General features: G+C 58.5%; 49 protein-coding genes, 1 pseudogene and 1 other annotated feature (2 of these 51 cut by a window edge). Of the genes and pseudogenes, 26 read left to right on the top strand and 24 right to left on the bottom strand.

Translation table 11 applies throughout. The features are described from left to right. Together DCL27_RS08755 and DCL27_RS08750 are read left to right on the top strand one after the other, a co-directional pair. Window positions 1–356, top strand: the final stretch of a protein-coding gene (locus DCL27_RS08755) for a S9 family peptidase (protein WP_035596669.1). It extends 1,702 nt beyond the left edge of the window; only the last 356 of its 2,058 coding nucleotides appear in the window; its start codon lies off the left edge, out of view; it ends in the stop codon at window positions 354–356. Window positions 357–379: 23 nt separating this feature from the next. Beyond that, complete coding sequence (locus DCL27_RS08750; RefSeq protein WP_035596672.1) at window positions 380–1,189, top strand: alpha/beta fold hydrolase; 810 nt, start codon at window positions 380–382, stop codon at window positions 1,187–1,189. 97 nt (window positions 1,190–1,286) lie between these two features. Here the strand turns inward: DCL27_RS08750 and ompC are convergent, their stop codons facing one another. Together ompC and DCL27_RS08740 are read right to left on the bottom strand one after the other, a co-directional pair. Continuing rightward, window positions 1,287–2,432 (bottom strand): porin OmpC, encoded by a 1,146-nt coding sequence (gene ompC, locus DCL27_RS08745; protein WP_005285780.1) that lies wholly within the window; start codon window positions 2,430–2,432, stop codon window positions 1,287–1,289. A 1,289-nt stretch (window positions 2,433–3,721) separates the two neighbouring features. After that, on the bottom strand, window positions 3,722–3,964 hold the full coding sequence (locus DCL27_RS08740) for a DUF4060 family protein (protein WP_005293625.1): 243 nt from the start codon (window positions 3,962–3,964) through the stop codon (window positions 3,722–3,724). A 229-nt stretch (window positions 3,965–4,193) separates the two neighbouring features. Here DCL27_RS08740 and pfkB point away from each other — a divergent pair, with 229 nt between their 5' ends. Then, window positions 4,194–5,147: a 6-phosphofructokinase II gene (pfkB, locus tag DCL27_RS08735; protein ID WP_035600374.1), complete on the top strand. Its 954-nt coding sequence runs from the start codon at window positions 4,194–4,196 to the stop codon at window positions 5,145–5,147. A gap of 57 nt (window positions 5,148–5,204) precedes the next feature. Here pfkB and dps read toward each other — a convergent pair whose 3' ends face one another. Together dps and DCL27_RS08725 are read right to left on the bottom strand one after the other, a co-directional pair. Beyond that, window positions 5,205–5,714 carry a DNA starvation/stationary phase protection protein Dps gene (gene dps / locus DCL27_RS08730; RefSeq protein WP_005285790.1) on the bottom strand — a complete coding sequence of 170 codons (510 nt, stop codon included), beginning with the start codon at window positions 5,712–5,714 and terminating at the stop codon, window positions 5,205–5,207. A gap of 182 nt (window positions 5,715–5,896) precedes the next feature. Beyond that, on the bottom strand, window positions 5,897–6,136 hold the full coding sequence (locus tag DCL27_RS08725) for a YobH family protein (protein ID WP_005293629.1): 240 nt from the start codon (window positions 6,134–6,136) through the stop codon (window positions 5,897–5,899). Window positions 6,137–7,165: 1,029 nt separating this feature from the next. Here DCL27_RS08725 and DCL27_RS08720 point away from each other — a divergent pair. The 14 genes from DCL27_RS08720 to DCL27_RS08655 all read left to right on the top strand — a co-directional run bounded on the left by DCL27_RS08720 (window position 7,166) and on the right by DCL27_RS08655 (window position 20,552). Continuing rightward, window positions 7,166–7,660 (top strand): hypothetical protein, encoded by a 495-nt coding sequence (locus DCL27_RS08720; RefSeq protein ID WP_005293631.1) that lies wholly within the window; start codon window positions 7,166–7,168, stop codon window positions 7,658–7,660. A gap of 687 nt (window positions 7,661–8,347) precedes the next feature. Beyond that, window positions 8,348–10,342: a BCCT family transporter gene (locus DCL27_RS08715; protein ID WP_005293634.1), complete on the top strand. Its 1,995-nt coding sequence runs from the start codon at window positions 8,348–8,350 to the stop codon at window positions 10,340–10,342. 246 nt (window positions 10,343–10,588) lie between these two features. After that, window positions 10,589–12,517 (top strand): threonine--tRNA ligase, encoded by a 1,929-nt coding sequence (gene thrS / locus DCL27_RS08710; protein ID WP_005293637.1) that lies wholly within the window; start codon window positions 10,589–10,591, stop codon window positions 12,515–12,517. 3 nt (window positions 12,518–12,520) lie between these two features. Beyond that, the gene (gene infC, locus DCL27_RS08705; RefSeq protein ID WP_071523971.1) at window positions 12,521–13,063 is read left to right on the top strand and encodes a translation initiation factor IF-3; all 543 of its coding nucleotides are present in this window, start codon (window positions 12,521–12,523) and stop codon (window positions 13,061–13,063) included. Between the two features lie 96 nt (window positions 13,064–13,159). Then, the gene (gene rpmI / locus DCL27_RS08700; protein WP_005293643.1) at window positions 13,160–13,357 is read left to right on the top strand and encodes a 50S ribosomal protein L35; all 198 of its coding nucleotides are present in this window, start codon (window positions 13,160–13,162) and stop codon (window positions 13,355–13,357) included. A 43-nt stretch (window positions 13,358–13,400) separates the two neighbouring features. Further along, a complete protein-coding gene (rplT, locus tag DCL27_RS08695) occupies window positions 13,401–13,757 on the top strand; it encodes a 50S ribosomal protein L20 (RefSeq protein WP_005285808.1) in 357 nt (118 codons plus the stop codon). A gap of 163 nt (window positions 13,758–13,920) precedes the next feature. Then, window positions 13,921–14,046: a sequence feature (Phe leader region), on the top strand. Next, a complete protein-coding gene (gene pheM / locus DCL27_RS08690) occupies window positions 13,926–13,970 on the top strand; it encodes a pheST operon leader peptide PheM (protein WP_106120997.1) in 45 nt (14 codons plus the stop codon). (Overlaps the previous feature by 45 nt.) Window positions 14,047–14,157: 111 nt before the next feature. Next, window positions 14,158–15,141, top strand: a complete 984-nt coding sequence (pheS, locus tag DCL27_RS08685; RefSeq protein ID WP_005293646.1) for a phenylalanine--tRNA ligase subunit alpha — start codon at window positions 14,158–14,160, stop codon at window positions 15,139–15,141. 14 nt (window positions 15,142–15,155) lie between these two features. Further along, window positions 15,156–17,543 carry a phenylalanine--tRNA ligase subunit beta gene (pheT, locus tag DCL27_RS08680; RefSeq protein ID WP_005285816.1) on the top strand — a complete coding sequence of 796 codons (2,388 nt, stop codon included), beginning with the start codon at window positions 15,156–15,158 and terminating at the stop codon, window positions 17,541–17,543. A gap of 4 nt (window positions 17,544–17,547) precedes the next feature. Then, the gene (ihfA, locus tag DCL27_RS08675; RefSeq protein WP_005285818.1) at window positions 17,548–17,844 is read left to right on the top strand and encodes an integration host factor subunit alpha; all 297 of its coding nucleotides are present in this window, start codon (window positions 17,548–17,550) and stop codon (window positions 17,842–17,844) included. Between the two features lie 89 nt (window positions 17,845–17,933). Then, window positions 17,934–18,137, top strand: a complete 204-nt coding sequence (gene dsrB / locus DCL27_RS08670) for a protein DsrB (protein ID WP_035597723.1) — start codon at window positions 17,934–17,936, stop codon at window positions 18,135–18,137. After that, window positions 18,124–19,149 carry a vitamin B12 ABC transporter permease BtuC gene (gene btuC, locus DCL27_RS08665; RefSeq protein ID WP_035597721.1) on the top strand — a complete coding sequence of 342 codons (1,026 nt, stop codon included), beginning with the start codon at window positions 18,124–18,126 and terminating at the stop codon, window positions 19,147–19,149. The genes dsrB and btuC overlap by 14 nt, the downstream gene beginning before the upstream one ends. Continuing rightward, window positions 19,142–19,909, top strand: a complete 768-nt coding sequence (gene btuD / locus DCL27_RS08660) for a vitamin B12 ABC transporter ATP-binding protein BtuD (RefSeq protein ID WP_005293654.1) — start codon at window positions 19,142–19,144, stop codon at window positions 19,907–19,909. Before btuC ends, btuD begins: the two co-directional genes overlap by 8 nt. Window positions 19,910–20,063: 154 nt before the next feature. Then, window positions 20,064–20,552, top strand: coding sequence for an NlpC/P60 family protein (locus tag DCL27_RS08655; RefSeq protein WP_047059929.1), 489 nt, complete (start codon window positions 20,064–20,066; stop codon window positions 20,550–20,552). A 232-nt stretch (window positions 20,553–20,784) separates the two neighbouring features. Here DCL27_RS08655 and DCL27_RS17720 read toward each other — a convergent pair. The 13 genes and pseudogenes from DCL27_RS17720 to ppsR all read right to left on the bottom strand — a co-directional run bounded on the left by DCL27_RS17720 (window position 20,785) and on the right by ppsR (window position 34,171). Then, window positions 20,785–21,727 (bottom strand): annotated as a pseudogene (locus DCL27_RS17720) (PfkB family carbohydrate kinase). Continuing rightward, window positions 21,724–23,118, bottom strand: a complete 1,395-nt coding sequence (locus DCL27_RS08645) for a purine-cytosine permease family protein (RefSeq protein WP_005285834.1) — start codon at window positions 23,116–23,118, stop codon at window positions 21,724–21,726. Before DCL27_RS08645 ends, DCL27_RS17720 begins: the two are co-directional and overlap by 4 nt. A gap of 200 nt (window positions 23,119–23,318) precedes the next feature. Continuing rightward, window positions 23,319–24,104 carry a heme ABC transporter ATP-binding protein gene (locus DCL27_RS08640; protein ID WP_035597716.1) on the bottom strand — a complete coding sequence of 262 codons (786 nt, stop codon included), beginning with the start codon at window positions 24,102–24,104 and terminating at the stop codon, window positions 23,319–23,321. Beyond that, entirely contained in the window at window positions 24,094–25,095 is a 1,002-nt protein-coding gene (locus DCL27_RS08635; protein WP_005285838.1) for a FecCD family ABC transporter permease, read from the bottom strand. The genes DCL27_RS08640 and DCL27_RS08635 overlap by 11 nt, the downstream gene beginning before the upstream one ends. Further along, window positions 25,092–25,925: a heme/hemin ABC transporter substrate-binding protein gene (locus tag DCL27_RS08630; RefSeq protein WP_005285840.1), complete on the bottom strand. Its 834-nt coding sequence runs from the start codon at window positions 25,923–25,925 to the stop codon at window positions 25,092–25,094. Before DCL27_RS08630 ends, DCL27_RS08635 begins: the two co-directional genes overlap by 4 nt. Next, window positions 25,922–26,968 (bottom strand): hemin-degrading factor, encoded by a 1,047-nt coding sequence (locus tag DCL27_RS08625; protein ID WP_035597714.1) that lies wholly within the window; start codon window positions 26,966–26,968, stop codon window positions 25,922–25,924. Before DCL27_RS08625 ends, DCL27_RS08630 begins: the two co-directional genes overlap by 4 nt. 73 nt (window positions 26,969–27,041) lie before the next feature. Beyond that, complete coding sequence (locus DCL27_RS08620) at window positions 27,042–29,030, bottom strand: TonB-dependent hemoglobin/transferrin/lactoferrin family receptor (RefSeq protein ID WP_109691526.1); 1,989 nt, start codon at window positions 29,028–29,030, stop codon at window positions 27,042–27,044. Window positions 29,031–29,141: 111 nt separating this feature from the next. Continuing rightward, window positions 29,142–29,324 (bottom strand): hemin uptake protein HemP, encoded by a 183-nt coding sequence (gene hemP / locus DCL27_RS08615; RefSeq protein ID WP_005285846.1) that lies wholly within the window; start codon window positions 29,322–29,324, stop codon window positions 29,142–29,144. Between the two features lie 78 nt (window positions 29,325–29,402). After that, window positions 29,403–30,035, bottom strand: coding sequence for an NAD(P)H-binding protein (locus tag DCL27_RS08610; protein ID WP_035596850.1), 633 nt, complete (start codon window positions 30,033–30,035; stop codon window positions 29,403–29,405). After that, complete coding sequence (hutX, locus tag DCL27_RS08605; RefSeq protein WP_035596853.1) at window positions 30,032–30,562, bottom strand: heme utilization cystosolic carrier protein HutX; 531 nt, start codon at window positions 30,560–30,562, stop codon at window positions 30,032–30,034. Before hutX ends, DCL27_RS08610 begins: the two co-directional genes overlap by 4 nt. Continuing rightward, window positions 30,552–31,928 carry a heme anaerobic degradation radical SAM methyltransferase ChuW/HutW gene (gene hutW / locus DCL27_RS08600; RefSeq protein WP_005293663.1) on the bottom strand — a complete coding sequence of 459 codons (1,377 nt, stop codon included), beginning with the start codon at window positions 31,926–31,928 and terminating at the stop codon, window positions 30,552–30,554. Before hutW ends, hutX begins: the two co-directional genes overlap by 11 nt. Window positions 31,929–32,108: 180 nt before the next feature. Then, window positions 32,109–33,155, bottom strand: coding sequence for a 3-deoxy-7-phosphoheptulonate synthase (locus DCL27_RS08595; protein WP_005285858.1), 1,047 nt, complete (start codon window positions 33,153–33,155; stop codon window positions 32,109–32,111). Window positions 33,156–33,349: 194 nt separating this feature from the next. Next, complete coding sequence (gene ppsR / locus DCL27_RS08590; RefSeq protein ID WP_005293667.1) at window positions 33,350–34,171, bottom strand: posphoenolpyruvate synthetase regulatory kinase/phosphorylase PpsR; 822 nt, start codon at window positions 34,169–34,171, stop codon at window positions 33,350–33,352. A 405-nt stretch (window positions 34,172–34,576) separates the two neighbouring features. On the opposite strand from ppsR, the gene ppsA reads away from it, so the two are divergent. Further along, window positions 34,577–36,952: a phosphoenolpyruvate synthase gene (gene ppsA / locus DCL27_RS08585; RefSeq protein WP_035596856.1), complete on the top strand. Its 2,376-nt coding sequence runs from the start codon at window positions 34,577–34,579 to the stop codon at window positions 36,950–36,952. Between the two features lie 444 nt (window positions 36,953–37,396). Here the strand turns inward: ppsA and ydiK are convergent, their stop codons facing one another. Next, window positions 37,397–38,494, bottom strand: a complete 1,098-nt coding sequence (gene ydiK / locus DCL27_RS08580) for an AI-2E family transporter YdiK (protein ID WP_005293673.1) — start codon at window positions 38,492–38,494, stop codon at window positions 37,397–37,399. 321 nt (window positions 38,495–38,815) lie between these two features. Here ydiK and ydiJ point away from each other — a divergent pair, with 321 nt between their 5' ends. Genes ydiJ through zntB form a run of 3 tightly spaced genes read left to right on the top strand, consistent with a single transcriptional unit; the run spans window position 38,816 to window position 43,319 of the window. Continuing rightward, window positions 38,816–41,905 carry a D-2-hydroxyglutarate dehydrogenase YdiJ gene (gene ydiJ, locus DCL27_RS08575; protein ID WP_035596858.1) on the top strand — a complete coding sequence of 1,030 codons (3,090 nt, stop codon included), beginning with the start codon at window positions 38,816–38,818 and terminating at the stop codon, window positions 41,903–41,905. Beyond that, window positions 41,868–42,290, top strand: coding sequence for a hotdog fold thioesterase (locus DCL27_RS08570; RefSeq protein ID WP_005285869.1), 423 nt, complete (start codon window positions 41,868–41,870; stop codon window positions 42,288–42,290). The genes ydiJ and DCL27_RS08570 overlap by 38 nt, the downstream gene beginning before the upstream one ends. A 36-nt stretch (window positions 42,291–42,326) precedes the next feature. Continuing rightward, window positions 42,327–43,319, top strand: coding sequence for a zinc transporter ZntB (gene zntB / locus DCL27_RS08565; RefSeq protein ID WP_035596860.1), 993 nt, complete (start codon window positions 42,327–42,329; stop codon window positions 43,317–43,319). Between the two features lie 293 nt (window positions 43,320–43,612). Here the strand turns inward: zntB and ttcA are convergent, their stop codons facing one another. Then, complete coding sequence (ttcA, locus tag DCL27_RS08560) at window positions 43,613–44,548, bottom strand: tRNA 2-thiocytidine(32) synthetase TtcA (RefSeq protein WP_035596863.1); 936 nt, start codon at window positions 44,546–44,548, stop codon at window positions 43,613–43,615. A 290-nt stretch (window positions 44,549–44,838) separates the two neighbouring features. Between ttcA and DCL27_RS08555 the strand changes: the two genes are divergently transcribed. After that, window positions 44,839–45,207, top strand: a complete 369-nt coding sequence (locus tag DCL27_RS08555; protein ID WP_005285877.1) for a DoxX family protein — start codon at window positions 44,839–44,841, stop codon at window positions 45,205–45,207. A gap of 66 nt (window positions 45,208–45,273) precedes the next feature. On the opposite strand, the gene aegA is transcribed toward DCL27_RS08555, so the two are convergent. Together aegA and nifJ are read right to left on the bottom strand one after the other, a co-directional pair. Continuing rightward, window positions 45,274–47,313, bottom strand: coding sequence for a formate-dependent uric acid utilization protein AegA (gene aegA, locus DCL27_RS08550; RefSeq protein ID WP_097364672.1), 2,040 nt, complete (start codon window positions 47,311–47,313; stop codon window positions 45,274–45,276). Window positions 47,314–47,655: 342 nt separating this feature from the next. Next, window positions 47,656–51,189 (bottom strand): pyruvate:ferredoxin (flavodoxin) oxidoreductase, encoded by a 3,534-nt coding sequence (gene nifJ / locus DCL27_RS08545; protein ID WP_035598843.1) that lies wholly within the window; start codon window positions 51,187–51,189, stop codon window positions 47,656–47,658. 193 nt (window positions 51,190–51,382) lie between these two features. Between nifJ and DCL27_RS08540 the strand changes: the two genes are divergently transcribed. After that, window positions 51,383–51,715, top strand: a complete 333-nt coding sequence (locus tag DCL27_RS08540; protein WP_005285893.1) for a DMT family transporter — start codon at window positions 51,383–51,385, stop codon at window positions 51,713–51,715. 57 nt (window positions 51,716–51,772) lie between these two features. Here the strand turns inward: DCL27_RS08540 and DCL27_RS08535 are convergent, their stop codons facing one another. After that, window positions 51,773–52,426 carry an MgtC/SapB family protein gene (locus DCL27_RS08535; protein WP_005285895.1) on the bottom strand — a complete coding sequence of 218 codons (654 nt, stop codon included), beginning with the start codon at window positions 52,424–52,426 and terminating at the stop codon, window positions 51,773–51,775. A gap of 177 nt (window positions 52,427–52,603) precedes the next feature. Here DCL27_RS08535 and DCL27_RS08530 point away from each other — a divergent pair, with 177 nt between their 5' ends. Then, complete coding sequence (locus DCL27_RS08530; protein WP_005285898.1) at window positions 52,604–52,858, top strand: putative hemolysin; 255 nt, start codon at window positions 52,604–52,606, stop codon at window positions 52,856–52,858. Window positions 52,859–52,875: 17 nt separating this feature from the next. Here DCL27_RS08530 and DCL27_RS08525 read toward each other — a convergent pair whose 3' ends face one another. Continuing rightward, on the bottom strand, window positions 52,876–53,298 hold the full coding sequence (locus DCL27_RS08525) for an META domain-containing protein (protein ID WP_035598846.1): 423 nt from the start codon (window positions 53,296–53,298) through the stop codon (window positions 52,876–52,878). Between the two features lie 369 nt (window positions 53,299–53,667). Between DCL27_RS08525 and DCL27_RS08520 the strand changes: the two genes are divergently transcribed. Then, on the top strand, window positions 53,668–53,874 hold the full coding sequence (locus tag DCL27_RS08520; RefSeq protein ID WP_005293691.1) for a hypothetical protein: 207 nt from the start codon (window positions 53,668–53,670) through the stop codon (window positions 53,872–53,874). Between the two features lie 69 nt (window positions 53,875–53,943). Here the strand turns inward: DCL27_RS08520 and DCL27_RS08515 are convergent, their stop codons facing one another. Then, on the bottom strand, window positions 53,944–54,939 hold the full coding sequence (locus DCL27_RS08515; RefSeq protein ID WP_005285904.1) for a 2-hydroxyacid dehydrogenase: 996 nt from the start codon (window positions 54,937–54,939) through the stop codon (window positions 53,944–53,946). Between the two features lie 198 nt (window positions 54,940–55,137). Here DCL27_RS08515 and DCL27_RS08510 point away from each other — a divergent pair, with 198 nt between their 5' ends. Next, window positions 55,138–57,671: the 5' portion of a YdbH family protein gene (locus DCL27_RS08510; protein WP_035598849.1), read on the top strand. It continues 73 nt past the right edge of the window; the window shows 2,534 of its 2,607 coding nt (coding positions 1–2,534); it begins with the start codon at window positions 55,138–55,140; its stop codon lies off the right edge, out of view.

Below are 57,671 nucleotides of genomic sequence, written 5' to 3'. Positions count from 1 at the left end.
TGGATCCTTCTATTCCGTTGACCACTGGCGAGTATGACGAGTGGGGGAATCCTGAACAGGCCGAATACTATCATTATATGCGGCGTTATAGCCCTTACGATAACGTGAAAGAGCAAGACTATCCTCATCTCTTGGTCACAACCGGCTTACATGACTCGCAGGTCCAGTATTGGGAGCCGGCGAAGTGGGTTGCTCGACTACGTGAGGTGAAGCAGGACGATAATCTGTTGTTACTGTCCACCGATATGGGGGCAGGGCACGGAGGAAAATCGGGCCGTTTTAAAGCTTATGAAGATATTGCGTTGGAGTATGCCTTTATTTTGACGCTGTCGGCTAAGCACGATGACGCCTGTTGACGGGCTTTTTATCAAGGAGTTTTATGCCAATACTGCATTTACATCAGCGTGATATGTACTATGAGGATCATGGTAGCGGCTTTCCACTACTACTGGGGCACAGCTATCTGTTTGACGCCGAGATGTGGCGTCCGCAGATCGCGGCGCTGAGTAAGCATTACCGGGTGATCGTGCCGGAGCTCTGGGGGCATGGTCGATCCGCTGCATTGCCGGAGTCGCATCACGCATTGACCTGCCTGGCACAGGATTATCTGGCGTTGCTCGATAGCTTGAACATTGACCGCTTTGCTGTCATTGGCCTTTCGGTCGGTGGCATGTGGGGGACGGAGTTAGCCGCCCTGGCCAGTGAACGTTGTGCGGCGTTGGTGCTGATGGATACCTTTGTCGGGCGGGAGCCGGAGGTGACTCACCAGCGTTATTTCGCCATGTTAGACGCCATCGAGCAGGCGGGTACCATCCCCGCCGCGTTAGCGGCACAAATCGCTCCACTGTTTTTCCGTAAGACGCCTGAACCGGCGTTGCTGATGGCCTTGAACCAGCGTCTGGCGTCGTTGCCGGCGGAGACGTTACGCCATAGCATCGTACCGCTGGGCCGGATGATTTTCGGCCGCCCGGATCGCTGCGAGCTGTTGACACAGTTAACGATGCCGGCGTTGGTTGTGACTGGTGCCGAGGATCAGCCGCGCCCTCCCTTGGAGGGTTACTTGATGGCTGAGATGTTGCGGTGCCGTCAGGAGGTGGTGAGCGCCGCCGGACACATTTGTACCTTGGAGCAGCCGCAGGCGGTGAACCAGCTATTGCTGGACTTCTTGCGCAATGTACTCCCGAGCTGATGCACGGTAAGGTATTAAGTGAGCCGGGAAGTATGACGGATGATTGCTGACAAAAAGGGGCCAAAAGGCCCCTTTTTTACATTCCATGCGTGTGGAATTAGAACTGGTATACCAAGCCCAGCGCAACGATGTCATCGGTATTGATGCCGTTGGCACGGGTGAAGCTGTTGTCGTCCAGCAGGTTAATCTGGTAGTCGACGTAGGTAGACATGTTCTTGTTGAAGTAGTAGGTCGCGCCCACATCAACATATTTAACCAGGTCAGCCTTGCCGCCGTTGAAGGAGGCACCGTTACCATTGTACGCACCCAGCTCGGAGCCCTTAGACTGCAGGTAGGCGATGGACGGACGCAGGCCGAAGTCGAACTGATACTGAGCCACGGCTTCGAAGTTTTTCGTCTTGTTGGCGATACCGCTAGAACCGAACGGGGTCATGTTCTGGGTTTCGCTGTACATGGTGGCCAGATAGATGTTGTTCGCATCATATTTCAGGCCGGCAGCCCAAGCCTGTGCTTTGTTACCACCGGCGATGTTGGACAGAGCGCGAGTACCCAGCAGTTTCTGTTGAGCCGTACGGTTAGAGGTGGTGTAGGCGGCGCTAGCGCTGACGCCCCAGCCCAGATCGTAGCTGGTAGACAGACCGAAGCCGTCACCGTTATCTTCTTGGGCCTGATCATGATCGTCGATGCTGGTGGAGGTGTCGTGGCTCAACCCTTCGTTTTTACCCTGATATTGCAGGGCAAAGTTCAGGCCATCAACTAAGCCGAAGAAACCGTTGTTACGATAGGTAGCCAGGTTGTTCGCGCGCTGTGCCATAAAGTTGTCGGTCTGCGCAGAGGTATTGCCACCGAACTCTGGCAGCACGTCGGTCCAGCCTTCAACATCGTACAGAACACCGTAGTTACGGCCGTAGTCGATGGAGCCGTAGTTACCGAATTTCAGACCGGCAAAACCTAAACGAGTGAAGAAGTTAGAGCTATTATCTTCTGACTGATTGGCGTTGGCCTGGGCTTCCCATTGGCCATAGCCAGTCAGTTGATCGTTGATCTGCGTTTCACCTTTGAAGCCGAAACGGACATAGGATTGATCACCGTCATCGGAGTGATTGCTGGAGAAGTAGTGCAGGCCATCTACCTTACCGTACAGATCCAGCTTGTTGCCGTCTTTGTTGTAGATTTCCGCAGCGTTAGCTGCGCCTGCAACCAACAGAGCAGGAATAACGACTGCCAGCAGATTACGTTTCACAATAATATTCCTTCTTAGTTGCTGACCTTTATGCGGTCAGATATGAGATGCCACTGCTTATTTTGTGCGCAATACACGAACTAAATTGCGTTCCATCTGTCAAAGTTAGCGTAATGGGCACGCCATAATCATAGGTGTTTTTCATCATAAATAAAAAGAAGAGTTCCCATTTAATTATTAGATGGAGTAATTAACTGTGTATAATTGTAAATATCGCTATATTTGATGTCGCTTTATGTTGAATTTGTTCATTATTTGTTTTGTTTGTTTTTTAGGCGCGCAGTGAGTTGCTATAGTGCTGATTATGATTTTATGGTGATCACACGAATTGCTAATGTCGCGCTGTCTCTTGCTGTATACTTAAGTCTCATCATTGTTACTGCGTTTTATTTTTCTGTGTCTTAAAATTTTTTAAGCCAACCTTATGGTTGGCTTTTTTTATTTTCCGCTATTTATATATCCTTTTATTATCAAATAGTTATGTTTTTGTGAGTCATTGTCTTGATGTTGTTAGATAACGCTTTCAATGTTCGTTTACATGGCTATGACTATAGGTGAAAAGGATTTTTTAGGTTGTGTTATAACCTTAGCGCACGACGTCATTATCAATTCGCATGCTCTCCTTGAGTTTGAAACAATAAACGCTGCTTAACTGTTATATTGGATTTTGAGACGGATGAGTTGTTTTTTTAACAAAATGTGCGGAATTTCTGTTGCTGATAAAATATCCGAATCAACCTCCTAGCTAGAGACTTTGTTAGATTAATCTTAGCCAGTATCGACCCCAGGTATCTTGGCTGAGGATCCTCTGTAGCACTGGATTGAGAGGGCAGAGGGATATACCACGTTGGAGATAAAAAAACCCGCCGAGGCGGGTTTATATGCAAAGAATCACCGTATTCTATTATTCTACCACATCCTCCATGTGGGCGCGTTTAGCACGTTTCGCTGCACGTTTTTCCACCAGCGTTTTCTGCGGTTTTTTCTTCACATTTTTTTTGCTATCCATTCCCTTACTCATAGTAGCCTCTCTTTAACTATCGTTGGGTTGGTTGCCTAATTACTTAAGCTCTATTGCGAATGAGTTGCAAGTAAAGAATGGTGTTTTTTGTATATCATATTGAAAATATTTAATTTATTCATTGGTTATACATTGGCAACTGGGGCTGCCAGCCTCTATTAGAATGAGGGCGGCATCGGGGGGCGGCTTTGCTATGGCGGATGAATAGAGATAGCGAGTGAGCGCGGTCGATGGGGTTCGGGCACACATGCCAGTGTGCCCAGGTTCGTCAGGCTGCGGTTGGCATACCGCACAGTTTGCTGAGATTACGGGCACCGATCATGACCGTGGCGACGTAAGATTGACGCCGGGTCACGACTTCGACAGCGATGAGTTTGTCACGGTATTTGAGGTGGTAGATGCAGGGCCATCCCTGCCGGGTATGCCCGAAGGCCGAGGCATGCCGATCGATGGCGGCATGAGCAACAACAAGGTGAGAGAAGTTTGTATCGCCTTTAATGATTCGTTTCATACAGGCTCCCTACATAAATCAATCAGTTTGCTTATGTCAGCATGGCTGACTCCACTGTTATAACACCATTGTCTCTTGCGTAATACACTTCAGCTAGCCATCTGCTCATTCGCTCGACGATGTCGTATTCGCGCGTCTTGTCCGCTGGGAGGCGCATGATGCGATCGCCAGGGGTATTTTTACCCAACAATGCTACGCTGAGATGAAAGCCATCGATTAAGGAGCATCTATGGATCCTATCTACACACTGACGCTGTCCCCATCGCTGGACTGCGCGACCAGTACGGCCAAACTCTATCCAGAAGGTAAGTTACGTTGTACTCCTGTCATCTATCAGCCTGGCGGGGGCGGGATTAATGTGGCGCGTGCCATTCAGCGCCTCGGAGGATGCGCACAAGCCATCTATCCGGCCGGTGGATCGACCGGAGAACAGTTGAGTACGTTATTACAGGCAGAAGGCGTTGCGGTGGATGTGGTACCGTCTCACGCCTGGACGCGGCAGAATATGCACATCGATGCGACGGCGACCGATGAACAGTATCGCTTTGTCATGCCAGGGGCAGAGTTAACCGCCGAGGAGTTTGCGGCATTAAGGCAGAAGATCGCCGCACTCCCGGCCACGGCTTTACTGGTCGTCAGTGGGAGTCTACCCGATAGCGTCGCGCCGACGGCGTTTGCGGATTTGCTGCGGGAGGCGATACAGCGTGGTATGCGTTGCATCGTCGATAGCTCGGGTGAGGCGCTGCAAGCGGCGGTCGAGGTGGGGGGATTGACGCTGATTAAACCGAACCAGAAGGAGTTGGCGGCATTGAGTGGCCAAGAGATGACGCTGCCTTCCTCGGTGTTGCAAGCGGCCCACGGCTTGGTGCTACGGGGAGCGGCACAGTATGTGGTGGTGTCGTTGGGGGCGCAAGGGGCAATCGTGGTCGATCGGCAGGCTTGGGTACAGATCATTCCGCCCCCGATCAAGGCACTGACTACCGTGGGCGCGGGCGATAGCATGGTCGCCGCGATGACACTACAGCTAGCCACAAACGGCTCGTTGCTGGATCTGGCGATCCATGGGGTCGCGGCGGGGACAGCGGCGACGCTGCGTCATGGCACGGAGCTGTGTCAACATGAGGAGGTTGACGAAATCATCGCTTATCTCCGGGCGCGTCACCCCCAGGTGTCTGCGTTTTAAAGGCTAAGCGCAGAAAAACGGGGTCTGATATCAGACCCCGTTTAGGCATGCACAGCCTTATTCTGCCAGGTGTGCCTCGATGAACCACAGGAACTTATCCAGGTCGCGTGAGGCCGCCGTCAACATATCGGCACTGTCTTCATCTTGGGCGATGCCGATCGCTGCCCGGGTATGGTTAGCGACGACGGCATAGCGCTCCGCCAGCGCCAGCAGGTGGGCTCTGACATTGGTGATATCTAATGGATAGGGCGCCAGAGAGGATGCGCTGGCGGCTGTTTGTAGTGTCCCTTGGGCAGTACCACCGAGTTGGACGATACGCTCAGCGAAGATATCCTGATGATTGAGCAACGCAGCCCGGAAACCATCCAACATCTCATGTACGGCAATAAAGTTTTTACCTTTCATGTTCCAGTGCGCCTGCTTGGTCAACAACGCGAGATCGATAAACTCGACCAGTAGCGGTTGTAGCAGCGTAATGGCTTGCTGTTTGATCTCCGGATCCAAATCGTTGCGGGTGGCGAAGAGGGATGAGCCCGGATAAGCATTGTTCAAAGGTGTCACGTTCATGGTGAAGTCTCCCACTGTTAGCCTGTGTCATGGCTACGCCGTCTCGCTGGCGTAGGCCGGAATACGTACTGTTTGTGTCAGTATAGGAAGGCGAAGAGGGGGATGGCTAAGGGGTTATCGGTATTGCTTAAATAGGTTATGCCGATGATCCCCCCGGGTAAGATATGGTGAGGGGCTGATGTTTAACGTTGCCAGAATGGGGTAGCCACGGCGCGTAATAACGGACACTCGCTACTGCCAATCACACCATGGGTATCGCGCAATTGGTGGTTGCCCACCAGACCGTAAGCGCTCAGGTATTGACACTCTAGAGTCAGTCCACCCAGCTGTTTTTGGCTGTTGACCAGAAAACCATAACCACTGAATAGCATGGCCAGATAGGCGACGATCAGCAGGATCAAGGTTGTTTTAAGTAGGCGCATGATAATTCCTTGGGCACAAAGTGAGCGAGCCATTAGGTCCAGAAGAAGGCGTAAAATAGTCTATCATAATCAGTGGAGTAGGCGAATCTTTCCCGGCGGACTTTACTCGCAGGGATGGGGATGCCGAGGTTGGTCGGGCACAGCGCAAAGACGCTCCGCGGCGTATGCGGGAGGCGATGATGAGCAATAGACATCACATATCTGAATGTAATAACGTATTCTTTGGACAAAGTATTTTGCTGGCTTGTTTTTATTGTCCCCCTTTGTTATTAATTAGGTTCCGTTGATACGGGATTTGGCTTACCGATACTGAGTACTATCAAAAATAAGCGAGGCGTTTATGAGTAGAGGAAAGGATAAGGACACCAAGAAAAAATCTGGCAAGACACTGAAAGAACGGCGCGCGGAGAAAAGAAATAAACGCGATACGCAAGAGTAGTTGCGTCGCCAAGGCAGTGTGACGACCCGGCAATCGCCGGGTTTTTGTTTTTTTATCCTCGGGTACTGGAGCGCTAAGTCGTCGAGGAGAGGAGGGGCTGGCGCTGATTTTATACCGTCGAGATCGCGTCGTAAGTGGCAAACGCGATAGCACATTTCAAGATCAATCGGGAATAAATAAAAAGAGGCCTCAATGGTGAGGCCTCGGGTAATAGCGAATTAATTGGGAATGACCACCGCGAGGCAGAAATCCCGTGCCACTGATTATATGGCGTACTCCGGGCGGGCCAGGACGAGGGTCTGTCGTGTGCTACAATTCACTGCCGTCACGAATGTAATTAAATGTGTCATTTAACTCCTTTCGTTGCCTCGGATGAATTAAAGATAGCCTAATCGATAACGTGCTAGTGTGATATGGCTCACCGATCCTTATTTTTTTGCGCATCGCTTCAGGTTGATTTGCGCAACGGTGCGAGATGAGGCCTCATCGATACGTGGGAGGCGGCGGGGCAGAGAGGGAAATTTTACCGCAATGATTGAGTTGTGGCCCGCGCTTGCTATCATCGCAGCACACCGAACGAGGAAGTTGATATGAAACCACTTTTTTCTTTGTTGGCGGCAGCATTGTTACTCAGCGGATGCAGTGCTGCACCCGAGGGTAGCAACCCTTCGCCGCAACCTTTTCGCAATAGTTTTCAATGCGATGTCCCATTAGAGCAGGATTTTCCGCCAGTACAGAGTGCTAGCGATCTGCTGGCGAATATGCAACATATGTCACAGCGTTTGCAAGCGCGTAATTTTGTAGCGGGTCAATGGTTAGCCCAGAATGATTCGTTGAGTGAGCGCGATCATATCAATGCCTGTCATACCGCACTGCTGCAAGGGGCGCGACGTTTGATCGATGCACAATACCAAGCCGTCTATCCCACTTTAGCGAGTGCGGAACAACGTGATGCGCTGAAGGCGGTGATGGCGGCCTGGCGTACGGCGATGCAAGGCATCACCCCGCAAGGGGTGAACGATCAGCAATTGACCGCCTATACACAGGCTGCGCAGACGCTACGCATGTTATTGCCAGCGCACTAACGCACAAGGTACTGAAAACGGTTGGCGGGTAGCTTGTGGGCTCGCCGCCGAAAATCAGTGGCTTTTTCAGCGTGCGAGTATGTTGATCCCTCATAGCCTCATAGCCTCATAGCCTCATAGCCTCATAGCCTCATAGCCTCATAGCCTCATAGCCTATCGATATAATACAGGTTGGCGGGTTAGTTGATTTACGCTATCCCTATTGACGCCGCCCACCGTGTTTAGTCGCATTTTCCCTTTTCGTCATGCGTTACCATCGTGATGGAAACGAGCGAATCGCGTAGTAAAAAGAATACTCGGCCGGATGGGCTATTAACTTTTCTCGCTACACTGACGTGGCGTTTTAGCCTGTTCCATCCATGCTCGGAATAACCGTAATGGTCGAGTGGTAAACATGTCGGACGCCGGGGGAGAATCGCCGCAAAAAATAGAAAAATAACGGAGGAGGCTGGAATCCTTCGGGAAGGGGGGCACTACCGCACGCGTATGTATATTAGGCGGATTTATCGATGCATTTCGATAAAAATTGCTTGTTTTATTGAAAATGAGCTTATTTTTCCTTATGATCGCTCCGTTTTATAGGGTGTCGAGCGTGCTGTAAACGTATCGATGGCAATTTTTTCGGGTAATTTTCACATTAAGGATGAGTAAATTGCGCGCATTATAAACTCACAGTGAGGGTATAACATGAGTCATAATGGCACGAGTGAACAAAGTAAAAAATATACGATCAATCCACCGGTTTTTATTATTTCTGCAGTATTAATCATCGCGTTGGTATTATCTGTTGGTATGATGCCGCAACAGGCCGAACAGGGATTTCAATCCCTACAGCAGAGGATATTCGCTAACGCCAGTTGGTTCTATATCTTAGCCGTCGCTTTAATCTTATTGAGTGTGACCTATCTGGGTTTTTCACGTTACGGCACGATTAAACTCGGTCCGGATCATGCTGAGCCAGAATTCAGTTATTTTTCATGGTTTGCCATGCTGTTTTCTGCGGGGATGGGGATCGGCCTGATGTTTTTTGGCGTCGCTGAACCGGTGATGCACTACCTGTCGCCGCCGGAGGGGAGTGCGCAGACCATCGCCGCCGCGAAGCAGGCGATGACATTAACCTTCTTCCATTGGGGGCTACACGCCTGGGCGATCTATGCCATCGTCGGGTTGATTTTAGCCTTCTTCAGTTACCGTCATGGGTTACCGTTAACGCTGCGTTCGGCGCTTTATCCGCTTATCGGTGAGCGCATCTATGGTGCGGCCGGGCACGCGGTCGATATTTTTGCCGTCTTAGGTACCGTGTTCGGTGTTGCCACATCGCTAGGTTACGGCGTCTTGCAGGTCAATGCTGGCCTGAATCATCTGTTCGATTTACCGATTTCGACCACGGTGCAGGTGGGGCTGATCGTGGGGATCACCAGCCTGGCGACGCTCTCGGTAGTCTCTGGGCTGGATCGCGGCATCCGTCTGCTTTCTGAGCTTAATCTGGGGCTGGCGGTGTTATTGATGTTGTTAGTCGCGGCGTTGGGGCCGACGGTATTATTACTCAAGTCATTTGTAGAAAATAGCGGCGCCTACCTGTCACAGATTGTCAGCAAAACCTTTAACTTGTATGCCTATGAGCCGAAGTCCAGCAGTTGGCTGGGGGGCTGGACGCTGCTGTATTGGGGGTGGTGGCTGTCATGGTCACCCTTCGTCGGTATGTTTATCGCCCGTGTCTCGCGCGGTAGGACCATTCGTGAGTTTGTCACCGGCGTCTTGCTGGTGCCCGCCGGTTTTACCCTGATGTGGATGACGGTGTTCGGTAATAGCGCCATTGAATTAATCGCCCATCAGGGGGCGACCGATCTGGCGACTAGCGTCCAGCACGATGTCTCTTTGGCGCTGTTCAATTTTCTCGAACATTTCCCGCAGCCGACGCTGCTGTCGTTTATCGCCATGGTGATGGTGGTGGTGTTCTTCGTGACATCGGCCGACTCCGGCGCCATGGTGATGGACACATTGGCCTCCGGTGGGGCTAAGCATACCCCGTTGTGGCAACGTATTTTCTGGGCCGCGTTGACCGGAGTGGTGGCGATTGTGTTGTTGGTCGCCGGCGGGTTACAGGCGTTGCAGACGGTCACCATCGCCAGCGCGTTGCCTTTTGCCGTGATCCTATTACTGGCCATTTATGGTTTGTTCAAGGCGCTGCGTGTCGACATCTACAAGAAGAAGAGCCAATTGGTCACCACCATCGCGCCACCGGCCAGCCGAAACCCCATTTCGTGGCAACGCCGTCTACGTAACATTGTCTATAACCCGAAACGTTCACAGGTACGGCGTTTTATCGCCGAGGTGATTCAACCGGCGATGGTGATGGTGCGTGAGGAGTTGGCACGCCAGGGTAAGGAGGCGACGCTGGAGGGCGAGGATGAGCGTATCAGTCTGCGAGTGGAGTTCGGCGATGATATGGCGTTTTGCTATGGCGTACGCTTGCGCGCCTACCGTAAACCGGCTTTCGCCATGGCAGGCCTGGAGGAGGAAAACCCGCGCGAAGAGGAGGTTTACTACCGTGCCGAGGTCTATCTGAAGGAGGGGGGACAAGATTACGATCTGATGGGATGGACGCAGGAACAGGTATTGCACGATATCCTCGATCAGTATGAAAAACATATCCACTTCTTGCACTTGATCCGCAGTTGATGCCCGGCGCCCCGGCAAACGGTCGCTTATTCCCGGCGGGGATTGCGGTTGGCAATTCACGCGCTCGGGGGTAATATTGCCCGACACCGATGTTAGTGCGCTCTGTTATCGCTTTGTGTGGCGAGGCATGGCGTACGCAGCTTGCTAAGTAGAGCAGGGGCGCATCGGCAACATATCGAAACTCAACAAAACTTTTTTCTATATGTGACCTGTCGTGTGGGTCACCACTGTAGATAAGGAATTCAAATGCCTGTTATTACACTTCCTGACGGCAGTCAGCGTCACTTCGATCACCCTGTTTCCGTAATGGACATCGCCCGCGATATCGGCCCCGGCCTGGCAAAAGCCTGCATCGCTGGTCGCGTCAACGGTGAGTTGGTCGATGCCTGCGATCTGATCGAGAGCGACGCCACCGTCGCCATCATTACCGCCAAGGATCAGGAAGGGGTGGAGATCCTGCGTCACTCCTGCGCCCACCTACTGGGTCACGCCATCAAACAGCTGTGGCCGCAAACCAAGATGGCCATCGGCCCGGTGATCGACAACGGTTTCTATTACGACGTCGATTTGGATCATACGCTGACCCAGGACGATCTCGATCGCCTGGAAAAACGCATGCACGAGCTGGCGGAAAAAGATTACGACGTCATCAAGAAGAAAGTCAGCTGGCAGGAAGCGCGTGACGCCTTTGTCGCGCGGGATGAGTCATACAAAGTGGCCATCCTGGATGAAAACATCAGTCATGACGATAAGCCGGGTCTGTACCATCACGAAGAGTATGTTGACATGTGCCGTGGTCCGCACGTGCCGAACATGCGCTTCTGCCACCACTTTAAGTTGCAGAAGTCTTCCGGCGCCTATTGGCGTGGCGACAGCAACAACAAGATGTTGCAACGTATCTATGGTACCGCCTGGGCGGACAAGAAGCAGCTGAACGCCTATCTGCAACGTCTGGAAGAGGCCGCCAAGCGCGACCATCGTAAGATCGGTAAGCAGCTCGACCTGTATCACATGCAGGAAGAGGCGCCGGGCATGGTGTTCTGGCACAACGACGGTTGGACCATCTTCCGCGAGCTGGAAGCCTTTGTCCGAATGAAGCTGAAGGCATATCAGTATCAAGAGGTTAAGGGTCCGTTCATGATGGACCGCGTGCTGTGGGAGAAAACCGGTCACTGGGAAAACTACAAGGATGCGATGTTCACCACCTCGTCAGAGAACCGTGAATACTGCATCAAACCGATGAACTGCCCGGGACACGTGCAGATCTTCAACCAGGGGCTGAAGTCCTATCGTGACCTGCCGCTGCGTATGGCCGAGTTCGGCAGCTGCCACCGTAACGAGCCGTCTGGTTCGCTACATGGCCTGATGCGTGTGCGTGGCTTTACCCAGGACGATGCGCATATCTTCTGTACCGAAGAGCAGATCCGTGACGAAGTGAACAGCTGCATCAAGATGGTGTACGACATGTACAGCACCTTCGGCTTCGAGAAGATCGTGGTGAAACTCTCTACGCGTCCAGAGAAGCGCATCGGTAGCGACGAGATCTGGGACCGTGCCGAAGAGGACTTGGCCGCTGCGCTGGAAGAGAACGGTATCCCGTTCGAATACCAGCCAGGGGAGGGGGCGTTTTACGGGCCGAAGATCGAGTTTACGTTACATGACTGCTTGGATCGCGCCTGGCAGTGTGGTACCGTGCAGCTCGACTTCTCCCTGCCGGGCCGCCTGAACGCGTCCTATGTCGGTGAAAACAATGAGCGTGTGGTACCGGTGATGATTCACCGCGCCATCCTGGGCTCCATGGAGCGCTTCATCGGCATCTTGACCGAAGAGTTCGCCGGTTTCTTCCCGACTTGGTTAGCGCCGGTGCAGGCCGTGGTGATGAATATCACCGATTCTCAGGCTGAATATGTTGAAGAATTGAACAAAAAACTGCAGGCTGCAGGAATTCGCGCAAAATCAGACTTGAGAAACGAGAAGATTGGCTTTAAAATTCGCGAACATACTTTACGTCGTGTTCCTTATATGCTGGTTTGCGGCGACAAAGAAGTCGAAGCCGGTAAAGTGGCCGTGCGTACACGCCGTGGTAAAGACCTGGGCGTGATGAGCATCGACGACGTAATCGAGAAGCTGCTGCAAGAGATTCGCAGCCGTAGTCTTCATCAGTTGGAGGAATAAGGTATTAAAGGCGGAAAACGAGTTCAAACGGCGCGTCCTAATCGTATTAACGGGGAAATTCGCGCCCAAGAGGTTCGCTTGACAGGTGTGGATGGCGAGCAGATTGGTATTGTCAGTCTGAGAGAAGCTCTTGAGAAGGCCGAGGAAGCTGGCGTCGACCTGGTCGAAATCAGCCCTAACGCTGAACCGCCGGTTTGTCGTATCATGGATTACGGCAAATTCCTCTATGAGAAGAGTAAGGCTAGCAAAGAGCAGAAGAAGAAACAGAAAGTTGTCCAGGTGAAGGAAATCAAATTCCGTCCTGGCACCGATGATGGCGACTACCAGGTAAAACTCCGCAGCCTGGTTCGCTTTCTGGAAGATGGCGATAAAGCCAAGATCACCCTGCGTTTTCGCGGTCGTGAGATGGCGCACCAACAGATCGGTATTGAAGTGCTTAACCGCGTCAAGAACGATCTGAGTGAACTGGCCGTGGTCGAATCCTTCCCAACGAAGATCGAAGGCCGCCAGATGATCATGGTGCTCGCCCCCAAGAAGAAACAGTAAGGCTAGCAAGTAAGGGTTCCGCGGTATGCTTCGGTATCCGTGGAACCGTTCGCCTCACTGATTCGTTGTAATTAACAATGCGAAGTGGAAATCGAAATGCCTAAGATTAAAACTGTGCGTGGCGCGGCCAAGCGCTTTAAGAAAACCGCCGGTGGTGGTTTCAAGCGTAAACATGCTAACCTGCGTCATATTCTGACCAAAAAATCTACCAAGCGTAAGCGTCATCTGCGTCCAAAGTCTCAGGTCTCTAAAGGCGATCTGGGTCTGGTAGTCGCGTGCCTGCCGTACGCATAAGTAATTTTTTTTGAATCAAGAATAAGACTTTAGGAGAGAGCATATGGCTCGCGTAAAACGTGGTGTGATTGCCCGTGCACGTCACAAGAAAGTATTGAAGCAGGCGAAAGGCTACTACGGTGCCCGTTCGCGCGTATATCGTGTTGCCTTCCAGGCAGTGATCAAAGCAGGTCAGTACGCTTACCGTGACCGTCGTCAGCGTAAGCGTCAGTTCCGTCAGCTGTGGATCGCACGTATCAACGCAGCTGCTCGTCAGAATGGCATCTCTTACAGCCGTTTCATCAATGGTCTGAAGAAGGCCTCTGTTGAGATCGACCGTAAGATCCTGGCCGACATCGCTGTATTCGACAAAGTGGCGTTCAGCGCCCTGGTTGAAAAAGCGAAAGCGGCTCTGGCGTAAGTCAGATGAAAGAGGGAGCTTGCTCCCTCTTTTGCTGTCTGGCCATAGCGTGATTCACGCTGTCGCTAGGTTTAGCGGTTATACGAAATTTATTGACATTCTCTGGCGAGAGCTTTTCAATAGATGCAGAGTTTTCAATAAGTTCTGAATGTTCAAGGTAACGCAAGCATGAACGCTGCTATTTTCCGCTTCTTTTTTTACTTTAGCGCCTGATCGTCAGGAGGCTTTGCGCGTAAGAAAAGAAACGGAAAACAGCGCCAAAAGCCTCCCTCGTGGAGGCTTTTTTTTTAGCGCGGCGCCACGGCTCCGCAGACGAAGAGGGCGCGTGCCGTCATACGATGAGCTACTCATCGCTCAACATCGACCATCGGGCCATACTGGCCGGAAGAAGAGGAAATTCATGTCACATCTCGCCGAGTTGGTTGCCCAGGCGAAGGCAGCCGTAGAGAGTGCCCAGGATGTCGCCACGCTGGATAACGTGCGTGTCGAGTTCCTGGGTAAGAAGGGTCATTTAACCTTACAAATGACGTCGCTACGCGAGCTGCCGGCAGAAGAACGCCCGGCGGCCGGGGCGGTGATCAACCAGGCTAAGCAGGAGGTGCAGGAGGCGCTGAACGCCCGTAAGGCGGCGTTAGAAGCGGCGGCACTGAACGCACGTCTGGCCGAGGAGACCATCGATGTCTCCCTGCCGGGACGACGCATGGAGAATGGTGGCCTGCATCCGGTTACGCGGACTATCGAACGCATCGAATCCTTCTTCGCTGAATTGGGCTTCGCCGTGGCGACCGGTCCGGAGATCGAGGACGACTACCATAACTTCGATGCGCTGAACATTCCGGCGCATCACCCGGCCCGCGCCGATCACGATACCTTCTGGTTCGACGCCACGCGTCTACTGCGTACCCAGACTTCTGGTGTGCAGATCCGTACCATGCGTGATCAGCAGCCGCCGATCCGTATCATCGCGCCGGGTCGTGTCTATCGTAACGACTACGATCAGACGCATACTCCGATGTTCCATCAGATGGAAGGGCTGATCGTCGATAAAGACATTAGCTTCACCAACCTGAAAGGGACGTTGCATGACTTCCTGCGTAACTTCTTTGAGCAGGATCTCCAGATCCGTTTCCGTCCCTCTTATTTCCCCTTTACCGAACCCTCCGCCGAAGTGGATGTCATGGGTAAAAATGGTAAGTGGTTGGAGGTGCTGGGTTGCGGCATGGTGCACCCTAATGTCCTGCGCAACGTCGGCATCGATCCGCAGGTTTACTCCGGCTTCGCCTTCGGGATGGGCATGGAGCGTCTGACGATGTTACGTTACGGTGTCACCGATTTGCGCGCATTCTTCGAAAACGATCTGCGTTTCCTCAAACAGTTCAAATAAGGCGGGATTAACACATGAAATTCAGTGAACTTTGGTTGCGCGAGTGGGTGAATCCTGCCATTAACAGCGCGGCGCTGTCCGAACAAATCACCATGGCCGGTCTGGAAGTGGACGGCGTGGAGCCGGTAGCCGGGGCCTTCCACGGCGTCGTGGTCGGCGAAGTGGTCGAATGCCACCAACACCCGAACGCCGACAAGCTGCGAGTCACCAAGGTCAATGTCGGCGGCGAACGTCTGCTGGACATCGTCTGTGGCGCACCGAACTGTCGCCAGGGACTGCGTGTCGCGGTCGCCACCATCGGCGCGGTACTACCGGGCGACTTCAAGATCAAGGCGGCCAAACTGCGTGGTGAGCCTTCGGAAGGGATGCTGTGCTCCTTCTCTGAACTGGGGATTAGCGACGATCACAATGGCATCATCGAGCTGCCGGCGGATGCGCCGCTGGGTTGCGATCTGCGTGACTACCTGAAGCTGGACGATAACACCATCGAGATCAGCGTGACGCCGAACCGTGCCGACTGCCTCGGCATCCTCGGTATCGCCCGCGATGTAGCGGTGCTGAACGATCTGCCGCTGGCGGTCCCGGCGCAGGCGCCTGTCGAGGTCAGCATCGATGATCGCTTCCCGATCGAGGTGCAGGCGGCGGAAGCCTGCCCGCGTTATCTGGGCCGTGTGGTGCGCGGCATCGATGTGACGGCAAAGACGCCGTTGTGGATGAGCGAGAAGCTGCGCCGTTGTGGCATCCGCTCCATCGATGCGGTGGTCGACGTCACCAACTATGTCCTGTTAGAACTGGGACAGCCGATGCACGCCTTCGATCTCAACCGCCTGCAAGGTGGCATCGTGGTGCGTATGGCGCGTGAGGGGGAGACCCTGACCCTGCTGGATGGTAACCAAGCCACCTTGGCCAGCGATACCCTGGTGATTGCCGACCATCAGCAGCCGTTGGCGCTGGCTGGCATCTTCGGCGGAGAGCACTCCGGCGTCAACGGTGAAACCCGTGACGTGCTGTTAGAGTGCGCCTACTTTAATCCGCTGGCCATCACCGGGCGTGCTCGCCGTTACGGCCTGCACACCGATGCCTCACACCGCTATGAGCGTGGTGTCGATCCGCAGTTGCAACAGCGCGCGATGGAGCGAGCCACCGAACTGCTACTGGCGCTGTGTGGCGGCCAGGCCGGTCCGGTGATCGACGTGAGCAGCGACGCCTATCTGCCGCAGCCGGCGACCATCACCCTGCAACGCAGCAAGCTGGATCGTCTGATCGGTCATCCTATCAGCGATGAGCAGGTGTTGGCGATCCTGCAACGCCTGGGTTGCCAGGTGAACGTGGTCGAGGGTGGCTGGCAGGCGCTGGCGCCGAGCTGGCGCTTCGACATGACCATCGAAGAAGATTTGATCGAAGAGGTGGCGCGCGTTTACGGTTACAACAACATCCCGGACGTGCCGCTGCGCGCCGATCTGGTGATGACGGCACACCGCGAGGCGGATCTGCCGCTTAAGCGCGTGAAGACGCTGTTGGTGGACCGTGGCTATCAAGAGGCGATCACCTACAGCTTCGTCGACCCGAAAGTTCAGGCCTTGTTGCATCCGCAACAGCCGGCGCTGATCCTGCCGAGCCCGATCTCCGTCGACATGTCCGCGATGCGTTTGTCGCTATGGAGTGGTTTGCTGGGCGCGGTGGTGTATAACCAGAATCGCCAGCAGACCCGCGTGCGTCTGTTCGAAACTGGCCTGCGTTTTGTCCCGGACGAGCGTGCCAACCTGGGTATTCGCCAGGATATGATGCTGGCCGGGGTGATTGCCGGTCCGCGTAACGAAGAACATTGGGGGATGGAGCGTCAGGCCGTCGACTTCTATGATCTGAAGGGAGATCTGGAGGCGGTACTGGAGCTGACCGGTAAGCTGGATGAGGTACAGTTCCGCGCCGAGGCGCATGACGCACTGCATCCGGGGCAGAGTGCCGCGCTGTATCTGCAAGGCGAACGTATTGGTTTCATTGGGGTTGTACATCCTGAATTGGAGCGTAAACTCGATCTCAATGGTCGTACGGTGGTGTTCGAAGTGCGTTGGGATGCCCTGGCCGATCGCCGAATTCCGCAGGCGCGCGAGATTTCTCGCTACCCGGCGAACCGCCGTGATATCGCGGTTGTCGTGGCCGAAAACGTGCCGGCAGAAGAAGTTTTAGCCGAATGTAAGAAAGTTGGCGCAAATCAGGTAGTTGGCGTAAACTTATTTGACGTGTATTGTGGTAAGGGTGTTGCGGAGGGTTATAAGAGCCTTGCGATCAGTCTGGTGCTGCAGGATACCACGCGTACACTGGAAGAAGAGGAAATTGCCGCTACCGTCGCCAAATGTGTAGAGGCGTTAAAACAGCGATTCCAAGCATCCTTGAGGGATTAAACCTATGGCGCTTACAAAAGCTGAAATGTCTGAACACCTGTTTGAAAAGCTTGGGCTGAGTAAACGGGATGCCAAAGACCTCGTCGAGCTGTTTTTCGAAGAGATTCGCCGCGCCCTGGAGAATGGCGAGCAGGTGAAGTTGTCCGGTTTCGGCAACTTCGATCTGCGCGACAAGAACCAGCGGCCGGGGCGCAACCCGAAAACCGGGGAAGATATCCCGATTACGGCGCGCCGTGTGGTGACATTCCGTCCAGGGCAGAAGTTAAAGAGCCGGGTCGAGAACGCTACACCCAAGGACTAAATCAGGCAAACAGGACAAAAGGCCGCCTTTAGGTGGCCTTTTTCTTGCGACATTCAGCCGTTTGCGCGGCGCACACAGAGGCATTAACCATGCAAGTTAACGACAAAGTTAGCGTAAAGACGGATGGGGGGCCGCGCCGCATTGGGCGTATTCTGGCGTTGGAACCCTTTAGTGAGGGAACCATGTATCTGATCGCGCTGGAGGACTACCCGAATGGGATTTGGTTCTTTAACGAGATCGGCGGCGACCAGGGGATCTTTGTCGAACCCTATGACGATGATGCTCCCGTCTGACGACCCCTCCCATCTCAGCACGCTGCTGCGCCGCCAACGGCGTCATGATCGGCGACGTTTGTTGTGGTTAGCGTTGCTGTTGCTCGGTGCGTTACTGCTGGGCTTGAGCGCCGGCGACGTCTGGCTATGGCCGACGCGTTGGTTCTCCGCCCAGGGGCAACTCTTCGTCGGCCAGCTGCGCCTGCCGCGTATCTTGGCGGTGATGGCGGTCGGCGCCTCGCTGGCCGTCAGCGGCGCGGTGATGCAGGCCTTATTCGATAATCACTTGGCGGAGCCGGGGTTGCTGGGCGTCTCTAATGGCGCCGGTGTCGCCTTGGTGATCGCGGTGTTGTTGGGGCCGAGCATGTTGCCGCTCTGGCAATTGAGCGCCTTGGCCATCGTCGGTGCCTTGGGGGCGACCCTGTTGTTACTGTTGTTCGCGCGGAGCGGGCGGATCGATAACGCGCGTCTGTTGCTGATCGGTGTGGCGCTGGGTATCGCCTGTAGCGCCGTCATGACCTGGGCGGTCTATTTCAGCAGCAGTCTGGATCTCCGTCAGTTGCTCTACTGGCTGATGGGGGGCTTTAGCGGTGTCGATTGGCGTCAGAGCTGGTTGGTGGCGGCGCTATTACCGGTATTGTTGTGGTTACTGCGTTGCGGTGCGACGCTGGATCTGCTGGCGCTCGGGGAGCTGCCGGCGCGCCAGCTCGGCCTGGGGATGGCCTATTGGCGTAGCCTGCTGGTGTTGGCCATCGGCTGGCTGGTCGGGGTGAGCGTGGCCTTGGCCGGAGTGATCGGTTTTGTCGGGCTGGTGGTGCCGCATATGTTACGCCTATGGGGGATCACTGCGCATCGCAGGCTATTGCCCGCCTGCGCCTTGGCCGGTGCGGCGGTACTGTTGTTGGCGGACGTGGTGGCGCGGGTGGCGTTATTCTCCGCCGAGCTACCCATCGGGGTGGTGACGGCCTCCATCGGCGCGCCGCTGTTTATCTGGATGCTGCTGCGTCGCACGGCGGGGAGACGCGATGGCTGAGCCGATGTTGCGTATCGAGCGTCTGGCGGTGAGTGGGCGTTTGGCGCCCTTCGATGCCGAACTGGCCGCCGGGCGGCTGGTACATCTGATCGGCCCGAATGGGGCGGGTAAGAGTACACTCTTGCTACGGCTAGCCGGTCTCTTGGAGGGGCATGGGGAGGCGTGGCTGGAGGGGCAAGCACTGTTAGCGATGTCGAGTGCGCAGCAGGCGCGGCGGCGCGCCTGTCTGGTACAGCAGCAGTTACCGACCGGGTTGATGCCGGTCTTCGCCTACCTGGGATTGTATGCCCCGCGAGGAGCCTCGGCGGCGGCGTTGGATCAGCACTTAGCGTCGTTGAGCGCACGCCTGAGTCTGACGGACAAGCTGAGTCGGCCCTTGAGCCAGCTCTCCGGGGGAGAATGGCAGCGCGTACGCCTGGCGGCGGTGCTGCTCCAGATCTGGCCGACGCTCAATCCCTCTGCGCGTTTGCTGCTATTGGATGAGCCGATGAGCGGCTTGGATATCCGCCAACAGGCGGCGTTGGATGGGCTACTCGCCGAGTTATGCGGCCATGGCATCACGGTGATTGCCAGTGCCCATGATCTGAATCACACCTTGTTTCATGCCGATGAGGTGTGGATGGTCGGGCAGGGGCGGGTATTGGCGCAGGGGCCGACCTCGACGGTGATGCAGTTGGCGGCGTTGAGTGACTTGTTCGGCGTCCCCTTTACCCGCGCGCGCGGCGGTGATCGCGACTGGCTCTACTATCAATCGTGTTAAAAAAGCTTGACCGACGCGCCGCTTTTGTCATGATTTAGCGGTGGCTGCCATCGCGGTATCGCTTGATTCGGCAGCAGAAAACGCCTTGTTCATTCCATTTGCCGGCTCGTCGTCGGGCCAGAGGCAATCGCGGCATCACAGAGGTTCTAGGGAGATGAGTCGACTGGCATCGAGATATCGCTACGGATTATTGTGTGGCATCGCGTTATTCCTTGCGGGCTGTAGCAGCCAACACCGCACCGCGCCAACCAGCACGCGACTGGGCGATCCCATCATGGTGGTCGCGCAGTTGAATGATCAATTGCAGCAGTGGCATGGCGCGCCTTATCGCTATGGCGGCTTGGAGCGCAACGGCGTCGACTGTTCCGGCTTTGTCTACCGTACCTTCCGTGATCGTTTCGCCATTCAGCTGCCGCGCACCACGCAGGAGCAAACTGCATTAGGAACCCGCGTCGCCCGCGCCGATCTGCTGCCTGGCGACCTGGTCTTCTTCCGCACGGGGCGGGGGGAGAATGGATTACATGTGGGGATCTACGATACCGACGATACCTTCATTCACGCCTCTACCTCACAGGGTGTAACGCGCTCCTCGCTGGATAACGTCTACTGGCGTAATGTCTACTGGCAGGCTCGCCGCCTGTAACCTCATCAAGGGCGCGAAGCCAGCGGTTGTGCTACCGGCTTCGCGTTCGTCCTCTCACGCATCCTGATCGCGCTGTGTGCCCAGCGTCGTGTCGCCGTTGGCGCTAGGCGTAGACGCCTCGTAGCCTCTTCGCGTGGCGACCCGGTCGTTTATCGCTCAGCGTGCGCCGCAAACGACGTGCTACCTCATCGAGGGTGAATAGCGGCGGCGGAATGCGCGCCGCCGGGTAACGTTACAGCAGCGGGGCCGCCTGGGGGAAGGCGTGCTGCAATTGCGCACGCGTCGGCGCGCCATCGGGGCCCGGACGGCTGACCACATAGGCGGCGACGCGGTTACCGAGATCGACGGCCTGGTGTAACGTGAGGCCGAGCGCTAGACCGGCCAGCACGCCGCCGCAATGCGCGTCGCCCGCGCCGATGGTATCGGCCACCTGCACCGCATAGGCGGGCAGATGGCTCTGCCCACCCTCGGGGCTGCACAACCAGGCACCGTTGGCATCGAGACGACAGATGAGGTGGATGGCATGACGCCGGGCGAAGTCGGCTGCCGCCGCGACCGGATCACCCTCTCCGCACAGCTGTGCGATCTCGTCACGATTCAGGGTCAACACGCTGCCGGCGGGGAGCCGATCCCAGAGTTCCGGCGGGCAAGGCGGGTAGCCGCGGTCCCGGATCCAACAGCAGAGTGCAATGCGCGGGCAAGCGGTATAGCCAGTCACGCAGCGCCTGGCAATGCGCCTCCGCCAGCTCATAACCGCTCAGATAGACCAACGCCCCTGGCGGCAGGGGAAGATGAGCCAGTTGCTCGTGGGACCAATGGGTTTCACAGCCGGCGATGCTGATGAAGGTACGCTCGCCGTCCGCCTCGACACAGGCCAGGCACCAGCCGTTGTCTCGCTGGGAGTCACGCAGCAATACCGGTAGTGCCAAGGCCGCCATCGCCTGTTCGGCGAGGGCACCCCAAGGGCCATTGCCGACCGGCATGCCATTGATCACCGGTAAGTCGAGGCGGCGCAGGGCGCGCGCCACGTTAAAGGCACAACCTCCGATGGCGCGCCCACCTTCCTCGGCCGCGATATCTTCGCCACGCAGCGGCAGACGGGGCAGCGTCAGGATCAGGTCGCCGATGGCGCCGCCGATCACTAACACCGGGCGAGGGGTCATCAAGGCCGTCATGCGCGCCCCCGTAGCGTGACCAGTAGGCTATAGCTCACCAGGCTGATCAGGAAGGCGACGAACAGTCCCAGGCTGGAGTCGGCGAAGACGCCGTATGCCAGGGGGCCGTCAATAAAGCCGGTACGCGTCACCATTAGGCCGCCCAGGGCACCGAACAGCCAACAGAGCAACGGGCCGACGCGCACGCCGGCGTTGGGACCTTGTAGATCGAACAGTTGACTATCCTGATAGCCTTGATGGCGCCGTAGGCAGACGTAATCCACCAGGAAGATGGCCTCCCAGGCGGCGAGGAATACGCCGCAGCATAGCAGGAAGGCGATGAACGGCCCCATGAAGTCGCCGGCGACGAACAAGATATACAGCGCGATACCCAACACGATCAGCGCATCGAGCGTCACCGCCCAGATTTGGCGAATGCGCACCCCGATGGTCAACAGGTTGAGGCTGGCGGAGTAGAGGCTGAGGACGGCGATGGTCACGATACCGGCGGTGGCGGCCAGTAGATAGGGGATGGCCATCCACGGCGGCAGCACCGAGCCGATCAGGGCGATCGGGTTTTCCGCCGCCGCCAGATCGGGCAGTCGGGCAGAAAGCAGGATACCGGCCAACATTAATAGGCAGAGCGGCAGGGCGGCTCCACCGCTGACGGCGGCGAAGATATGGCTATTCTTGCTCTTGGCCGACTGGTAGCGACTGTAATCCGCCCCGGCGATGGCCCAACTGATGCCGGTCCCGGCGGCGATCACCGAGACGGCCGGTAGGAAGGCGGTTAACCAGTCACCGCTGGGCATGGCCAATACCGTTTGCCAAGGGGTGGTAAACAGGATATAGCCGACCACGATCAGCGTCATGCTGCCGAAGATGCGAGTAAACCAACGCTGAATAGCGACCACGGCGGCTTGACCGAGGAGGCTGACGGCGATCGCTAACCCGGCGAACAGGACCAGACAGAGTAGGGTCAGGCCATGGCCGCTCGGTAGACCACAGGCTTGTAGCAAGGCCGCCAGGGTCAAGGTGCCGGTAATGATATTCACCGCCTCCCAACCCATCAGGTTGATCCAGCTGAATAGCGTGGGGGCGATGTTGCCACGGATACCGAAGATGGCGCGGGAGAGGGTCAGGGTGGAGGTACGGCCGATCTTACCGGCGAAGCTGAAGTAACCGACCAGGCAGAAACTCAATACACCGAGTAGCGCGGCCAGAATGGCTTGGATGAAAGAGAGACCGAAGCTGACGATGATGGCGCCGTAGACGACCCCGAGAATCCCGATGTTCGCCGCCGACCAGACCCAAAACAGCTCACTGGGGGTACTGCGGCAGGCCGCTTCGGGAACTCGATCGATACCGATCTCCTCGACTTGCCAGGCCGAATTCGCGTTAGTGTCACTCATTATTCAAATCACTCCCTGTTGTTGACGCGTGCTAACACACCGTAACCAGTTGTCGACCCCCTTCCCGTGTGACGGCGCCGCGCAGCGGAGGGGGAAAATCCATGCGCGCACAGTCTACTGATCCCACTTAAGGATGCCAATATAAAACCATCAAGAAACATAATGAGAGAGGCGCCGGCAGGCCGGCGCGGGAGAGAGCCTCAACGGCGGAGATGGATCTGGGGCTCGCCACTCTCGGGGTGGCGTCCAGCGACGAGATCGGCCTGATACCAACGGCTGAGCAGCGCCGGGTCCAATACCTGTTCCGGCGGGCCGTTGGCGACCAGTTCACCGTGATGCAGCAGTAGGATACGGTCGGCATACAGCGCCGCTAAGTTGAGATCGTGCAGGATGCAACAGACCGCGAGTGGCTCACGCCGTGTCATCCCGTGTAACAGGCGCAACAGTTGTTGCTGATGGTAGAGATCGAGCGCCGAGGTCGGTTCGTCGAGGAACAGCCAGCGCGGCTGGGGATCGGGTTGCCATAACTGCGCCAGGGCGCGTGCCAATTGCACCCGTTGCTGCTCACCGCCGGAGAGGGTGCGGTAGTCACGGTCGGCCAACGGCAGGCAGCCACTCTGCTGCATTACCCGCTGCAGCGCCTGGGGATGATGCCCGGTGGGACAGGGCGCCCGTCCCATGGCGATCACCTCGCGTACGCTGAAGGGAAAGGCCAGCGCGCTATGCTGGCGCATCACCGCCCGACGGCGCGCCAACTGTTGGGCGGGCCAGTCGGCGAGATCGCGTCCCAGCAGGGTGCAGCGTCCCGCATCAGGGTGTAGATAACCGGCCAACAATCGCATTAGGGTAGACTTTCCGGCCCCGTTGGGGCCGATGATCGCCACCAGTTCGCCACAGGCCAGGCTCAACGAGACCCGATCGATCAGGGTGCGCCCGTTCGCGTGCAGGGTGATCTGCTCTGCGCGTAAGGTTGGGTCATGCGCCATGAGTTATCTCCCGATAACGTAATATCAACCAGAGAAAATAGGGACCGCCGAGCAGACTGGTTAGCATGCCGACCGGCATCTCCGCTGGCGCGGCCAAGGTACGCGCCAGGGTATCGGCCAGTAACAACAGGCAGGCACCGCCGAGCGCCGAGCAGGGCAGCAACCAGCGGTGGTCGGCACCCAGGCGGAGACGGAACAGATGAGGCACCACCAGACCGATGAAGCCGATGACGCCGCTGACGGCGACGGCGGCCCCGACCAACAGCGCACTGAGCAGCAGTAGCAGGCGTTTAGTGCGCGCCACATCGAGGCCGAGGTAGTGCGCCTCCTCGTCGCCGAGTTGCAGCAGGTTGAGGCGCTGGGCGAGGGTCAAGGTGTAGAGGCAAGCGGGCAAGATCAGCAGGGCGCAGGCGGCGAGGGTATGCCACTCACCGCGTGACAAGCTGCCCATGCTCCACAGGGTGAATTGGCGCAGTTGCTGATCGTCGCTCAGGTAGCTCAAGACGCCGACCAGGGCGAAGCAGAGTGCATTGATGGCGATCCCCGCGAGCAACAGGCGTGACAGTGTCACTGATGCGCCGCGACTGAGCAGATAGATCAGCAACGAGATGACCAGGCTACCGGTGAAAGCGGCCAGCATCTGCGCATACAGCGCCAGCAGCGGTGTCAACGCCAAGGGGAGAACGATGGTCAAGGCTACGCTCAGCGCGGCGCCACTACTGATCCCCAGCAACGCCGGATCGGCCAGCGGGTTACGGAATAGCCCCTGCATGATGGCGCCGGAGACCGCCAGCGCCATGCCGATGAGTAACGCCAGCAGGATGCGCGGTAGGCGGATATTGAGCCAGATCTGCCACTGGAGGGCATCCCCGTCGCGCAGCAGCGCGACGGGGGATAGGCGCAGGGCGCCGAGGTGCGCGGAGAGCGCCAAGGTCACCAGCAACAGGGCACACAAGAGCGCCAAGGTTCGGCGCGGCGAGCGATGCGTCATGGGTGTTGCGCCTGTGAGGCCGCCTGATGCAGCGCCGCCAGCGCATCCGGTGTGCCGAGGGTGAAACCGAGCAGCGCCATGTCATCTACGACCAATACGCGCCGGTGACGGGCGGCGGGCGTCTGGGCCAAACCGGGAAGGTTCCAGACCCGCTCGCTGCCGCCGAGTGCGGCGGCACCATCACGCGTCAGCAGGATCAGATCCGGTTGTGCGGCGATCACCCCCTCCTGAGACAACGGGCGGTAACGGTTGAAGCCCTGCATGGCATTCTGCGCCCCGGCGGCCCGAATGATGGCATCGGCGGCGGTCTGTTGCCCGGCTGCCATCGGTGACATGCCGTTATGGCTCAGGATAAACAACACGCGGCTGGCGAGCGGTGTGCGAGGCACCGCCGCCAAACGCCGCTGGTAGTCGGCGATCAGCGCCTGGCCTTCGCGTTGGCGCCCGAGAGCCTCGGCCAGCTGGCGGATCTTGACCTCGACGGCGTCTAACGAGTTGGCACCGTCGATCTGGGTGAGTGGCACGCCGACCTCTTGGATCTGCTTCAGCGCCAGAGCCGGTTGCGCCTGATCGCTGGCTAACACCCGTGTCGGTTTCAGCGCCAGGATCCCCTCGGCATTTAACTGACGCATGTAGCCGACATCGGGGAGGGCGTTAACGGCAGCGGGATGGGTGCTGGTACTGTCGCGCGCCACCACCTGATCGCCAGCGCCGAGCGCGAAGACGATTTCGGTTACATCGCCACCGATGGTCACTAGACGTTCGGCGGCCTGACTGCCGACGCTAAACAGCGCCAGCAGACACAGGGCATGACGGAGGCGTGGTCTCATGCCGGTACCTCCGTCAGCGCTGCCAGTGCCGCCAGTTGCTCACGCCAACGCGGTTGCTCGGAGTTGCCTTCGGTACGCTGGCCGAACAGTTGGGCGATTTGGCTACCGTCGGCGGCAAACAGCTCCAGGCTGCTGACGATGCCGTCGCGGGTGGGTTTACGCGTGACCCAACTGCTGGCGATGGCGGGCGCTTGTAAATGCAGGGTGAAGCGTGGGTTGAACACGTTGAGCCACTGCTGGTGGGTCGTCACCTGCGCGATCTGACCGGTGAAGATCTGTACACAGCCGCGATTGCCGACGAAGATCATGATCTCATTCTGATCGTGCCGGGCTTGCTCCAGGATCTGCTGCAATGCGCCATTGTCGACCGGGTAGGCCAGATCGTCGGCGATGGCGGCGAAGGCTTGCTGACGGGTGACACCGTGGCGGCGGAGTAGCGGGAAGAACTGATGGACATCCGTCATTGCGCGCCATTCACGCTCCAACGCGGCGCTATCGACGGTGGGCATGGCTGCGGAGGCGGCGGGTGGCGGCGTTGTGCCATTGGGGAAGGCGGGGTTTTCCGGGCTGGCGAAACGCTCGACCAGTGCCTGCCACGCGTCCATGTCACTCTGTTCGGTCGCATAGATCTTATGTACGGCGTCGCCGTATTGATCGAAACACTGCAGGCTGAGGCGTTCACCGCGCGCGCTCTGTTCGCACAGGGCGAAGACGCTATGCCAATGTTGCAGGAACAGGCGTAGGTCCAGCTCACGCGGGTTAAGGATCAGGCCGCCGTGTTCACTCAGACTCAGATTGGTGTAACGCCCCAGATGTTCATGCACGGCATATTCGTTGCGCGTGATGGCCTTAATTTCACCCAGCGCCGCACAGGCCTCGAGCAGGGTAGCGGCATCGACCTGGAGGCGGCGGGCATCGTGGCCGACGCGCGCTCGGGTCAGTTCGCCTTCGCTGACGCCTAAGTGTTGCGCCAGATCGCGTGCATAGCGTTGTGGCTGTTGTTGGCGGGCTTCCAGATAGCGTGTATACAGGGCATGACTCATGGGATGACTCTTCCTTCGTTGATTAGCGTGCAGGTGAACGTGGGCCGTGTCGACGGCCCTGATTATTATTGGGTTACCACTGGTAGCTCAGCAGCAGACGGGCGCCGCGCCCATCTTGTAACGCACCGTTCGGCGCGTAATAGGTCTTGTCGAGCGCGTTACTGAGTACCGCCGTGGCGCTAAAGGCGCCACCCGTTGCCGCGCCACGGTAGCTGAGATAGAGATCGTTGACGCCGTAGCCCGCCTGCGGCTGGCTGCGTGGGCCATAGTGATGGAATGGGGCGGCGAAGGTCCCGATCCAACCGACGGAGAAGCCACTATGAGCCAGCGGGACGTCTAGGTGGTTGGTGATCGTGTCCGGCGTCCCGTTGGCGATCCATTCACCGGTACGGCTATTCTTGCCGCGGGTGTGGTTATAGGCAGAGCGCCAGCTGAAGGCGTCACTCTGGTAGTCTAGACTCATGTCCCAGCCCCACAGCTTGACATCGCTGACGTTGACCGAGGTGGTATATCCCTTAGCTGCATTTACGTCGATATCGATATAGTCCTTGGCGCGGGTACCGAAGTAGCTGGACTTGAACTGGAGCGTGTCACCATCGCTCACCAGATCATCGAAGCGCAACCCGAATCCGGCCTCCTGGGTGGCATTACTCTCCGGGCGCAGATTGGGGTTGGGGCGCCAGTAGTTGGTGAAAGGGCCGATGCGGAAGTGAATGGCATCGTTGTACATTTCGCCGATGGTCGGGGCGCGAAACGCCTGGGCATAGCTGGCGAACAGCATCAACCAGTCGGCGGGGGTGACGGTCAACGCGGCACGCGATGACCATTTATCGGCATTGATGTCGCCATATTGGTCGTTATGCGCCCGATAGCTGTCGTAGCGTGCGCCAGCGACTAGGCTGACGGGGAGATCGCGCAAGGTGATCTCATCCTGTAGCCAGCCGGAGGCGAACCGGATGTCGGCCTGCGGGTAGCTGCCTGCGTTGCCGCCGGGTTTCTGGCTCTGGCGATAGGTCTCGCCGCCGTAGGTCAGCAGATGGGCCGCAGACGAGTCACTCAGCAGACGTGAGCGGTTTTCCAGGCGCAGGCCGGTGGTTCGTTGCGTGCGGCGCTCATCGTGTTCCCCCTTGGGGTTGGCCGTGATGTTGACATCGGAGTAGTAGGGGCGCAGCGTGGCATCCAACCATGGCTGTTCGCTCGGCCGTAGACGGTACTCCAGTTGAATATCGCGCTGACGCGTGTCGCGATCGGTCATGACGTTGTTGGCGGAGGGGGCGATCTCTTGCGGATTTTTCGGCTCACGCGCCGCATTGTCATAATAGCGGAGGCTGGCGCGCAGAGACTGGGCCGCGTCGATCTGCCAGCTGCCCTTGGCCAGCAGGTCGCCGATCACCTCACGGTTGGCGGCACGCTGACCCGCGCCGAGGCGCAGATCGCCCCGTTGCCGGGTGCTGAAGGAGAGCAGCCCATCCAGGGTGTCGCTCTTGGCGTAGGCGCTGGCGCCCATACCCAGGCTGCTATCCTGGCTGCCGCCGCTGGCGAACAGGCGGTAGCCGCTCGTTTTCCCCGGCGCCAGCAGATCGGCGGCATCCACCGTCTGGTAGGCGATGACGCCCCCCAGGGCCCCGCTGCCATACAGCAGGGCGCCGGGGCCGCGAACCACCTCGACGCGTTTGATTAACGCCGGATCGAGGAAGGTACCGTTTAGGTGCCCGCTATCAACGCCCTGACGCACACCATCCACCAGCACCAAGATGCCTCGATTATCGTAGCCCCGCAGGGTGATGTCCTGACCATTGCTCCGGCCAACCCCGCTCAGCGTCAGGCCGGGCACGGCCCGCAGCATCTCCGGCGCCGAGGCGGCGCTGCTGGCAACCGGATCATGGCTATCGATGACGCTGATCATCATCGGGGCGCTAAAGCTATCGCGTTGGTTACCGGTAGCGACGACCGTCATCGTATCGTTGTGGCTCGGTGCCGCCTGTAGCGCCATCGGCGTCAGTAGGATGCTGGCGATGGCCAGAGTGAGCGGACGTAAGGCGGGGCGGGAAAGTGGGGGCATGGCTCAACACTCCAAATGTAATCACGGCATTGGGATGCTGGCTGCCTTGCCACACCGTATCGGGTGGGCTGGGTGGCTGGCAAAAAATCGAGGTGCACGATGGTGCGGGAACTACTTGGTCAGGATCAGCTTGCCTGAACGCGTCTGACGCAACTGGTAATGCTCTCCCTGGTGGCTGATGATCACTCGGCCATCCCGACCGAGTAGGAGATGACTGGCGATGATCGCTCCGGGCATTGAGAGCGGCTCTGGCGTTGTTTTGCTACGCACTGAATCGAGATTCACTTTTTCCATAATCGCGTAAGATCAAATTAAGTTGTTATCTTAATGATAATCATTATCGTATAAGCCGCCGGTGGCGGCAAGCAATTTTTACGCGGTGTGGCGTTCCGTGGCCTGCAAGTGTGGATCGATCAGGGTATGGATCTGGTTCCAGGCTTGCGGCTGTGCCATCAAGTGGTACATCCACTGGGCGACATCGGCGCGACGCACCAGACCGTGGCGCGGCGTGGCGTAAAGCTGAGCCTGCCCGCTGGCCTCGCCCGTCAACAGGCCGCCGGGGCGTAGGATGCAGTAGTGCATGCCGCTACTCTGTAGCCAACTCTCTGCCAGGCTCTTCTCACGCACGCTCTGGCCGAAGGCGGCCCGTGCCGCCGGTGAGAGTAACGGCCAGCTATCGCCGCAACCGAGCGACGTCACGAGCAACATCCGTTGGATACCCTGAGCGACGCCCTGGTCGATCATCGCCCGATGTGCGCTGTAGTCGCACCCGCCACCGCCGAGGGTGGAGAGGATGGCACTCTTTGCACCGGCTTGACGGAACAGCGTCGCCAACAGTGCCTCGTCGCGCGCGTCGCCGAGGGTAACCTGGACGCCGAGGTCACGCAGGCGCTGCGCCTGCTCTGTGCGTCGTACCAATGCATACAGCGGGCGCTCGCCCGCCGTCCGTTGCGCCAGCGCCAAGCCGCAGCCTTGCCCGGCGCCGAAGAGGATCCAGGGGGTCATGGTGTCACCTCTGCGCGCGCTTGCGTGGCCAGGCGTTGTGCCAGGGCGCGGAACTGAGCCAACGGCTCCGCACGCAGGCGGCGTTGTTCATCGCGCCCGACGAAGACTTTGAGCATGGCTTGTCCCTCGGGATTGAGAAACCAGACGCTGGCCGTCGCCATGCCCATGAAGGGGCGTTCTACCAGCGCGATGTGGTGGCACCGCTCCGCGCGGATATGGCCGCTCAGTCCGCCGCTTCCCTTCAAGTTGAAGAAGCCGTGGCGGTGGGCACCGGCGGGTAGCGGGCCGTGGAACTCCAGGATCAGATCACGATTGTTGATCAGGGTGGTGACGTCGCCCCACTCGGTCAGGGTCTGCCAGACCTGATCGAAGGCGCCGCCGTCGCACAGGGTGACCTGAGGCAGGCGGCGTAGCACCGCCAGGCAGGATAGGGCGAAACGCTGGGCGATCTCTTCGACGGTGATGGTCGGGGCCGTGGCGAGAAAGGCGTCAAGTTCGGCGTAGTGGCTGTTGTTTTCAGGATGCATGATGATGGGCCTCGTGTCGGGATGAACGATGAGTGGTGCGGCCATTCGCCGCGTCCATTGCTGACGGCTCGCCGAGCAGTTGAGCGATCAGCTGTTGTAGCGCCTGTAACAGGTTACTGGCCCAGAAACGGCCGCGCGCGGTCAGCAGGATGCAATGTTGCTGGAGGTGCAGCAGATCACACTGTTGCCACTGCTGTAATAGCGGCAACAAGGGGGCGGGATCGGCCAGCAGGGTGGTTAAGTCTAGGCGACCGGTCTCGATACCGCCTTGCAGCGTCAGTCGCCAATGGTGTTGAGGCGCGGGCGCACTGAGCATCATCAAGGGCTTACGTCGCGCATCGAGCGAACGGTAATAGCTTGTTAAATCGCGTTGCAGCATATAGGACTGGCCGTTGAGGTGGCCGCCGGCGCCGCTGCCGAAAGCCAGGCAGTCTGCTCCCTGTTTGATCAGCAGGTTATACAGGTTGCGCTCGCGGGTGGTCCGTGCCCAGTGGCTGTTGCTGAGCTGGTGCCACCCGCGCTGCGCCAAGTGCTCCAGCGCGTGCAGATAGAATGCCTGGCGCTGTGCGGCGTCGGCGATCTGGCTGCGACCGCTGTCGACCGCCTTGGCCAGCGGGGTCGAGGGCAGCAGGTTGAGGGCGTACAGATCCACGCCATCCAGCGGCAACGCCGAGACGATGTCCAGATCGTTTTGCCAGCTGGCGGCGGTTTGTCCTGGCAGGCCAAACATCAGGTCGCAGATCACCGCGGCCCGATCGCGCTCGGCCAGATCGCGTAGGAAGGCGATCGCCTCATCGCGATCGGCGCGACGTCCCATGCGTTGGCGCAAACGGGTATCGAAGGTCTGGATGCCGATGGAGAAGCGATTCGCCCCGGCCTCCAGGCAGGCATCGATACGCGCGGCGTCGAAGTTAAAAATACGTCCCTCGACGGTGATCTCGCAGTCGGCGGCCAGGGGCAGTGAGCTGCGCAACTGGCCGATCAGGCGGCGCAGTTGCTCGGCGCTGAGGGCACTGGGCGTCCCGCCGCCGAAGTAGATGGCGTGGATCGGGGCGGACTGTTGCAACGGCTGGGCGCACTCCAGGGCAATCTCCTGTTGCAGGTAGTCGCAGTAGCGGGCGATGGCCTCGTCGTCGAGGCGATTCTGGTAGAAGCCACAGAAGTTGCAGCGCGTGGCGCAGAATGGGATGTGGACATACAGCAGACGTTTGTTAGCTGGCAGGGGGTGCTGGCATAACCTTTGCCAGCCCGACGCGATCTGCTCGCCGGGCAGAGGCTGTTGATGGCGCCATGGCATGGTGGCCCAACGATCGGGAAAGGGGATCCCGTCGGGGGAGGCCAGATAGGGGGTAATGTCCAGCGTCATGATAACTCTCCGTGAAGATCTGAATTGCGCGGCATTGAATGATAATAGTTATCATTCGATCAACGACAATGCGTATCAATCATGATCTGAGTCAAGAAAAAAGCGAAAAATCGTCTGGTAAGGAGAGGGATCGTGGCAAGGAAAGGCGCGGGACGCCGTGATAGACGTCCCGCTATGGGATTACTGGCGGCTGGCGACGGCGTCGGCTAATAATGCCAGTAGTTGCTCGCTTTCCGCCCAACCTAGGCAGGGATCGGTGATGGATTGACCGTAGGTCAATGGCTGACCGGGTAGGTTCTTCTGCGCGCCCTCGGTGATGAAACTCTCGGCCATCAGGCCGACAATATTACGCGAACCGGCGCGGATCTGGCGTGCCACCTCTTCGGCGACCACCAACTGTTGGCGGTGCTGCTTCTGGCTGTTGCCATGGCTGGCGTCGACGATCAGATAAGGCGGTAGATCGAACTGACGCAGGCTATCGCAGGTCTGTGCAATATCGGCGGCATGATAGTTGGGCTGCTTACCGCCACGCATGATGATGTGGCCGAATGGATTACCGCTGGTCTGGTAGATGGTCATGCGCCCCGCTTTATCGGGAGAGAGGAACATATGGCTCGCGCGGGCGGCGCGGATGGCATCGATGGCGATACGGGTGCTGCCATCGGTGCCATTCTTGAAGCCGACGGGGCAGGAGAGTGCCGAGGCCATTTCGCGATGGATCTGGCTTTCGGTGGTGCGCGCGCCGATGGCCCCCCAACTGATCAGATCGGCAATATACTGCCCGGTCACCATATCCAGGAATTCGGTGGCGGTGGGTACCCCGAGTTGGTTCACCCGTAGCAGCAGTTCACGGGCCAGGCGGATACCGTGATTGACGCGGCAGGCACCGTTGAGGTCGGGATCGGAGATCAGCCCCTTCCAGCCGATGACGGTGCGAGGCTTCTCGAAGTAGGTGCGCATCACGATCTCCAGCCGATCGCGGTAACGCTGGCAGAGTGGTGCCAGGCGTTGGGCATAGTCTAACGCCGCCGCCGGATCATGAATGGAGCAAGGGCCGATGATCACCAACAAACGGGGATCGTCACCTTGCAGGATGCGTTCAATACGTTTTCGTGACGTTGTCACGTGTTCCGCCACCGAGGGATCGATAGGCAGTTGCTGCGCCAGTTCTGCAGGCGAAACGAGCGTGTCGATGCGTGCAGTGCGCAGTTCATCGGTTTTGTGCATGGTGTTCTCTAAAAAGCTGGTCTTCTCAACGGCAGGAGTACCGGGAAGTGATGGAGATCACGATAAAGCAATTGCCGGACAAATCAATAGAGCGCCGCCGCTTTTGTGAGCTGTTGGTGTACTTTCTTACTAGTACGAGTGAGCGAGCGCACGATCGGTCACTTTTTTCGCCTTGCACACAGGGCGGCGGGCGGTCAGTACATGCGGCGGTTGAGGCCCAGGGTGTCGATGATCTTGGCGGCGATCTCTTCGACCGAATGATTGGTGGTGTTGAGGTAGTGGATCTGCTGCTTGCGGTATAACGCCTCGACCTCAGCCAGCTCAAGACGACACTGACGCAAAGAGGCATAGCGACTGTTCTCTCGCCGCTCCTCACGGATAGCGGCCAAGCGTTCAGGATTAATCGTCAGACCGAACAACTTTCCGGCATGTTCGCGTAACGCCGGCGGCAGTTGTAGGTGATCCATATCGTCGGCGGTAAAGGGGTAGTTGGCGGCGAAGATACCGAACTGCATCGCCAGATAGAGGCTGGTCGGGGTCTTACCACAGCGCGATACCCCCAGCAGGATCACCTGGGCACGCTCCAGATTACGTAGCGAGATGCCATCATCGTGAGCCAGGGTGTAGTCCACGGCGGCGATACGCGCATCGTAACGGTTGAGATTGTGGGCCGTTAGGCCATGCGTCAAGTTGGCGACATGCACCGGTTGAATGCCGAGTTCCTGCTGCAGTGGGGAGACTAAGGCGCGGACGATATCTTGGCAGAACCCTTCGCTGCGTTCGATGATGGTGCGTACGGCCGGTGAGACGATGGAGTAGAACACCAAGGGGCGCACACCGGTATTTTGATAGATCGCGTCGATCTGTTGCCGTACCTCCTCGGCACGCGCCTCGGTTTCGACAAAGGGGAGGGTATAGCTCGTGATCTCCAAGGCAAATTGCGAGAGCACCGCGTGCCCCAGCACCTCGGCGGTGATGGCCGTTCCATCGGAAATATAGAACACGCTACGCTTCATGCTCGGCTCCTGTCGCTGGCGGTAAAGAATGCGCGGCGGGTGGCTTGCCACCCGGTTGCTGATAAATAGCACGAATGAATTTTTAAGACTACAGTTAATTAAGGTCTGGCAAAGAAAGTCTTTTCTTTCAATATGCTGCCTCAAATTATTCACCTGTTTATCTCATCGTTTCTCGGGGGGCGGCACCAAGCGGCGTCAGCTAAGGGCGCCGATCGGCGAAAATAGCTGACGGATTTCAGCTTGAATCAGTAAAAAAGTGCGCTATTTGGCAGAATGTCAAAATCCGCGCCAGGTGGAACGATTCACCTGTCTTGGGCTGAGCGTGCAGTGTGATAGTCTGGCGACACCGCCTTGGCGGAGTCATGTTTCCGAAACCCATGCTTTGAAAAAGAAAGGATTGCTTCGATGTCTAGTAATGGCGCGCAATTGCATCATGTGGTGTGGTACAACCAGCTCGGGATGCACGATGTCGATCGGGTAGGCGGTAAGAACGCCTCCCTGGGGGAGATGATCACCAACTTGTCTGAACTGGGAGTGTCGGTGCCGAATGGCTTCGCCACGACGGCTCAGGCGTTTAACGATTTTCTGGAGCAGAGTGGCGTTAACCAGCGGATCTACGCGCTGCTGGATCAGACGGATATCGACGATGTCGATGCGCTGGCGCGCGCGGGCGCACAGATCCGCCGTTGGGTGGTGGAGACCCCGTTTCCGTCGGCGTTAGAGCACGCGATCCGTGAGGCTTACACGACGCTCGCCGCCGATAATGCACACGCCTCCTTCGCCGTACGCTCTTCGGCGACGGCAGAGGATATGCCCGACGCCTCCTTTGCCGGCCAGCAGGAGACCTTCCTCAATGTGCAGGGTATTGAGGCGGTGATGACGGCGGTGAAACATGTCTTCGCCTCACTGTTTAACGATCGCGCCATCTCTTACCGGGTGCATCAGGGGTACGATCACCGCGGCGTGGCGCTTTCCGCCGGGGTACAGTTGATGGTGCGCTCCGATCTGGCCTCCTCTGGGGTGATGTTTACGCTGGATACCGAATCGGGTTTCGATCAGGTCGTTTTCATTACCTCGGCTTACGGCTTGGGGGAGATGGTGGTACAGGGGGCGGTGAATCCCGACGAGTTCTACGTGCATAAGCCGACGCTGCAGGCGGGGCGCCCGGCAATCGTGCGCCGTACCCTGGGTTCCAAGAAGATCCGCATGGTCTATGCCGACAGCCAGGAGCATGGCAAGCAGGTACGTATCGAAGAGGTGCCCGCAGCGCTCTCGGCGCGTTTTAGCCTCAGCGATGAGGAGGTGCAGCAGCTGGCGCGTCAGGCCCTGCTGATCGAGCAGCATTATGGGCGGCCGATGGATATTGAATGGGCCAAGGATGGACACAGTGGCAAGCTGTATATCGTACAGGCGCGGCCGGAGACGGTGCGGGCGAACGAGCAGGTGATGGAGCGTTATCAGTTGAGCCGGCGTGGCGAAGTGCTGGTGGAGGGGCGAGCCATCGGTCACCGTATCGGCGCCGGTTCGGTTAAGGTGATCACCGATATCAGCGAGATGCATCGTATCGAACCGGGCGATGTGTTGGTCACCGACATGACCGATCCCGACTGGGAGCCGATTATGAAGAAGGCATCGGCGATCGTCACCAATCGTGGCGGACGGACCTGTCACGCGGCGATCATCGCCCGCGAACTGGGTATCCCGGCGGTAGTCGGTTGCGGCGATGCTACCGAGCGCTTGCAGGAGGGGGATCTGGTCACCGTCTCCTGTGCCGAAGGGGACACCGGATACGTTTACCGTGAATGCCTCGATTTCCAGATACAGAGTTCACAGGTCGATCAGATGCCGGCGTTGCCCTTGAAGATCATGATGAACGTTGGGAATCCGGATCGCGCCTTCGACTTTGCCCGCCTACCGAATGAAGGGGTTGGCTTGGCTCGCCTGGAGTTTATCATTAACCGCATGATCGGGGTGCATCCGCGCGCCTTGTTGGAGTTCGATCGTCAGGAGCCGGCGGTACAGGCGGAGATCCGCCAGCTGATGCAGGGATTCGATGATCCGGTGGAGTTCTATGTTGGGCGTCTGACGGAGGGCATCGCGACGCTGGCGGCGGCGTTCTGGCCGAAGCGGGTGATCGTGCGCCTGTCTGACTTCAAATCCAACGAGTATGCCAATCTGATCGGCGGTGAGCGTTATGAGCCGCACGAGGAGAACCCGATGTTGGGCTTCCGCGGCGCCGGGCGCTACGTGGCGGAGAGCTTCGCTCCCTGTTTCGCATTGGAGTGTGCGGCGATTAAGCGGGTACGCAACGAGATGGGGCTGACCAACGTCGAAGTGATGATTCCATTTGTGCGTACGGTAGAGCAGGCGCAGGCGGTGGTCGCGCAGCTGGCACACGAGGGGTTACGCCGTGGGGAAAACGGCCTGAAGGTGATCATGATGTGTGAGATCCCCTCTAACGCCTTGCTGGCCGACGATTTCCTGGCACATTTCGACGGTTTCTCGATCGGCTCGAACGATATGACGCAGTTGACGCTGGGCTTGGATCGTGACTCCGGCGTGGTGTCCGAGCTATTCGATGAGCGCAATGCGGCGGTGAAGGCGTTGCTGGCGATGGCGATCCGTAGCGCTAAGGCGCAGGGTAAGTATGTGGGGATCTGTGGCCAAGGGCCGTCGGATCATCAGGACTTCGCTCGCTGGTTGATGGAGCAGGGAATCGACAGCCTGTCATTAAATCCCGATACGGTGGTACAGACCTGGATTAATTTGGCCGAAGAATAAGCTAATCGTATTAGATTAAATGGAGACGGTCGCTCGGCGGCCGTTTTTTTTGTCCGTTTCTGGGTCAAAAATAAGCCGGATGGTTTGTCGCATGAGGTAAAAAAAAGCCCACCGAGATGATGGGCAAAGACTACACACAGCAATAGGGGACGAAATCCGGCGCGCGGCAACCATGCCGTGGCGTATTTCGAGATTCGGGGGAACGGGCGGCTTGTGGTCTGCTATTGGTCTATACCGCCGGGATACGTTACCGCAGCGGATTATATATCTAATTTATTACTATGACGATAGTTAACTTATAAAAAATAAGTAAGTCAGAATCTTTATAGTCAGTGAATAGGAAAGCAATATGTACAGATTAAGGGTGAGGCGTTATTAAATAATCACATTTGGCTATGGGTAAATATCCGCCCATTTCTGGGCGGATATTATGGTTCAGATGAATTAACGTAATTTTTCCAGTTCGTCGCTGAGTTGCCGCGCGTCTTTTACTGGTGGGGGGGCCTCGTTGACCCAGGCCGAAACCAGGCGGTAGGAGACCGCTAATACCACCGGTCCGATAAACAACCCGATCATACCAAAGGCTAATAGGCCACCGATAACACCGGAGAGCACTAAGAGCATCGGTAGATCGGCCCCCATACGGATCAAGGCGGGGCGCAGGACGTTATCCATGGTGCCAACCACGCCGCTCCATACCAACAATAATGTCCCCCAGGTGGTATCGCCGCTCCAATAGAGCCAGCCGACTGCCGGTAACAGCACCAGTAGTGGCCCGAGTTGCGCCAGGCAGCAGACAAACATGACCACGGTCAATAACACCGCATAGTGGATACCGCTGACGGCGAGACCAATCCCCGCTAACAGCGACTGAGCCAAGGCCGTTACCACTACCCCTAAGGCTACGGCGCGAATGGCCTGACCACCGAGGATCACCGCCGCATCGCCGCGTTCGGCAGCCAGTCGGATGGCGAAGTGGCGGATCCCCAGCGCGACATCCTCGCCACGGCTATACAGCAGCGCGCTAAATAGCAGCATCAGTGAACAGTGCAGGAAGAAACCGCCGACATGGGCGGCCTGGGTGACAAACCAGGTGATCGCTTGGCCGATGTAGGGCTGGATCTTCGCCATTAAGGCGCCTTCACTCATCAGCCCATGCCAACTGGCATACAGCTTTTCACCGACAAGCGGCAGCGTCTGGAGCCACTCTAGCTGCGGCATCTGCCAGTTACGCGCATTAGCCGCCCAGTCGAGGATCGGCCCGGCATTCGTGATCAGACTGGCGATCACCATCCCGATCGGAATGACAAACAGCAGTAACAGTAACAGCGTCATCAATAACACGGCCAACCAACGCTTTCCCCAGAGGTGGCGTTGTAGCCACACCAAGACCGGCCAGGTGGCGATGACCACCATGCTGGCCCAGGTGAAGCCCAGAATAAAGGGCTGCACCACCCACAGGCAGGAGATGAGCAGCAGGGCAATAAACAGTGACCCGAAAATAATCCGGGCCAGATCATACTTCGCTTGTGGCTTATCCATAGACTCCATCCAGATTGTGCGCAGTACCGTGCGCGATGCCTATGATGCGCAGAATAGAGAGAAAACCCAAGTCCCGCACGCGGATCTTTCTGTGGTTCTGGCCGAGGCGAGGAAAATTTCACCGTTGCCGCTTTTATGATAGCTTGAATGTTCGCCTATTGGTGAAACCCCTCATGACGAGCGGCGTGCAGCCAGGCCGGGGCTATTGCTGCCGGGGCGGAGGATGGATTGGGCAGCGCACGGAGAATCAAACGATAAGGCGTGCGCCGGGGTGTGGGCCGATGCCTGCACAGTATTACTCTATGGACAGGATTCACGCGCATGATCCCACAGCTTTCTCAGCCGCCGGGCCTCGACCCGACGGTGATGGCATTCATTCAGCAATTGACCGAGCAGGGGTTTACCGGCGAATGCGATACGTGCTACGCGGCGCGTTTGAGCATGGCGACGGACAACAGTATTTACCAGCAATTACCGGACGCATTACTGTTCCCGCGTTCGACGGCCGATGTGGTGCTGATCGCGCGCCTCGCGGCGGAGACGGCGTTTCGTTCACTCAATTTTACGCCGCGCGGCGGTGGAACCGGCACCAATGGTCAGGCGTTGAACGCTGGGGTAGTGGTGGACATGTCGCGTCATATGCAGCGCATTCTGGAGATCAATCCTCAGGAGGGATGGGTACGGGTCGAGGCGGGGGTGATCAAGGATCAGTTGAACGCCTGTCTCAAACCGTATGGCTACTTCTTTGCGCCCGAGCTCTCCACCAGCAACCGTGCCACCTTGGGGGGAATGATTAACACCGATGCCTGCGGGCAGGGTTCGCGTGTCTATGGCAAAACCTCTGACCATATTCAAGGGCTGCGCAGCGTGTTGCTGGGGGGCGAGATCCTCGACAGCGCCCCGATGCCGACTCGCCTGGCGCAGCATCTGGCACAGCAGGGGGGGCGCATCGGCGCGATCTATCGCGGGGTGCTGGAGACCTGCCTCGGCCAGCGTGAGGCGATCGTCGAAAAGTTTCCGCCGCTCAATCGCTTCTTGACGGGATACGATCTCCGTCATGTATTGAGCGATGATCTCCAGACCTTCGATCTCTCGCGCCTGTTAGCCGGTTCGGAGGGGACGCTGGCCTTCGTGACCGAGGCGCGTCTGCATATCACGCCGTTACCGCGTGTTCGCCGCCTGGTGAATGTGAAGTATGACAGCTTCGATGCGGCGTTGCGTAACGCGCCACTGATGTTGGAGGCCAGCGCCCTGTCGGTGGAGACTGTGGATTCGCGGGTGTTGGATCTGGCACGCCAGGATATCATCTGGCACGCGGTACGCGATCTGATCGACGACAGCCCGACGCGTCCGTTGCAAGGGTTGAATATCGTCGAGTTTGCCGGTGAGGATGAGGCACAGATCGAGGCGCGTGTGGCGGCGCTCTGTCAACAGCTTGAGGAGTTGGCCAGCGCCGGCGAGGCGGGCGTCATCGGCTACCAATGTTGTCGCGACGGCGAGAGTATCGAGCGTATCTACGCCATGCGCAAGAAGGCGGTCGGCTTACTGGGCAACGCCAAAGGCGCGGCCAAGCCGATTCCCTTCGTCGAGGATACTTGTGTGCCGCCACAGCATCTGGCGGACTATATCGCCGAGTTTCGTGCCCTGCTCGATGCCCATCAGCTCAGTTATGGCATGTTCGGTCATGTTGACGCCGGGGTCCTGCATGTGCGGCCAGCGTTAGATATGTGTAATCCGCAACACGAGGCGTTGGTCGGCGAGATCTCCGACGCGGTCGTGGCGTTGACGGCGAAGTATGGTGGCCTGTTGTGGGGGGAGCATGGTAAGGGATTCCGTGCCCAATACAGCCCGGCGTTCTTCGGCGAGGCGTTGTATCACGAGCTACGCCGCATCAAGACGCTGTTCGATGCCGATAATCGCCTCAATCCCGGTAAGATCTGCCCGCCATTGGCGTGTGATACGCCGATGAAGCAGGTGGATGCGGTGAAACGTGGCACCTTCGATCGCCAGATCCCGCTGGCGGTGCGCAGCGCGTATCGCGGCGCGCTGGAGTGTAATGGTAACGGACTCTGTTTCAATTTCGATCGGTACAGCCCGATGTGCCCATCGATGAAACTCAGTGGCGACCGTATCCACTCGCCCAAGGGGCGTGCCGCCTTGGTGCGTGAATGGTTACGCCTCTTGGCGGAGCAAGGCGTCGATCCCTTGCGCCTGGAGGCGGCGCTGGGCGCTACGGCTTCGTTGCGCGGACTGATCGCCCGGACGCGCCACAGTTGGCGAGCGCATCGCGGCGAGTATGACTTCTCGCACGAGGTGAAGGCGGCGATGGCCGGTTGTCTGGCCTGCAAGGCGTGTTCTAGCCAGTGCCCGATCAAGATCGATGTGCCCGACTTCCGCGCCCGTTTCCTGCAACTCTACCATAGCCGTTATCTGCGCCCGCTGCGTGACCATCTGGTGGCGAATGTGGAGAGTTATACCCCCTGGCTGGCGCGCGCCCCGCGCCTGTTTAATTTCTTCCTGCGTCAGCCGTTAACGGCACGTCTCAGCGAACGTACCATCGGCATGACCGATTTGCCGCAGCTCTCGACGCCGACGTTGCGTCAGGCCTTGGCCGGTCATCCGGCATTGATAACGTCGCTGGAAGCGCTGGAGGGATTGGATGCGGCGGCGCGGGCGCGGCGGGTCTTGATCGTACAGGACCCATTCACCAGTTATTACGATGCGCAGGTGGTCGAGGCGTTGATCCGCCTGTGTGATCGTCTGGGCTTCCAGGCTCAACTGTTGCCCTTCGTCCCGAATGGCAAGGCGCAACATATCAAGGGATTCCTGCAGCGTTTCGCGCGTACGGCACGCCATGGGGCCGAGTTTCTCAATCGGGTCGCTCGTCTGGGAATACCGCTAGTAGGCGTCGATCCGGCGATGGTGTTATGCTATCGCGATGAATATAAAACTATTCTTGGTGAACAGCGTGGCGATTTTCACGTCCAACTGATCCAAGAGTGGTTGGCGCAGGTCCTGCCGGCGTCACCCGCCGCGTCGGCGACGACGGCAAGACCTTGGTATCTGTTCGCGCACTGTACCGAAAGCTGCGCCGAGCCGGTCAGTATCAACCAATGGCAGCAGGTGTTCGCGCGCCTCGGTGCGCGTCTGGAATCGGTTCGCGTGGGATGTTGCGGCATGGCGGGAACCTATGGCCATGAGATGCCCAATCAGGCGGCATCGCGCGGCATCTATGCGTTGTCCTGGCAACCGATGCTGGCGGAGCGGCCTGCGGAACGCTGCTTGGCCACGGGGTATTCCTGTCGCGGGCAGGTGCTGCGCCAGCAGGGGGTGGCGTTACGCCATCCTGTTCAGGCCTTACTGGAGATAAGTCATGATTTGGAAACGCACGCTGACACTGGAGCAGCTTAATCAGGCGGGCGCGACCTGTATGGTCGGCCATCTGGGGATCACGATCACCCGGATGGGGGAGGATACCCTAGAGGGCAGCATGCCGGTGGATGAGCGGACTCGCCAGCCTTTCGGGCTGCTGCATGGCGGTGCCTCGGTGGTGTTGGCGGAGACGTTGGGATCGTTGGCCGGTTACCTGTGCAGTGAGGGGGAGCAGCAGGTGGTGGGGTTGGAGATCAACGCCAACCATCTGCGCGCCGTGCGCAGCGGTGTGGTGCATGGCATCTGCCGAGCGTTGCATCTGGGACGCAGCCATCAGGTGTGGCAGATCGAGATCCGCGACGAGCGTGGGCGGCTGTGCTGCACCTCGCGCCTGACCACAGCACTTCTGGATGGACGACGCTGAGCGGTAGCTATGCGATAAACCTCGGGGAGAGACGAGATGACAGAGAACCAGCCGATCGACGCGACATCCTTGCCGTTGACACGGGCGGTGTATGCCTTGCAACTGAATGGTGAGGGGGGCTGTCTGCCGTTGACCGTCGCGGCGCCGCTCGCCATATCACATCCGGCCTGGCTACACCTCGACGCCAACGATGCCGAGAGCCGTCACTGGTTGGCGGCGACACCGCTGGTGCCGGAGACGCTGCGCCAGAGTCTATCGGGCGAGAGCCTACGGCCCCGCATGACACGTCAGGGGGAGGGGGCGCTGCTCACTCTGCGCAGTATCGAGTTGGCCAGCCCGGCGGCGGTGTCGCACTGGGTGGTGATCCGCATCTATGCGACCGGAACCTTGTTGTTAACCTCGGGGCAGCGCCAGAGCGCGGTGCTGGAGGCGGTGCGTGGCGACCTCTTGGGGAACTTAGGGGCCGATGATACCAGCGGTTTGCTGGTGGCGATCGCCGATGCGCTGGTGGATCAGGTTAGCGAGGCCATCGACACCCTGCACGATCGCATCATCGACATGGAGGATAGCCTGCTGGATCAGCAACTACCGCCGCGTGGTGAGTTGGCTCAGTTGCGTAAACAGTTGATCGTGATGCGCCGTTACCTGGCGCCGCAACGCGATGTCTTGGCGCGGCTGGCGATCGAACGGCTCCCCTGGTTAACGGATGATGATCGCCGCCGGTTACAGGATATCGCCGATCGCCTGGGGCGGGGACTGGAAGATCTGGACAGTTGTATCGCCCGTACTGCGTTGTTGGCCGATGAAATCGCCTCGTTGGTGGCGGATGCGCTTAATCGCCGCACCTATACCATGTCGTTACTGGCGATGCTGTTCCTGCCAGCGACGTTTTTAACCGGGCTGTTCGGCGTCAACCTGGGCGGCATCCCCGGTAACGCGTCGCCGCTGGCTTTTATGCTGTTTTGTTTATTGCTACTGATTTTGGCAACCTGCGTTGCTTTATGGTTAAAACGCAGTAAATGGTTGTAATGGCGCGGGCCGGCAATCTTTGTGACGTGTCAAACTTCATGGGGCCGGTGAGCAAAAGCGCAAAGGAAATTGAGCAATATCAAACTTTACTCATAATGGGTAGGGCAGACTTCATTTCGCAGGTGAATGCAACGTCAAGCGATGGGCGTTGCGCTCCATATTGTCTTACTTCCTAATTTTGAATTATTGCATAGCACAATTTAATTCGTCGTATGCCGGTGATCACCGGCATTTTTTTTGCCTATCGTCCCGCTCTATGGGGATGAAGGGCGCCGTGACGCCCCTCTGGCCGCTTACTTCACCTCCACCACATCCAGGCGCAACGCGGCGTCCTGCGTCGGCTCGTCACCGTCATTCAGGCCGACGGGCTGCAGCGGGATGCTTTGACGATCGAAGGCCAGGTCGCCGCCATCGATCACCTCGCCGCCCTGTTGCAGGCTCTTGAAGTCAAACAATGCGCCGTCGGCCAGATGCGACGGCACGACGTTCTGCATGGCGCGGAACATGGTTTCGATGCGTCCGGGATAACGCTTGTCCCAGTCACGCAGCATCTCCTTGATCACCTGACGTTGCAGGTTAGGCTGTGAGCCGCACAGGTTGCAGGGGATGATCGGGAAGGCCTTGGCACTGGCGAAGCGTTCGATATCTTTTTCGCGGCAGTAAGCCAGCGGACGAATGACGATGTGCTGGCCGTCGTCGCTCATCAATTTGGGGGGCATCCCCTTTAGCTTGCCGCCGTAGAACATGTTGAGGAACAGGGTTTCCAGCATATCGTCGCGATGGTGGCCGAGGGCGATTTTATTACAGTTTAGCTCAGTGGCGGTGCGATAGAGGATGCCGCGGCGCAGGCGAGAGCAGAGGGAGCAGGTGGTTTTCCCCTCGGGGATCTTCTCCTTGACGATGCCATAGGTATCCTCCTCGACGATGCGGTATTCGATGCCTTGGGCGTCGAGGTAGGCGGGCAGTACGGTTTCGGGGAAGCCGGGTTGTTTCTGGTCGAGGTTGACCGCCACCAGGGTAAAGTCGACCGGAGCACTCTGCTGCAGGTTGCGCAGGATCTCCAGCATGGTGTAGCTGTCTTTTCCGCCGGACAGGCAAACCATGACGCGATCGCCTTCCTCGATCATATTGAAGTCGGCGATCGCCTCACCGACGCAGCGGCGCAGGCGCTTCTGCAACTTGTTCAGGTTGTATTGCTCTTTTTTGCTGATCTCTTGCATCTCTGACATCGTTTCTGTTACCCGGCATAAACAAAGGGGTGACGGCAGCGCGGCGGGCGCTGTCGCGCGAATAAGGGGCAGTCATCGAGGACGGCGTGGCGTGTATGGTACGGATTACGGCGCCGAATGCCAGCAAGAATTGTGCCTGCACGCCTGGCGAGCCGTGATGTCGCGCCGCTTCCCCCATCATGGGGGCAGGTTGGCGGTGTCATGGGTGGCATGGCGTCGTGTGAGCGGTGACTTGCTTTCTTGCGCGACATACTCTATTTTGTATCAATCAATACAAAATTGAGGGGCGAATGATGCGAGCGTTGCGCGCGATCTTGGCGGTAATTTTTCTGCTCTCTGGCGTGGCCAAGCTGATGGCGTTGCCGTTTGAGGTGGCGGCGTTCGAGCGCTGGGGTTACGCCATCGGGTTTATGTATGTGGTCGGCCTGGCGGAGTGCGCCGGGGCCATTGGCGTGCTGTTGCCCTTACCCTCCCTGCGCCGAGTGGCGGCCGGGGGGTTGATACTCCTGATGCTCGGTGCGTTGCAGACCCATCTGCGGCATGCCGAAGGGGGAATGGCCGTGTTGGCGGCGTTACTGCTGCTGGCGTTAGCGTTAGTGGTATGGCGGCCCGGTGGGGGCGATGTCAACAGGATGGCCGACTCACGCCGATTGAGATAGCGGCGTCGTCTCTCAGGTGATGCATGTGATCCTGCCCGCCGGGCGGCGGGCAGGGGTGAGACACGTTTAGGCGATCTCTTCCAGACGAATACGCGGACGCTGCGCTTCGACGCCGAAGTAACGCATCATACCATCGGCGGCATGGCGCCCTTCGGCGATGGCGGTGACCACCAGATCGGCGCCACGTACCGCGTCGCCACCGGCGAAGATGCGTGGGTTTGTGGTCTGGTAGGGGATGGCGCTATCCACGCGGGCGATGATGCGCCCGGCGCGGTCGAGCTTCACGCCTTGCGCCTCCAGCCACGGCATCGGATGGGGGGTGAACCCGAAGGCGATGACGACGGCGTCCGCCGGCATCAGGAATTCGGAGCCCGGGATCGGCTTGGGACGGCGGCGCCCGGCGGCGTCCGGCTCACCTAGCGCGGTGCGTAACATATGAATACCGCATACCTTGCCCTGATCGTCGATGGCGATGGAGAGCGGCTGGACGTTAAATTCAAACTCCACTCCCTCTTCACGCGCATTCTTGACCTCTTTCTTCGAGCCCGGCATGTTGGCCTCGTCGCGGCGATAGGCGCAGGTCACCCGGGTAGCCCCTTGGCGAATCGAGGTGCGCACACAATCCATCGCGGTATCGCCGCCTCCCAGCACCACCACCTGTTTGCCTTCCATGCTGATGTACGGATAGTCGTCGCTGTGCGCCAGCCCCATCACTTGCTTGGTGTTGGCGATCAGGAACGGCAGGGCGTCATAGACACCTGGCGCCTGCTCGTTTTCGATGCCGGCTTGCATCGAGGTATAGGTCCCGGCACCGATAAATACGGCGTCGAAGTCGGCCAACAATTGCTCCAGGGTCACGTCGCGTCCCACCTCGGTATTCAGGCGGAACTCGATGCCCATGGCGCTGAAGATCTCACGCCGACGCGCCAGGATGCGCTTATCCAGCTTGAAGGCCGGGATCCCGAAGGTCAGTAGGCCGCCGATCTCCGGGTGGCGGTCGAAGACTACCGCCGGGATGCCGTTACGCGCCAGCACATCGGCGCAAGCCAGACCGGCCGGTCCGGCACCGACGATGGCCACGCGGCGATCGACCGGTTTGACATAGGAGAGATCGGGACGCCAGCCGAGGGCGAAGGCGGTATCGCTAATGTAGCGCTCGATGTTGCCGATGGTCATGGCACCATACTCCTTACCCAGGGTACAGGCCCCCTCACACAGGCGATCCTGCGGGCATACACGCCCGGTGACTTCCGGTAGGCAGTTGGTCTGGTGCGATAATTCTACCGCCTCCAAGATACGCCCCTCTTTAACCAGGCGGATCCAGTGCGGAATATGGTTGTGCAGTGGGCAGGTCCACTCGCAGACGCTGTGGGTGCCGCAGGCTAGGCAGCGTTCGCTTTGCCCCTGCGCCTGTTCGCGGCTGAAGGTGGGGTAGATCTCATCGAATTGCGTTTTGCGGATCGCCAGCGCGATCTTCACCGGATCTTGGCGCGGAGGCGTCTGGCGCAACTGGCCGACCTTACTGCCAGTACCGGGAGCGGCGAGGCTGATGGCCTGCGCATCGGCGTTGGCGCTGCCATTGAACAGGCGCCCGGCCTGCTCGTTAAATACGGCCCGCAATTGGCGTTGTTGGCGTAGCTGGTTGAGCAAGGCCTCATCGATCAGTTGCAGGGCATTACTCGGGCAGGCGGCGACACAGGAGGGCGATTCGGCCACCTCGTCACACAGATCGCACTTATGAGCATTGGCGCGCACGCTGTCGGGATGGTTGCTGCGCGGATCGGCCTGGGTGATCACCTCGATGGCGCCGAATGGGCAAGCCACGACGCAGGTTTTGCAACCGATACACTTCTCTTGCTTGACCTGAATGCTGTCGTTACGTTTCTCGATGGCGCCGTTGGGACATACGCTGGCGCAGGGAGCATCTTCACAGTGGCGGCAGAGGAGTGCCGTGCTGCGGTTTTCGCGTTTGATGACGTGGATGCGCGGCTGGAACTGCGCCGCAGTGAGAACATGCTCGCCGTGATTGTGGGCCATTACGCAGGCGATCTCACAGCTACGACAACCGATGCAGTTGTTAGCATCGGCGATGACAAAACGATTCATAACGACCTCACCCAAAGACGAAAAGGAGAAAACATGTTTGGGATATATGCACATCGCGTGCACAAATGTAGGGGAAATCCTTATTAAAGGTAAGGAAACCTGACGGCTGCGCAATGTATCACAGTTTTTGTTATGAACTGATTAAAAAATCGCTAAAAATGGGGAAATGATGCGTTGCATCAAGAGAAGCATGCAAATTAATTTGTTGTGAAGCTTTTTTTTGTTGTATCACGATTATCACAGTGACACAGAATGAGTTTTTATTGTGTACAAAGTGATAATCGCCGCGAGAAATGTAGCCAAGAGGTAAAATGGCGCTACCCCGTAGGATAGCGCCATGGGTCATTCAGCAGAGTTATCGTCGTTTTGGCTGGCTAGACGGCTGAGGAAGGCGAAACGTTGGCGTAAGTTCTCGGCCGCCTCAAGGTACAACGCCTGTGCTTGTTGCGGATCTTGGCTATTCAGGCGGCGGAAGCGCTGCTCAGTCAGCAGGGTCTGAGCCAGATCACCGCTCGGCGGACGCGAGTCGAGGGCCAGGGCGGCCTTACCGCTGGCGGGACGTCGCGGATCGAAGCGGTACAAGGGCCAGAAACCATTGGCGGTGAGTCGCTTCATCTGCTCGTGGCTGTCGGCCAGATCGTAGCCATGCTCCTCGCAGGGGCTGTAGGCGATAATCAGCGATGGCCCAGGGTAGGCCTCCGCCTCCTGCAACGCCTTGACGGTTTGGTTGAGCTGGGCGCCCAGCGAAATCTGTGCCACATAGACATGTCCGTACATCATCATGCTAATGCCGAGATCCTTGCGGGCTTTGCGTTTACCATGCTCACCAAACTTGGTGACCGCCGCCAATGGCGTCGCCTTCGACTGCTGTCCACCGGTATTGGAGTAACACTGGGTATCGAGTACCAGCACGTTGACGTTTTCCGTCAGGCTGAGTACGTGATCCAAGCCGCCGAAACCGATGTCATAAGCCCAGCCATCGCCGCCGATCAGCCAAATGGATTTCTCTACCAACGCATCGGCGTCGCGCGCCAACTCACGAGCCTGCGCCGTATCGATCTCGGCGAGGGCATCACGCAGGGCCGCGACCTGTTGACGCCGTGTGTCGATATCTGCCTCCGGCTGAGCCAAGGCGTGCGTCAATGTCTCAGGCAGACGATCACCTAACCCGTCGAGTAGGCGCAGTGCCCGTTGGCGGTGTTGGCTGGTGCTCAGACGGAAACCGAGACCAAATTCGGCGTTATCCTCGAACAACGAGTTGGCCCAGGCCGGTCCGCGCCCATGGGCATCGGTGGTGTAAGGCGTCGTGGGCAGATTGCCGCCGTAGATGGAGGAGCAGCCGGTGGCGTTGGCGATCAACATGCGATCGCCGAACAACTGTGTCAGCAACTTGATGTATGGCGTCTCGCCACAGCCGGAACAGGCGCCCGAGTACTCGAACAGGGGCGAAATCAGCTGTGAGGTGCGGATGTCGATGCGCTCCAGACGACGGCGATCGATCTCCGGTAGGGCGAGGAAGGCATCATAGTTAGCGCGCTCGGTCGCCAGATGGGCCAGGCGTGGCTGCATGTTGATCGCCTTGATGCTGGGATCTTGGCGATCGGCGGCTGGGCAGACCGTGACACACAGGTTACAGCCGGTGCAATCCTCCGGGGCGACCTGTAGCACATAGCGTTGGCCACGCATATCACGCGATCTGACTTCCAGGCTGGCGAGGGTATCGGGGGCGTCGGTTAACGCGGCCGGATCGACCACCTTGGCGCGGATCGCCGCGTGTGGGCAGGCGGCGACACAATGGTTGCACTGGGTGCAGAGTGTGGGCTGCCAGATGGGAATCGCGTCGGCGATATTGCGTTTCTCCCAGCGCGTGGTACCCACGGGCCAGGTGCCGTCCGGCGGGAAGGCCGAGACAGGCAGGGTGTCGCCGAGGCCGGCCAGCATGGTCGCCGTCACCGTCTTAACGAAATCCGGGGCCTGATCGGAGACGATCGGTGGCCGGCGCGGGCTGGTGGGATCGACCGGGCGTAACGGTATGGCATGCAGGGCCTCTTGTGCCATGGTCAGCGACTGCCAGTTGCGCTCGACGATCTCTTGTCCCTTGCTGGCGTAGCTACGCGCGATGGCGTCTTGCAGCAACGGCAACGCGCCGCCCTCGGGGATCAGCGCGCTGAGATGGAGGAAGGCCATCTGCATCACGGTATTGATACGGGCGCCGAGTTGACACTCGCGCGCGATGCGGGCGGCATTGATGATGTAGAAACGCGCGTGGCGCGCATTCAGCAGTGCCTGTACCTCTTGCGGCAATTGCGCCCAGATCTCGCTGGCGGAATAGGGGGTGTTGAGTAAGAAGATCCCGCCGGGGCGCAGCCGCTCGACCATCTGATAACGTTCGATAAACTGCCATTGATGGCAGCCAATAAAGTCGGCCTGATCCACGAGGTAGGCGGAGTGGATAGGCGTTTCTCGTACCCGCAGATGGGAGACGGTCAGGCCGCCCGCCTTCTTGGAATCATAGACGAAATAGCCTTGGGCATAGAGCGGCGTGCTGTTGCCGATGATCTTGATGTTATTCTTGGCCGCCGAGACGGTGCCATCGCTGCCCAGACCATAGAACAGGGCCTCCAGACGATTGGTAACCGGACGAACGTCCGCCTGGCGCGTCAGGGAGAGTTGGCTGACATCGTCGTTGATGCCGACGGTAAAACGCGCTTTCGGTTTGGGATCGGCCAACTCGTCGAAGACCGCCAGGGCACAGTCGGGCCCGAACTCCTTGGAGGAGAGGCCGTAACGTCCGCCGATTACCCGCGGTAGCGAGGCGCGTTCCCCCTGGCTGACGGCTTGCGCCAGCGCGGCAATGATATCCAGATAGAGCGGCTCGCCTAACGCGCCCGGCTCCTTGGTACGATCGAGCACGGCGATGCGTTCGACACTGTTGGGCAGCGCGGCGAGCAGATGGCGCGCGGAGAAGGGACGATAGAGACGGACCTTGAGCACCCCGACCCGTTCACCGCGTGCCAGTAGCATGTCGCACAGCTCGCAGCAGGTGCCACAGGCCGAGCCCATGACGATGATCACCCGGGTCGCTTGGGGATGACCGTAGTATTCGAAGGGCTGATAACGCCGTCCACTGTGTTCGGCAAAGGCATCCATCGCCGCGGCGACATGGTCATAGGCGGCGTCATACCAGGGGTTGGCCGCCTCGCGCGCCTGGAAATAGGTGTCGGGGTTGGCCGAGGTACCGCGGATCACCGGATGGTCGGGGGTAAGGGCGCGGGCGCGGTGGGCCTCGATGGCCGCCTGCGGCAGCAGGTCACGCAGCGTGTCATCCGCCAGCGGCACGATCTTGTTGATCTCGTGTGAGGTGCGGAAGCCGTCGAAGAAATGGATAAACGGCAGCCGGCTGTTCAGCGAGGCGATGTGGGCGATCAGGGCGAAGTCTTGCGCCTCTTGCACACTGGCGGCGCATAGCATGGCGCAACCGGTCTGGCGCACCGCCATCACATCGGAGTGATCGCCAAAGATGGAGAGCGCATGCGTGGCGACGGTGCGGGCGGCGACATGGAGGACGAAGGGCGTCAGCTCCCCCGCCAGCTTATACAGGGTGGGGATCATCAGCAGCAATCCCTGCGAGGAGGTAAAGCTGGTGGCCAGTGTGCCGCTCTGTAGCGCGCCGTGTACGGCGGCGATGGCGCCTCCCTCCGACTGCATCTCTACCACGCGCGGGATATCGCCCCATAGGTTGTGACGCCCATCCGCCGACCAGGCGGAGGCTTGCTCAGCCATGCTGGAACTGGGGGTAATCGGATAGATAGCAATGACTTCGCTCAGCCGGTAGGCCACGGATGCCACTGCGCTGTTACCATCAATGGTGATCATTAAGGTTACCTTTGGCTCACAGTGTGATTTTGTTATTAACGAAATTCTAGCAAACGCGATTTCAGCCTCTTATCAGTTTTATGGCAAATAGTTGTCGGCGGAGGGAATGAACGAATGTGTCGGCGTGTGGATTGTCGTCGCTGCGGGAGGCGGCTAGAATTGCGCCGGCTATATATATTCAAAGGATGAATAAATGAACGGATATGTCTATCTGGCGATGGCGATCGGCGCCGAAGTGATCGCGACCACGGCCCTCAAGGCGACCGAGGGATTCACCAAGCTGGGGCCAAGTTTACTGGTCGTTGCTGGCTATGGCATTGCTTTTTGGGGACTTTCTCAGGTAGTCAAGACGATTCCTCTGGGGGTGGCCTATGCCATCTGGTCCGGTATGGGCATCGTGCTGGTATCGTTAGCCGCCTACTGGTTGTATCAGCAGACGCTCGATTGGGCCGCGCTGTTGGGCATGGCGTTGATCATTGCCGGCGTCGCGGTCATTAATCTCTTTTCCCACACCTCGGCACACTAAATTACATTCTGTCATCACCTGGGCGGGGGAAGAGAGGCCGCCCAGGGGCGCGTGCACTTAACGTATCTCGATGATCTGTATCCCTGGTAAGGCCTGAAGTTGCTGATACAGTTCGCTGATCGGTTGCTTTGGCCGTAGGGTGAGTTCGAGACGAACCTCGCACAGTGTGGCGTCCGGCGCTTGGCGCAGCGAGAGGCGCTCAGGCGTGAGATGCTGCTGTTGCAGGGCCAGTAACAGGGCGCTCACCCTGTCGGGGGGTAATTGCACGCTCAGGCGGTGGTGTTGCCCCATCAGGCGGTTGCTCAGTTGACGGAAGAGCTCCAAGACGATCAGGGTCATCAGGGTGCCGTAGATCCCGATCTCATACAGCCCGCTGCCGATAACCAGCCCGATGGCGGCGGTGACCCACATCCCGGCGGCGGTGGTCAGCCCTTTGACGGCCTGCTTCTGGATGATGATGGTGCCGGCGCCGAGGAAACCCATGCCGGAGACCACTTGAGCCGCGATACGGCTAGGGTCAAGTCCGACATGGTTGAGCGCGAGAATATCGGCGAAGCCATACTTCGAGACGATCATAAATAGCGCGCTGCCGATACCGACCAGAATGTGGGTGCGTAGTCCTGCCTCCTTGGCGCGGAGTTGGCGTTCGATGCCGATTAATCCGCCCAAGAGTCCTGCCAGGGCGACGCGCAGCAATAAGTCGCTGACCATACCTACCTCAGTTGTTTGTGACCTGCTTGTTTTCCTGCCCCATTCGGCGTACAACCCCGAGCAGAGTTCAGTTAACTGTCTATGTTAACAAATCTTGAGGCGTTTGCCGCCTCGCGCAGCGGGCGCGATAGTATCAGACGGTAACGCGCAATCAGACAGGTCGGGAGGAGTCAATCGATGAGAGGTGGGGTGTTCGGAGCGGCATTGCTGGCGTTGGCGCTGACGGGGTGCGCCGATGAGGCGGCAGAGCAGACGGCGAAGGCATCGCCGCGTATCGCCGCCAGCGCGGCGTTGAGTGAGGGGTGCGCGCTGGTGGGGGGCGAGATAGCCTTGGCGCATCAGCTCGATGGCAGCGCACTGGTTCAGTGCCAGTTACCGGATGGCAAACGCTGTAGCGAACGCGGGGTGATCAGCGGCAACTGCCCCAATTGAGGGGCCTCGCTCGGTCGCTATAACCAATCGCGTAGGTGATAGCGGAAACGGTGGCCGTGACGATCGATTAATTCCAGGCTATAGGGGGCTTGGCGCCAGCGCAGCGTCCCCCCTTGGCGTAACAGCGCCGCTAAGCGGGATTGTGCCATCTGCCAGCGGGGATCGGCACAGGGGGTGGGTTGCTCCTGCAGATCGGCGACGCGTAACTGACCCGCGTGTAGCGTCGCCTGGCCACTCATCTGGCCGCAGAGTGTGGCGCTGAGCCACATCCCTTGGCCAAACTCCAGATCGGGCGTCATGCGTTGTGCGTCGCCGGCGATCGGTTGCTCATCGATAGCCTGTAAGACGTAGTGATGGTGCTGGAGTTGGGCCGCCGTTGGTGCCAGGCGACAACCGACCAGTAGGGCACTCATGCCCAGTAGTAATAGGATGCGCATCATTTCTTTTCTCCATCTCGGTATCGCCGCATCGCGACGCCGATTTCTCTTTGCTTTTCCCGGCACGTTTTCCATTTAACGCTACACTTAAGTCTAAGATGCGTCACCCGCCAACACGGGGACGTATCATCGTACGTCGGCGTGGTTGGGGAGATTCAGTATGCCACAGTGTGATGTCATGCTGGTGTCGGCGGCGGAAGTGAAGTCGGAGTAAGGGAGTAGGGAGCATCGTGCGGGCGGCGTTGACCGACCCGCGTCTCGTCGCGTCTTCAGGCTGGCGCGTGAGACACGCCGCTTACGGGTGCCCCATGGCGCTGTGTGGCGGTGATGGCAATTGGCGTGTGTATCAATACAGAAAAAGGAGTGTGCGAAATGGTGATGGTATCCGAGCCACCTAACGCGGCGTTTAGCACAAATACCATGGACTTTCTGGCCAGTAGTATTGCAATGATGGAGTCTCAGGGGCGTAACATCAGCGCCCGCGATGTGCAGGGTAATATGACGGCGCAGCAACGCGCGTTGTTCAATGAGCGTCTGGCCTATTATCGCCAGCAGTATACGGAGGAGGCGCTGGCGTAAACGGTCGCTCTGTCGATAAGGAGTAAAAAAAACCCGCCGAGGCGGGTTTTTTTGTGGGATGCGCGCAGGCTATTCGGCGGTAAGCAGGTTAGGGCAGTGACGGTGCTGGATCAGATCGTCAATATTTTGCAACGTGGTCAGCGAGATGCTGGTCAAGGCCTCCTCGGTGAGGAAAGCCTGATGACCGGTGAACAGCACGTTATGGCAGGCCGACAGGCGGCGGAACACATCGTCCTGGATCACGTCGTTAGATTTGTCTTCGAAGAACAGATCGCGCTCGTTCTCATACACGTCCATCCCCAGCGCCCCGATCTTCTGCTGCTTCAGCGCGTCGATGGCGGCACTCGAGTCGATCAAAGCCCCACGGCTGGTGTTGATGATCATCACCCCATCCTTCATCTGGGCGAAGGCCTCTTGATTCAGGAGGTGGTGGTTTTCCGGCGTCAGCGGGCAGTGCAAGGTGATCACATCGGAGCGGGCATACAGCGTCTTCAGATCGACATACTCCGCCCCAAGCTCCAGCGCCTGCGGGTTGGGGTAGGGATCGAAGGCGAGGATATGCATGCCGAATCCTTTGAGGATACGCATGGTAGCGATGCCGATCTTGCCGGTCCCAATCACCCCGGCGGTACGGTTATGCATGTTAAAACCGATCAACCCTTCGAGAGAGAAGTTGGCGTCGCGTGTCCGTTGGTAGGCGCGATGGATGCGGCGGTTGAGGGCTAGCATCATGCCGACGGTGTGTTCGGCGACGGCCTCTGGCGAGTAGGCCGGGACGCGGACGACGGCGATCCCGAGCTCTTTGGCCGCGGCCAGATCGACGTTGTTAAATCCGGCGCAGCGCAGCGCGACGATGCGGATGCCCATGGCCGCTAGCTGCTCCAGCACCTCACGTCCGGCGTCGTCGTTAACGAAGATGCACACCGCATCGAACCCTTGGGCCGTTTTGACCGTCTGGGGACGCAGTAAAAAGTCAAAAAACTCCAGTTCAAAACCAAACTGTTTATTCACCAGCTCAATGTATTTTCGGTCGTATTGTTTAGTGCTGTAGATAGCGAGTTTCATACGATGTCTCCAACTTAAATTGTGATCATCATAGCAAAAATCGCCATGGTCGACAAAAGTGACGCCGGGGTGTGATGTAAATCATTTTTTCCTCTCAGTGCATTGAATGGCAATAGATTAATCCGCTATTGTCCCGCCGTCATTTAGCTAAACTGATCACTATGATGAGGCGATAGCGTGCGGTGGAACGGGGGCGGTATGAGGAGAGTGTGGCGTATCGGCGCGCTGACGGCGGCACTCGTGTTGGGCGGCGGCGTCGCGGCGTGGTGGGCGCTGCCCTATTGGCTCCCGCCACTACTGCGACCGTGGCTGCCCGCCGGGGCGGCGTTGCGTCTGCCTGAGCGTCCCTATTGGTCCCAGGGCGCGTTGCGCCTGCCGCAGCTGGAATATCGCCAGGCGGGATGCCCGCTACTGACGTTGCGCCAGGCGGCATTGCGTTATCGCCAGGCGCATTGGCAGTTACAGGCGGCGACGTTGGCGCTGGATAGCCGCTGTTTCAGTGCCGGGACGGGCGGCGGCAGCTTGCCCACGCTGAGTGCCCTGCAACAGGCGTTGCCGCCGTTGAACCTCACCATCGATCGATTGACATTGCTCCCCTGGCAGCACTATGGCGGCACGCTACAGCTGCATAATCAGAATGGTCGTCAACGCCTAGGCCTGAATGGCGAACAGTTGCAACTGGATGTGGCGTTGGAGCGCCAGGCATTGAGCGTACGGCGCCTGTTACTGAAGCTGCCGCAACTGGATCAAGATCTGCAACTCCAAGGGCAGATAACGTTGGGCCTGGATCTGGCCAGTACCCCGCCTGGCGGGGCATTACAGGCGCAGTTTCGTCTGGCCGGCACGCCCGACCCGTTGCAGTTACGTCTGCGTTGGCAGGCGCAAGGGGGGCGGGCATGGCTCACGCGTGATGGCAGCACGCGGCCATTACTCGATCTCCCCTGGCAACAGCAGCAGGATCGGTTGCGTATTCGTGACGGCGCTTGGTTTTGGCCCTATGGCCCGCAACCACTCCACGGGGCGATTAACCTCACGTTAGAGGAGTGGCGGCAGGGATGGCGCCATGCCACCTTGCAGGCACGCTTGAATATGTTGAGTCAGGGAGAGCAGGGTAAGGCGAATCTGGTGATGCAGCTTGGGCCAGGACGCTTGGATCTCCAACCGGGGGCTTTCCCTTTGCGCCTGGATGGGCGAGTCAATCAGCAGGCATTGTCTTTCGCCGCCGCGCTCTCGGCCGAGGTGACGGGGACGCCAGACGATCCCACGCTACGCTTCTTACCCGGAGCCTTATTGCGTTTCTGGGGGCGGACGGATGCGCAGACGACGATCAGGGAGGCGCGTTGGCCCCTGGCGGGGGTTCAGCTCAATCGTGCCGGGATCAGTGGGCGTCTCCAGGCGATTCTACGCGTCACCCACCGTTACTGGGGGGAGGGACAACTGCATCTCGATGGCCAGGCCGTGGCTTTTCGTCCCGACAGCGGCAGTTGGCGTTGGCGCTATTGGGGCAAGGGGCGCATGCCGCCATTACTGGCACGTTGGGATGTCAGCGGTCAGGGCGGTTGGCTGAATGATGAGTTACGCGTCGATCACCTCTCTGCCGGTTTCGATCGTCTGGCCTATGGCTTGGCCCGCGTGACGCAACCGCGCCTGACGTTGAGTCAGCCGCTGATCTGGCAGCGTTCGGCCCAGCATGCCGCCTTCAGCGCCGGCTTCGATCTCGCGGCTCGGCGGGTCGACTTCAAGAATGGCGGCTACCTGCCCACGCCACAATTGCGTGTCGTGGCTGTCGGCAGCGCGCCTCAGTCGATGCAGTTGCGTGGTGATCTGCGTGCCGGTGCCATCGGCCCGATCCGCCTCGCCGGGCGTTGGGATGGTTCCCGTTTGCGTGGCCAGGCCTGGTGGGAAAGTCAACCGATGCGTGTCTTCCAGCCGTTACTGGCGCCGGCGTTAGGGATGCAACTCCATGCCGGACGTTTCCACGCTCAAGCGGCCTTCTCCGCGGCCCGTGGGCAAGGTTTTATCGCCGGGGGACATCTCCAGGCACAGCGAGTGGGGCTATGGCTGAAGGAGGGGAGAGTCGAAGGGCTGGATTTGATCTTGCCTTACCGTCTACACGATAGTCGTTGGCAGCTTGGCCCCCATGGGCCGGTGTCTCTGCGCATCGATCGTCTGGTCAATCAATTCGATCTGCAACAGATCCAGGCGGATCTACAGGGTTACTATCCCTATAGCGAGGCCTATCCCTTAACGGTGTCAGGGGTGAGTGCCGGCCTGTTTGGCGGTGAGGTGGCCTTATCCTCCCTGCGTCTGCCCCAACGCCAGGCGGCGGTATTGCGCCTGCACGCTATCGAGTTGAGTGAACTGATCACGGCGCTGAAGGTGAAGCAGTTTGCCCTGTCGGGACGGGTAGATGGGGCGTTGCCCCTCTATCTGCACAATCCGCAATGGATCATCCACAATGGTTGGTTCGCCAATACACGACCGATCACCCTACGACTGGACAAGGACATGGTGGATGCCGTGGAGGGGAATAATTTGGCGGGTGGGGCCGCCTTGGATTGGTTGCGCTATTTGGAGGTGGGGCGCTCTCATGCCCGCATCGATTTGAGCAATCTGGGCGAACTGACGCTGGATGCCACCCTGTATGGCATCAACCGGATGAAGGATGACCGACGCGTCATCGCACTCAACTACCGCCAACAAGAGAATGTATTTCAGTTGTGGCGCAGTCT

Origin of the sequence: Edwardsiella tarda ATCC 15947 = NBRC 105688, assembly GCF_003113495.2 — a bacterium.
GTDB classification, from domain to species: Bacteria; Pseudomonadota; Gammaproteobacteria; order Enterobacterales; family Enterobacteriaceae; genus Edwardsiella; species Edwardsiella tarda.
Note: the sequence above shows the minus strand (reverse complement) of the source record. Positions and strands in the feature narration are given on the sequence as shown.

Bases quoted from the DNA above. Each gene is read 5' to 3' on its own strand.
- DCL27_RS08750 (WP_035596672.1), top strand. From the start codon at position 380: ATGCCAATACTGCATTTACATCAGCGTGATATGTACTATGAGGATCAT.
- DCL27_RS08740 (WP_005293625.1), bottom strand. From the start codon at position 3,964: ATGAAACGAATCATTAAAGGCGATACAAACTTCTCTCACCTTGTTGTT.
- pfkB (WP_035600374.1), top strand. From the start codon at position 4,194: ATGGATCCTATCTACACACTGACGCTGTCCCCATCGCTGGACTGCGCG.
- dps (WP_005285790.1), bottom strand. From the start codon at position 5,714: ATGAACGTGACACCTTTGAACAATGCTTATCCGGGCTCATCCCTCTTC.
- DCL27_RS08725 (WP_005293629.1), bottom strand. From the start codon at position 6,136: ATGCGCCTACTTAAAACAACCTTGATCCTGCTGATCGTCGCCTATCTG.
- DCL27_RS08720 (WP_005293631.1), top strand. From the start codon at position 7,166: ATGAAACCACTTTTTTCTTTGTTGGCGGCAGCATTGTTACTCAGCGGA.
- DCL27_RS08715 (WP_005293634.1), top strand. From the start codon at position 8,348: ATGAGTCATAATGGCACGAGTGAACAAAGTAAAAAATATACGATCAAT.
- thrS (WP_005293637.1), top strand. From the start codon at position 10,589: ATGCCTGTTATTACACTTCCTGACGGCAGTCAGCGTCACTTCGATCAC.
- rpmI (WP_005293643.1), top strand. From the start codon at position 13,160: ATGCCTAAGATTAAAACTGTGCGTGGCGCGGCCAAGCGCTTTAAGAAA.
- rplT (WP_005285808.1), top strand. From the start codon at position 13,401: ATGGCTCGCGTAAAACGTGGTGTGATTGCCCGTGCACGTCACAAGAAA.
- pheS (WP_005293646.1), top strand. From the start codon at position 14,158: ATGTCACATCTCGCCGAGTTGGTTGCCCAGGCGAAGGCAGCCGTAGAG.
- pheT (WP_005285816.1), top strand. From the start codon at position 15,156: ATGAAATTCAGTGAACTTTGGTTGCGCGAGTGGGTGAATCCTGCCATT.
- ihfA (WP_005285818.1), top strand. From the start codon at position 17,548: ATGGCGCTTACAAAAGCTGAAATGTCTGAACACCTGTTTGAAAAGCTT.
- dsrB (WP_035597723.1), top strand. From the start codon at position 17,934: ATGCAAGTTAACGACAAAGTTAGCGTAAAGACGGATGGGGGGCCGCGC.
- btuC (WP_035597721.1), top strand. From the start codon at position 18,124: ATGCTCCCGTCTGACGACCCCTCCCATCTCAGCACGCTGCTGCGCCGC.
- btuD (WP_005293654.1), top strand. From the start codon at position 19,142: ATGGCTGAGCCGATGTTGCGTATCGAGCGTCTGGCGGTGAGTGGGCGT.
- DCL27_RS08655 (WP_047059929.1), top strand. From the start codon at position 20,064: ATGAGTCGACTGGCATCGAGATATCGCTACGGATTATTGTGTGGCATC.
- DCL27_RS08645 (WP_005285834.1), bottom strand. From the start codon at position 23,118: ATGAGTGACACTAACGCGAATTCGGCCTGGCAAGTCGAGGAGATCGGT.
- DCL27_RS08640 (WP_035597716.1), bottom strand. From the start codon at position 24,104: ATGGCGCATGACCCAACCTTACGCGCAGAGCAGATCACCCTGCACGCG.
- DCL27_RS08635 (WP_005285838.1), bottom strand. From the start codon at position 25,095: ATGACGCATCGCTCGCCGCGCCGAACCTTGGCGCTCTTGTGTGCCCTG.
- DCL27_RS08630 (WP_005285840.1), bottom strand. From the start codon at position 25,925: ATGAGACCACGCCTCCGTCATGCCCTGTGTCTGCTGGCGCTGTTTAGC.
- DCL27_RS08625 (WP_035597714.1), bottom strand. From the start codon at position 26,968: ATGAGTCATGCCCTGTATACACGCTATCTGGAAGCCCGCCAACAACAG.
- DCL27_RS08620 (WP_109691526.1), bottom strand. From the start codon at position 29,030: ATGCCCCCACTTTCCCGCCCCGCCTTACGTCCGCTCACTCTGGCCATC.
- hemP (WP_005285846.1), bottom strand. From the start codon at position 29,324: ATGGAAAAAGTGAATCTCGATTCAGTGCGTAGCAAAACAACGCCAGAG.
- DCL27_RS08610 (WP_035596850.1), bottom strand. From the start codon at position 30,035: ATGACCCCCTGGATCCTCTTCGGCGCCGGGCAAGGCTGCGGCTTGGCG.
- hutX (WP_035596853.1), bottom strand. From the start codon at position 30,562: ATGCATCCTGAAAACAACAGCCACTACGCCGAACTTGACGCCTTTCTC.
- hutW (WP_005293663.1), bottom strand. From the start codon at position 31,928: ATGACGCTGGACATTACCCCCTATCTGGCCTCCCCCGACGGGATCCCC.
- DCL27_RS08595 (WP_005285858.1), bottom strand. From the start codon at position 33,155: ATGCACAAAACCGATGAACTGCGCACTGCACGCATCGACACGCTCGTT.
- ppsR (WP_005293667.1), bottom strand. From the start codon at position 34,171: ATGAAGCGTAGCGTGTTCTATATTTCCGATGGAACGGCCATCACCGCC.
- ppsA (WP_035596856.1), top strand. From the start codon at position 34,577: ATGTCTAGTAATGGCGCGCAATTGCATCATGTGGTGTGGTACAACCAG.
- ydiK (WP_005293673.1), bottom strand. From the start codon at position 38,494: ATGGATAAGCCACAAGCGAAGTATGATCTGGCCCGGATTATTTTCGGG.
- ydiJ (WP_035596858.1), top strand. From the start codon at position 38,816: ATGATCCCACAGCTTTCTCAGCCGCCGGGCCTCGACCCGACGGTGATG.
- DCL27_RS08570 (WP_005285869.1), top strand. From the start codon at position 41,868: ATGATTTGGAAACGCACGCTGACACTGGAGCAGCTTAATCAGGCGGGC.
- zntB (WP_035596860.1), top strand. From the start codon at position 42,327: ATGACAGAGAACCAGCCGATCGACGCGACATCCTTGCCGTTGACACGG.
- ttcA (WP_035596863.1), bottom strand. From the start codon at position 44,548: ATGTCAGAGATGCAAGAGATCAGCAAAAAAGAGCAATACAACCTGAAC.
- DCL27_RS08555 (WP_005285877.1), top strand. From the start codon at position 44,839: ATGATGCGAGCGTTGCGCGCGATCTTGGCGGTAATTTTTCTGCTCTCT.
- aegA (WP_097364672.1), bottom strand. From the start codon at position 47,313: ATGAATCGTTTTGTCATCGCCGATGCTAACAACTGCATCGGTTGTCGT.
- nifJ (WP_035598843.1), bottom strand. From the start codon at position 51,189: ATGATCACCATTGATGGTAACAGCGCAGTGGCATCCGTGGCCTACCGG.
- DCL27_RS08540 (WP_005285893.1), top strand. From the start codon at position 51,383: ATGAACGGATATGTCTATCTGGCGATGGCGATCGGCGCCGAAGTGATC.
- DCL27_RS08535 (WP_005285895.1), bottom strand. From the start codon at position 52,426: ATGGTCAGCGACTTATTGCTGCGCGTCGCCCTGGCAGGACTCTTGGGC.
- DCL27_RS08530 (WP_005285898.1), top strand. From the start codon at position 52,604: ATGAGAGGTGGGGTGTTCGGAGCGGCATTGCTGGCGTTGGCGCTGACG.
- DCL27_RS08525 (WP_035598846.1), bottom strand. From the start codon at position 53,298: ATGATGCGCATCCTATTACTACTGGGCATGAGTGCCCTACTGGTCGGT.
- DCL27_RS08520 (WP_005293691.1), top strand. From the start codon at position 53,668: ATGGTGATGGTATCCGAGCCACCTAACGCGGCGTTTAGCACAAATACC.
- DCL27_RS08515 (WP_005285904.1), bottom strand. From the start codon at position 54,939: ATGAAACTCGCTATCTACAGCACTAAACAATACGACCGAAAATACATT.